The organism is Herbaspirillum sp. SJZ107 (assembly GCF_006715485.1).
Classification (GTDB): Bacteria; Pseudomonadota; Gammaproteobacteria; order Burkholderiales; family Burkholderiaceae_D; genus Telluria.
This window is the reverse complement of record NZ_VFNH01000002.1, coordinates 802,117-857,817: the sequence shown is the minus strand read 5'-3', so window position 1 is coordinate 857,817 and position 55,701 is coordinate 802,117. Positions and strand designations below refer to the sequence as shown.

Below are 55,701 nucleotides of genomic sequence, written 5' to 3'. Positions count from 1 at the left end.
CACGCCGGCAATATTCAGGATCAGTTCACTCATGAAGCCACCGCCTCTTCTTCCTTTTCGTCCTTGTCGGTCGCGGCAACCGGGCGGTCTTCCTTGATCGGCGACGGCCACAGGCCGGCCGGGCGGTTCAGCATGATCAGGACCATGGCCAGGCCGTACAGCAGCTGGCGCAGCACTTCCGCTTCGATGAGGACCTTGCCGAACAGCGCCTGCTGGGCCGGCTCGACCACGTGGCGCAGCACTTCCGGCAGCGCGGCCAGCAAGACGCCGCCCATCACCACGCCCGGGATGTGGCCGATGCCGCCCAGCACCACCATCGCCAGCACCGCGATCGATTCGGTCAGCGAGAACGATTCCGGCGAAACGAAGCCCTGGAAGGCGGCGAACATCGCGCCGGCGACGCCGCCGAAGGACGCGCCCATCGAAAACGCCAGCAGTTTCACGTTACGGGTGTTGATGCCCATCGCCTTGGCCGCGATCTCGTCTTCGCGGATCGCCACCCAGGCCCGGCCCAGGCGCGAATGCTGCAGGCGGCTGGTCATGAAGATGGTCACGATGCACAGCAGCAGGAACAGGAAATAATAGGCGTTCACCGACGGAATGCCGACCCCGCCGATGAAGACGGTGGCCTTCGAGCCGGCCTCGCCCGCCAGCGACACGCCGAAGATGCGGATCGGATCGATCAGGTTGATGCCCTGGGGGCCATTGGTGAAATTGATCGGATCGTTCAGGTTGTTCATGAAGATCCGGATGATCTCGCCGAAGCCGAGGGTCACGATGGCCAGGTAGTCGCCGCGCAGCTTCAGCGTCGGCGCCCCCAGCAGCGCGCCGAACAGCGCCGCCACCAGCGCCGCCAGCGGCACGATCGCCCACACCGACAGGTGGATGCCCTCGGTGCGGATCGATTCGCCGAACAGGGCCACCAGGGCGTCGCCCATGGCCGGCGAGTAATTCACGACCGATTCCAGCAGCGCCGCGAATTGCGGCGAGGCCAATAAGCCGGTGAGGTAGGCCCCGACCGCGAAGAAGGCGATGTAGCCGAGATCCAGCAGGCCGGCAAAGCCGACCACGATGTTCAGGCCGAGCGCCAGCATGATGTACAGCAGCGCCATGTCGATGATGCGCACCCACGAGTTGCCGAACTGCGAGGCGACGAAAGGAAAGACCAGCATCACCGCCAGCAGCACCGCCATGCTGGCGTAGGACTGGCGCGGTTTGTGGGCGGTGTCGAAAGTGAGGAGAGCCATGTTTTTAATCTCCCGGGCTCAGGCGCGGTCGGCCACGCGTTCGCCCATGATGCCGGACGGGCGCACGGTCAGCACCAGGATCAGCACCACGAAGGCGAAGATGTCCTGGTACTGGCTGCCGAGGAAGCCGCCGGTGATTTCGCCGATATAGCCGGCACCCAGGCTTTCGATGATGCCAAGCACGATACCGCCGATCATGGCGCCATAAATATTGCCGATACCGCCGAGCACCGCGGCGCAGAAGGCTTTCATGCCCGGCAGGGTGCCGGTCTCGAACTGGATCGAGGCGTAATTGGCGCCCCACATCACGCCGGCCACCGCCGCCAGCGCGGCACCGAGGGCGAAGGTGGTCACGATCACGCGGTTCGAATCGACGCCCATCAGGCCGGCCACGCGCGGGTTTTCCGCCACCGCGCGCATGGCACGGCCGATGCGGGTCTTTTCGACCAGCATCGCCAGCGCGAACATGCACACCACCGCCAGCACGATCAGCAGCACCTGGGTCTGGGAAATGACGGCGCCGCCGATCATGATCGGGTCGGACGACAGCAATTGCGGGAACGGCAGGGGGCTGCGGCCCCAGATCATCATCGCAAAGGTCTTGAGCAGGATCGACACGCCGATCGCCGTGATCAGCGGCGCCAGGCGCGGCGCATTGCGCAGGCGGCGGTAGGCGACGCGCTCGATCAGGATGTTGACCAGCATGGTGACGGGGATCGCGCCGACGATGGCAACCGCTAGCTGCACGCCACCGGGCAGACCGGGAAACGCGCTTTCCAGCATGTGCAGGATCGACAGGCCGACCATGGCGCCGATCATCAGCACGTCGCCGTGGGCGAAGTTGATCAGGTTGAGGACCCCGTACACCATCGTATAGCCGAGTGCGATCAGCGCATACATGCTGCCCATCACCAGTCCATTCAGGACCTGTTGGATGAAAGTTTCCATTCTGTTGTCTCTATCTAGGCAAAACAAAAACGGCACCCGGGTTCTCCGAAGTGCCGCTCTGGTGCAGGTAATTTACTGCAGTGCTGACTGCGCAGGAATTCCGGGCGCCATCATCATAGCGATGTTTTACAAAAACTAATATCGGAAATTCTACGCACAACCAACTATCGCTTTACCAAGGGAACCGCCAGGAACCGGAACGCACCCGCATCATGCAACACAGGGCGGCATGCCTGAAAAGCGTGCCGCCCTGCACTGGAATAACACGAAACTCACACGTCGCGCAGGGTCACGACCGGCATGGTCAAGGCCCGCTTGTCCTTGAAAAAGGCGATATCAAACAGCGCCGCCGCGCCGACCACGTCCTTGCCGATCCGGCGCAGCAGGCTGGCCGCCGCCTCGATCGTGCCGCCGGTGGCCAGCACGTCGTCGACGATCAGCACGCGCCGGCCCTTGATGCGCTCCGGCTGGATCTCGATGGTGGCGCTGCCGTACTCGCGCTGGTAGTCGATGCGGATCGCCTCGCCGGGCAGCTTGCCGGCCTTGCGCGCCATCGCGAAACCGATGCCGCGCCCATATGCCAGCGCGCCGGCCAGCATGAAGCCGCGCGCATCCATGGCGACGATGAAGTCGAAGTCGAGCTGCGCGGTGCGCGCGGCCAGGGTGTCGACGGCGATGCGCCAGTGGACGGGGTTGTCGAAGACGCAGCCGACGTCGATGAAATTGACACCGGGTTCGGGATAGTCCTGGAAAAATTCGAGGGGGATCGAGTCGAAGCCGAGTTCGGCTTCGCTGACATTGACGTCGCGCATGGGAAAAGTACTCAGGAATGAAAAAGACGACCGGCCGAACGGCCGGCCGGTCATACAAGTCAGATCAGGCAGCGGCCTTGTTGCCGTCCAGGCCCTTGGGCAGCGGGAAGGTGACGTTCTCTTCAACGCCCTCGAGCGCACGCACGCTGGCGGCGCCCAGTTCCTTGAGGCGGTCGATGACGGCCTGCACCAGCACTTCCGGGGCCGAAGCACCGGCGGTGACGCCGATGCGCTTCTTACCCTCGATCCAGGCCGGGTCGATGGCGGCGGCATTGTCGACCATGTAGGCCGGCGTGCCCATCTTGTCGGCCACTTCGCGCAGGCGGTTCGAGTTCGAGCTGTTGGGGCTGCCGACCACGATCACGACTTCCACCTGCGGCGCCAGGAACTTGACGGCTTCCTGGCGGTTGGTGGTGGCGTAGCAGATGTCGCCCTTCTTCGGTTCGATGATGTTCGGGAAACGCGCCTTCAGGGCCTCGATGATCTCGGCGGTGTCGTCGACCGACAGCGTGGTCTGCGACACGTAGGCCAGCAGGTCCGGGTTGGCGACTTGCAGCTTTTGCACGTCGTCGACGGTCTCGACCAGGTGCATGCCTTCTTCCGCCTGGCCCATCGTGCCTTCGACTTCCGGGTGGCCGGCGTGGCCGATCATGATGATCTCGGCGCCCTGCTTGCGCATCTTGGCGACTTCGACGTGGACCTTGGTCACCAGCGGGCAGGTCGCATCGAACACCTTCAGGCCGCGCGATTCGGCTTCCTCGCGCACTGCCTTCGACACGCCGTGGGCCGAGAACACCAGCGTGTTGCCGGCCGGGACGTCGTCCAGGTCTTCGATGAAGATCGCGCCCTTGTTGCGCAGGTCGCTGACGACGTAGGCGTTGTGGACGATCTCGTGGCGCACGTAGATCGGCGCGCCGAACTGCTGCAGGGCACGCTCGACGATCTCGATCGCGCGGTCGACGCCGGCGCAGAAACCGCGCGGCTGGGCCAACAGAATCTCGTTATCCATGTGTAGGTAATTAGAGTACGGAAATAAGCTGCACCTCGAAGGTCAGCGGCTGGCCTGCGAGCGGGTGGTTGAAATCGAATACGGCGTCGTTTTCGCGCACTTCGCGCAGCACGCCGGCAAAGCGGCCGCCGCTCGGCGCCGCGAAATCGACCAAGTCGCCGACCTGGTAGTCGGCGTCCGGCACCGAATTCTCTTCCAGGGTCTTCTTCGACACGGCCTGGATCAGTTCCGGGTTACGTTCGCCGAACCCTTCAGCCGGACTCAACTCAAAGGTCTGGTGCGTGCCTTCCGCCAGGCCCAGCAGGCGCTGTTCGAGGAAGGGTGCGAGCTGGCCCTGGCCCAGCAGCAGCGTGGCCGGGGTAGCGCCGAAGGTCGTGACGATATCGGTACCGTCGGCGGTGGCGAGGCGATAGTGCAGCGTCAGGTAAGACGATTCGGTGACAACGGGAGCGGTGGAAGAAGACATTGGGTGTCGAGGTTGCGTGCAAACCGCTATTGTAAGCCAGAGCCGTCCTTTCCGCCCGCCTTCCCCCACTTTGCTCCGCCATTTTTTGCTTATATTTTAGGCAAGGAGAACCATGGGCATCAATGACTGGAGCGAACAGGAACGGCCGCGCGAGCGGCTGGTGCGCGATGGCGCGGCGGCGCTGTCCAATCCCGAACTGCTGGCCCTGCTGCTGCGGGTCGGCGTGCGTGGCAAGAGCGCGGTCGAGCTCGGACGCGACATCTTGCAGCACTTCGGCTCGCTGCACGGCCTGTTCGGCGCCACGCTGAACGATTTTTCCGAGGTGCACGGCCTCGGCATGGCCAAGTATGCGCAGCTGCAGGCAGTGATGGAACTGGCGCGGCGCGCCATCAGTGAACAATTACAAACCGGCACGACCATGGAGTCGCCCGAGCTGGTCAAGCGCTACCTGCGCATCCGGCTCGGCGGCCAGCAGCACGAATCCTTCGTGGTGTTGTTCCTGGACGTCAGAGCGCGCCTGATCGCCGACAAAGAATTGTTTCGCGGCACCCTCACCCAGGCCAGCGTCTACCCGCGCGAAGTGGTGAAGGAGGCGCTGGCCTGCAACGCCGCCAGCGTGATCCTGGCCCACAACCACCCGTCCGGCGTGGCCGAACCCAGCCACGCCGACCTGCACCTGACACGCCTGCTGACCCAGGCGCTGGCGCTGGTCGACATCCGGGTGCTCGATCATTTCGTGGTGGCCGGGCCGCTGGTGCATTCGTTTGCGGAAAACGGCCAGTTATAAAACCGGCACGCTCAGGCCGGCCGTTCGAGCGCCTGTTCGATGCTGGCTTCCAGGTCGGCCAGCTGGAACGGCTTGCGCAGCAGGATGCCGCCGCCGATGCTTGACTCGATCGCGCGCATGTCGGCGTAGCCGGTGGCGATGATCATCGGCAGGTCCGGATGGACCGCGCGTGCCTTGCGCATCAGCTCGGCACCGGTCATGCCCGGCATCAGGTAGTCGGTGATCATCAGGTCGGGGCGCTCGCCCGCCAGCCGGGCCAGCGCCGCCGTGCCGTTGGCGGCCTGGCTCACGACATGGCCCAGCGCCTGCAGCGACTCGGCGATCGAAGTGCGCACCACGTCGTCGTCTTCGACCAGGAGGATGCGGGTACCGGGCCGGCGCGCGCGCGTCACCGCGCCGGCGGCGAACTGGCCGTCGTGGCCGGACGCGGCGTGGCGCAGCCAGATCTCGACGGTGGTGCCGGCGCCTGGTGTGCTGAGGATGCGGGCGCCGCCGCCGGATTGCTGCGCCAGTCCGTACACCTGGCTCAGGCCCAGGCCGGTGCCCTTGCCGACGCCCTTGGTGGTAAAGAAGGGTTCGAACACGCGGGCAGCGACGTCGGCGCTCATGCCCTCCCCGCTGTCGCTGACCGCGATGCACACGTAGTCGCCGGCTGGCAGCAAGGCCGGCGGCGGTTCGGCGCGGCGCGCATGGAAGCGCAGGCTGCCGCCGCCAGGCATGGCGTCGCGCGCATTGATCGCCAGGTTCAGCAGCGCCATCTCGATCTGGTTGGTGTCGGCCAGCACCGCGATGGCGCCGTCGGCATCGTCGTCGACCTCGAACTGGAGGGCAATCCCGGAGCCGACCGAGGTCGCCACCAGGTCGCGGATGCCGCCGAACAGCGTGCCGACCGCGACCGGCCGCAAGTCCAGGCTCTGGTTGCGCGAAAACGCCAGCAGCTGGCTGGTGAGCTTGGCGCCGCGCTGGCAGGCATTGCGCGCGACGACCGCCCGCTTGCGCGCGACCTCGTCCGGGGACATCATCACGATCAGGTCCATGTTGCCCTGCACGACGTTCAAGAGATTGTTGAAGTCGTGGGCGATGCCGCCCGTAAGCTGGCCGATCGCTTCCATCTTCTGCAGCTGGTTGACGGTCTGCAGGGCGCGCTCGCGCTCGATGATTTCGTTGGTCAGGCGGTCATTGGCCTGGGCCAGCGCGCGCGTGCGCTCGTCGATGCGCGCTTCCAGGGTTTCGTTCAGCTGCACCAGCTGTTCCTGGCTGGCGTGCAGCACCTCGGCTGCGCGTTCGCGCTCGACCAGCATGTCGCGCGCGGCATACTGGCGGCCGCGGCCGCGCAAGGCCGCCAAGGCCGCGCTGCGCAGCGTCTGCACGTTCAGCGGCCGCTCCAGCAGGATGATACTGCCCAGCTCGGCCAGCCGGGCGCGCACGCCGGCAGCCGCCATGCCGACGGGACGCGACACGAGCACGACCAGCGGAAAATCAGACCATGGCGCCTGTTGCTGCAGGATAGCGGCCAAGCGGTCGATGCCCTGCGCATCGAGCGCTTCCTCGGCAATGATGGCGGCCGCCGCGCCCTCTTCCATGGCGGTCACCAAAGCTTCCAGCTGCGGCTGGGCCACGCAGGCGATGCCGTCCTGGGCCAGCACTTCGCCGATCACCTCCGCATCGCGCCCGCGCGGCGCCAGGACCAGGACGCGCTGCTCCGGCAGGCTACCGGGCGTCATCGCTGTTCAACATCATCGGCGTGACGCCGCGGTAGGTCGGCAGGCCGCTCATGACTCCTTCGAAGCCTTCCAGCGGAATGCCGATCTGCACGCCCTGGCTGTTCAGCAGCAATTCGTGGATGGTCAGTCCATGGCTCGTGGTGCGGCTCTTGATGACGGTGATCGCACGGCGCAGGCGTCCATTCGACTCGAAGAAGCGCAGCAGCACCGCCGTGTCGCTCAGGTAGCTCAGGTCGATGTCGGTGCGCACTTCGCCCACCAGGCCGTGCTGACCCAGCACCAGCACCGTGGTCACGCCCTGCATGTTGAGGTAGGACAGCAGTTCGTGCATCTGCAAGGTCAGGTATTGCTCGCCCGGCATGGCTTGCTGGTAAGCATTCAGGCTGTCGATGCCGATGAACTTGACCCCGTCGCACTCGACGGCATCGCGCAGCATCTGGGCGAATTCGCCGGGCGACAGCTCGGCCGGATCGATGTGCACGATGTTCAGCTGGCCATTCTCGACGTAGGGCCGCAAGTCCATGCCCAGGCCGACGTTGCGCGCGAAAAAGGTACCCACGCCTTCGTCGAACAGGTAGAAGGCGGCTTTGCCGCCGTTCTGCAGCGCCGTCAGCATGCAGCGCGTCGACAAGGTGGTCTTGCCGATGCCCGAAGGGCCGACGATCAGGGTGTTGGTACCGGCCACCAGGCCGCCGCCCAGCAGCGCGTCCAGGCCGTCCGAACCGGTCGACTGGACCTGCGCCGTGAACTCCGTCGGGTGCTCGGCCGCCACCAGGCGCGGAAACACGCGCAGGCCGCCGGTTTCCAGCGCATAGTCATGGTAGCCGCCACGGAACTTGATACCGCGCATCTTGATGATGTTGACGCGGCGCCGCTCCTTACCGAATTCCTTGGCGATCTGTTCCAGGCTGATGACGCCGTGGGCGATGCTGTGCAGGTGCTGGTCGACCTGGTTGGTTTTGTCGTCCAGAAGCAACACCGTACAAGCGCGCGATGCAAAGAACTGCTTGAGGGCCAGGATCTGGCGCCGGTAGCGCAAGGGATTCTGGGCCAGCAGGCGCATCTCGGACAGGCTGTCGAATACCACGCGCACCGGCTTGACGCGGTCGATCTCTTCCATGACGTCCTGGGTGGTCTCGCCAAGTTCGACCTCCGACGGATGAAACACCGATTGCTGGGCATCCGGATCGAGCGTGTGGTCGCTGGCCAGTTCGTGGATGGCGATGCCATCCATGTGCCAGCCGTGGCTGTCGGCCACGGCCAGCAGTTCGTCCGTGGTTTCCGACAAGGTAATGTAGAGACCGCTTTCGCCCTTGGCGACGCCGTCGAGCAGGAATTGCAGGCCGAGCGTGGTCTTGCCGGTGCCGGGGGAACCCTCGACCAGGTAGACGCGCTGGGCAGTCAGGCCGCCATTCAGGATGTCATCGAGGCCGGCCACGCCGGTGGAGATGCGGGTCGTCGGAAGGCGGGGTCGATGCTGGATAGAGAGGTCGGTCATGTCGCTGCGGGTAATCGTCAAATGGGCGCAAGGCGAGTGCTTGCGGCAGATCCGACGCAGCAAAGCCTGAGTGCTAGGTCGGCGGGACGGGAGATCTTTGCCTGCTGGTCACAGCCTCATATTATATCCGTAGCGTATGACAAGAATCGCGCAATTGCCGAAGATATCGCTGGCAAAACAGGGACTTGGCAGTCTGTATTTGATGAATTTTACGATTGTTAAATCTTCCAAATAATTTAAGACACAATTGTTTTGCGCAAGTTGTTGATTACGCGACGGTTTTCAAGCTATACTCTCGTTTTTCCGATTGTGGAAGTTTACTCAAGGAGTGCGCTATGGCACGTGTTTGCCAAGTTACTGGCAAGGGCCCGATGGTTGGCAACAACGTCTCCCACGCCAACAACAAAACCAAGCGTCGTTTTCTGCCGAACCTGCAGAACCGCCGCATCTTCGTAGAATCCGAAAACCGCTGGGTCTCCCTGCGTATTTCGAACGCTGGCCTGCGCGTCATCGACAAGCTCGGCATCGACGCTGTCCTGACCGACATGCGCGCCCGCGGCGAAAAAATCTAATTAGGGAGCTATCATGGCAAAAACTGGCCGCGACAAGATCAAACTGGAATCGACCGCAGGTACTGGTCACTTCTACACCACGACCAAGAACAAGCGCACCATGCCGGCGAAGATGGAAATCACCAAATTCGACCCGAAGGCTCGCAAGCACGTGATCTACAAAGAAACCAAGATCAAGTAATCTGGTGCTTTCGTAGTGAAAGAAAGCCGTCCGTCCGGGCGGCTTTTTTTATTTCTGGAATTTGTTTCCAAGTTCCATCCGATGCGTTGACACGGATCAGCCTGCCTCCACATCCCGCTCTTTGCCGCCCGGCCGCACGCCTATAGTCGTAGGTCCGCCGACCTGGAGATGAGCGATGACGATCCCGCACCTGCTTCGACTGCTGGCAACACTTTTGCTGTTGGCCGGCTGCTCCACCCCCTACCGCCCGCCCGTCGTCGTGCGCGACAGCACGCCCTTCCCCGGCGTCGCCGGCATCGCCGCCGCGAATGGCACGCGCCCGGTCGACCTGATCCTGGTGCATGGCATGTGTACCCAGAATGCCGGCTGGGCCGAGCGCAGTATCGACCGCATCGCCGGCGCGGTCGGCGCGCATGCGCCGGCCGCCACACGCTCGCCGGGCGCGGACAGCGGCGGCATCCAGCTGGTCGAGCGCACGCAACAGCTCGCCGGCGGCACGGTGCGTTTCCATGCGCTGCTGTGGTCGCCGCTGACGGTGCCGCTGAAGCGCCAGCTCGACTACGACCACACGGCCGAACCGACCGACTGCGCCACCGGCCAGGTGTGCAAGCCGGTGCGCGCCGTGCTCAACGGCATGGTGAAGGACAGGCTGCTCGACGATTGCCTGGCCGACGCCGTGATCTACCAGGGCGCCAGCCATGCGGCGATCCGCAATGCGATGGTCGAGACTGTTTCACGGATCGTCGCCGCCAATCCGGACCCGGACGGCACCTTGGTCGTGGTGGCGGAAAGCCTGGGCAGCAAGATGCTGTTCGACGCCCTGTCCAGCATGCTCGAATCGAACCTGCCGCGCACCCAGGCGCTGGGCCAGCTGGCCGCACGCCGCCTCGGCCTGATCTATATGGCGGGCAACCAGCTGCCCATCCTCGGCCTGGCCGAACAGGCGCTGGTGGCGAACGCCATGCCGGCCCAGGACGCCCTGCAGCGCTTCCTGGAACTGCGCCGCCGCCAGCCCAGCCAGCGTGCCGGCCGCCTGCAGCGCCTGGCCGTGGTGGCCTTTACGGATCCGAACGACCTGCTGTCCTACCGCCTGCTGCCGGCGCGTTACGCGGCGCCCGACGTGGCAGTGGCCGACGTGCTGGTGTCGAATGCACGCACCTGGCTGGGCCTGATTGAAAATCCGGTGGCGGCGCACATGGGGTATCTCGACAATCCGGACGTCGGCGCCCTGATCGCTTGCGGCTGGCCACGCCCTGCAGCTTGCCGCTGAGTCCTGCCGCCGGCGCTACCCTTGCGGCGGCGACGGCGTGATGGCTTCGGAAATGGCTTGTTCGCTGCTTGGCGGGCGGCGCAGGGCGGGTTCGGCCAGGACACGCGCGATCACCGCCTCGGACACGCCTTTGGAACGCATGTAGTGGTGCGCCAGCTGGGTGCCGCGTACGGCCTGGATGTTCACCCCGCGCGCGACCGCATTCGCGGTCACGGCATCGGAACGTCGTTGACGCTCGTTCATGTCGACTTGTGAGGGAGTGGGCTTCGTGAGCGGTCCAATATACGCGCGCGCTTGGTGTTCCACTAGTGCTTTTGCCCACGTTCCAAAACTTATCCTGGCAAGCGTTCCGCAAAAAAAAACGCTCCCGGGCGGGAGCGTTGTTTCAGCATGCCAAAAGGCTCATGCGTAGCTGCGCAGGCGCATCGAAAACTCTTGCAGTGCCTTGATGCCCGACGCTTCGGCGCGCGTGCACCAGTCCTGCAGCTGTTGCAGCAGCTGGTCGCGGGTCGAATGCGAACGCTCCCAGATCGCGCCCAGTTCCACGCGCATCTGGTGCATGGTTTCCAGCGCCTTGCTGTGCTGGAACAGCTCGACCAGCTGTGCCTGCTGCGGCGAATCGAGCTTGGTCGGCTCGCGCTGCAGCAGCTTGCGGCTGCTCTTCAGGAAGCGCGCCTCCAGTTCGGCCTTGTGCTTCAGGTGCTCGACTTCTTCGCTGAACGCGGCCTTGACCGACTTGGCATACTTGGCCATCACGTCGTAGCGGTTGGCGATCACGGCTTGCAGGGTGTCGAAGTCGGCAACGGTCTTGTCCTTGGCCATGCGCGGCTTCGGGATGGTTTTCTTGACCTTGGCCAGGCCCATGATTTCCATGGTGCGGATGTACATCCAGCCGATGTCGAATTCGTACCACTTGCTCGACAGCTTGGCCGAGGTCGCAAAGGTGTGGTGGTTGTTGTGCAGCTCTTCGCCACCGATGAGGATGCCCCATGGCATCAGGTTGCAGGCGGCGTCGTTGCAATCGTAGTTGCGGTAGCCGGTGTAGTGGCCCAGGCCGTTGATGATGCCGGCCGCGGTGATCGGGATCCACAGCATCTGCACGGCCCAGATCGACATGCCGGCCACGCCGAACAGCATGATGTTAATCGGCAGCAGCGCCGACACACCGAGCCAGCTGTACTTGGTGTACAGATTGTTCTCGATCCAGTCGTTCGGGCAGCCATGGCCGTACTTGTCCAGGGTTTCCTGGTTCTTGGTTTCGGCGCGGTAGAGTTCAGCACCTTCCAGCAGCACCTTCTTGATGCCGCGCGTCTGCGGGCTGTGCGGATCGTCGACGGTTTCGCACTTGGCGTGGTGCTTGCGGTGCACCGCAGCCCATTCCTTGGTGACCTGGCCCGTGGTCAGCCACAGCCAGAAGCGGAAGAAATGGCTGATGATCGGATGCAGTTCGAGCGCCCGGTGCGCCTGGTGGCGGTGCAGGTAAATGGTGACGCCGGCGATCGTGATATGGGTCACGACCAGGGTGTATCCAACCATCTGCCACGCCGAGAGGTCAACGAGACCGCCGTCCAGGAAGGACAGGACAGCGTGGAAGATGTTACTCAGAAAATTCATTAATGCTCCAAAATGGATGGCTTAGACAGATGCCGTTCTTTCTATGGAACGATCGATGGGATAGAGGTCACGGGATGGGTGTGTTGACGCACCCCGCATTTTACGCGCATCTAATGACGCACGGAACGGCACTGCGCAATCAATTCGATACAGGCCCTGAATCGGCGCCAGGTTGCGTGATCCGCGCCACAATCGATGCTATATGGGAGTCGAGCAGGCGAGTATCAACCGATGGATAAGCAAGTTTGATGTCGCCGGATTGCACCAGCGCATAGATTTTCTTGTTAATTTCGGACACTACGCCGCCCTGCCCGTTTTCCGGATCGGCGATCCAGAAGCCGAGGTCGAGTTCGTAGCCCTCCGGACCGAAGCGCGACAGCGAACAGCCCGGCGCCGGCTCTTCCAGCACGCGCGGCGTGCCCACCGCCTGCGCGATCAGCAAGGGCATGACGACGTCGAGGTCGGAACCGTAGGCCACCGTGATCTTGGTCGAGGCACGCACGCGGCGGTTGCTGAGCGACTGGTTCTGCACCGTGCCGGAGATCAACATTTCGTTCGGCACCACGGTTTCGACGCCGTCCAGGCCCTGCAGCACCGTGTAGCGGGTGTTGATCTGCGTAACTTTACCGGTGAAATTGGTCACCGAGATCATGTCGCCGATCGACAGGCTGCGCTCGAGCAGGATGATGAATCCAGACACATAATTGCTGGCAATGCGCTGCATGCCGAGGCCGAGACCGACGCCGAGCGCGCCGCCGAAGACCGACAACACGGTCAGGTCGATACCGACCAGGTTCAGGCTCAGCAGCACGGCGCCGACGATCAGCACCGCGCGGCTGACCCGCGCCAGCGCCGCCCGCAGCGAGCTGTGCAGTGCCGTCATGCCCATCAGCCGCTCTTCCAGCGAGGTGCCCGCCCACAGCGCCAGCATCAGCAGCACCGCCACCGTCACGATGCCCTGCAACAGGTCGGCCAGCGACACCTGGCTCGATTTCTTGGGTCCGTATTTCAGCGTATAGCTGTCGAGGAAATCGAAGATGTCCGGCCACATGCCGGTGATGTACAGCACCACCGCCACCCACACGACCAGGGCGACGATCTTTTCCAGCGTGACGAAGGATTCGTCCAGCGGCCCGCGGCGGGCGAACACGCGCCGCAGCAGGTAGAACACCAGGCGGATCACCCCGAGCGACCAGAAGATCGGGATCGCCACCTTGACGATATTGGTATGGAAGCGGTACTTCGCCAGCAGGAATTGCGCCAGGCTCAGCAGGCCGACCACCAGCAGCGGCGCCATCACGTGGGTAAAACTGGCCACGCCGGTATGCAGGCTGCCTTCGTGGCCGGGCCGCCGGCTCGACCATGCCCGCACCAGGCGCGCCACCAGCCAGCCGACCAGCATGCACGCCGCGATCGACCCGATCTGCCACGGCATGCCGGGGCGGCTCAGGTCATCGAAGAGGTCGTCGATCAGGCTGGACAGTGGCATCGGTTGCAAGGATTACTCCGCTGCCTCGTCCTCGGCCACGTCGGCAGGCTTGGCCGGCTTGGCCCCAGCCTTGCGCTCCAGCACGGCGGCAAAGAAGCCGTCGGTGCCGTGCTTGTGCGGCAGCATTTTCAGATAGTCGCCCATCTCGAGCGCAATGCGCTGTTCCGCCAGCACCTTGTGCATCGGTACCAGCTCGAACTCCGAATGCGCGGCCAGGAAGGCGTCGACGATGGCGTCGTTTTCCTCGTTCAGCAGGCTGCAGGTGGCATACACCAGGCGGCCGCCGAATTTCACCAGGCGCGCCGCACTGTCCAGGATCGCGCTCTGCTTCTCGGTCATCTCGCCGACGCCGTCCGCCTGCTGGCGCCACTTGACGTCAGGATTGCGGCGCAGCGTGCCCATGCCCGAGCATGGCGCGTCGACCAGTACGCGGTCGATCTTGCCGGCCAGACGCTTTACTTTTGCATCGCGCTCATGCGCGATCACCACCGGATGCACGTTCGACAGGCCGCTGCGGGCCACGCGCGGCTTCAGCTTGGCCAGGCGCTTTTCCGACACGTCGAAGGCATACAGGCGGCCGGTGTTGCGCATGATGGCGCCGATGGCCAGGGTCTTGCCGCCGGCGCCGGCGCAGAAGTCGACCACCATCTCGCCACGGCGCGCGCCCAGCAGCTGGGCCAGCACCTGGCTGCCCTCGTCCTGGACTTCGATCGCGCCTTCCTTGAACAGCGGCAGGTTCTGCAGTGCCGGTTTCTTGAAAATGCGCAGGCCGGTCGGCGAATACGGGGTCGGTTCGGCAGCGATCGGCGCCGTCGCCAGTTCGGCGACCACTTTCTCGCGGTCAGCCTTGAGGGTGTTCACACGCAGGTCGAGCGGGGCCGGGGTGTTCAGCACATTCGCCAGTGCCAGGGTTTCTTCCTCGCCGTACTGGGCCACGAACTTGTCGTAGAGCCAATCAGGCAGGTTGGCACGCTGGCGCGCCGGCAACAGCGAACGGTCGATTTCCTTGATGCGTTCCAGCAGCGCGGTCTCGTCGTCCGACAGGCCGCCCAGGGCATCGATGCCGACGGTTTCCGCCATGCCGAGCAGGACCAGGCGGCGCATGGTCGCGCCGCGGCCGCCGCCGGTGAAATCGGTGTAGAAGGTCTTGTTGCGCAGCACGGCGTACACGCACTCGGCGATGGCGCCGCGCTCGCGGCCGCCCAGGCGGGGATGGTCTTTGAAGTAGCGCGACAGGGTGACGTCGGCCGGCGCGGTAAAGCGCAGGATCTCGCGCAATACCTCTTCCGCATTGCCGAGTATCGCGGGGGGCAATCTCATGGTGTTCCTTGAATGATTCTTGAATTAACTGATGGTCTCGGCGATGCGTACTTCGCCGTCTACGATGTTGAGCCTGTCTTCGACAAACAGGCGCACCGCTTGTGGATAGATGAGATGTTCCTGTTCCAGCAGGCGCTCGGCCAGGCTGGTTTCCGTATCGCCCGGCAATACATTGATGCGCGCCTGCAACACGGCCGGACCGTGATCCAGTTCGGCGGTAACGAAGTGCACGGTGGCGCCATGCTCGAGCACGCCCGCCTCGAGTGCCTGGCGGTGCGTATGCAAGCCCGGGAACAGCGGCAGCAGCGACGGGTGGATGTTCAGCATGCGCCCGGCGTAATGCTCGACGAAGGGCGCGGTCAGGATGCGCATGAAGCCGGCCAGCACCACCAGGTCGGCCCCGTAGCCGTCGATGGTTGTTTGCAGGACCGCATCGAAGGCCTCGCGCGACGCGAATTCCTTGCTGGGCACGACTGCCGTCGGAATACCGTGCGCCTGCGCAAACGCAAGCCCCTTGGCGTCAGGCTTATTGCTGATCACGGCAGCGATACGCGCCGGCCAGCGTTCGGCTTCGAGAGCCCGCACGATGGCTTCCATGTTGCTGCCACGACCAGAAATAAGGATCACGATATTTTTCATAAGCGGGCATTGTAACCTGCTGCCCTTCTTACTCAAACGGTCTTGCCCCTACCCAACCTACTGACTGCAGCGACTGCGGCTCCTCGAACGAGTAAAACACCCGGAACGGCACTTTCTTTTCGGCCCAGAATTCGGCGGCGTCGCGGAACACGTCGAGCAGCGACTCGCGCGCCTCCTTGTCGAACTTTTGCGAATTCGGCAATTGATCGAGCACGGCGATAAAACCCGGCTGCGGTCCGGCTTCCGAGATAATTTCGGTCATGCAGTTGCGCAGCGCATCGAAATTCTTGCTGCACGGTTTGGACAGGTAGAATTGCTCGCCGATGCGGGCACAGACTTGCTGCTTGGTCAGGGCATTCGAACACAAGGCGTAGAGGAAGTGATGGCCCAGGCGTAGCGCCTCCTTTTGCAGCTCCGGAATGCGGAAAGCACGGATGGACTGCACAAGATTCGGCGGTACTCTCATCAACAAACTCATTTTTTCCTCAAGTCACCCAGCCCGGCCCTGCTGCTGCAAGCGCGCGTGGTTTCCTGTGGAAGCGTCGGGCTTGTTCGCTTTCTCCTGGTCTCGTTTCCACGCGCCAATAAAACCCTAAGTCACGTAAGGGTAACGTTTTGTATTAACTGAATCAACCCGAATATGGCTGAGCATGCCCCAATTTGTGAAAAAAGGGCGGTTTTTACACCGATTGATGGTGCATTTACACACATTCCTATCAGGCAGCTCTTGCTCGCAAGTGCATACCTGCTGTTACATTTTGTTGCCACGCGGATCAACTAGAGGGCCCCAGTGGCGCTACCATTCAGTTGTGGGCAGTCCCCTTTTACAGACAATCGAACTCCAAGCGCAGTACCCAAGCGTCATTAGACGAGGTAAATAATGAACTTCAAAGCCAAACTGATTCTCTCTGCCGTGGGCGTGTGCGCCCTGCCGCTGGCCCAGGCCCAGTCCGGCGATTTCGAAGATTTCGGCCGCGTCACGCGCGTGCAGCCGCGTGTCGAGCAAGTCCGTACCCCGCGCCAGGAATGCCGCACCGACTACGTGCAGAGCCAGGTGCAGCCGCAGCGCAGCCAGGGCGGCTCGGTGGTCGGCGGTATCGCCGGCGCCCTGCTGGGTAGCCAGGTCGGCAGCGGCAACGGTAAAGTCGCCGCGGCAGCCGCCGGTGCGATCGCCGGCGCCATGGTCGGCGACCGCGTCGACAACGACGGCCGCAACTACGCGCCGCAAACCCAGGAACAGGCCGTGCGCCAGTGCCGTACCGTCGACGCCATCGAGCAGCGCACCAACGGCTACGAGGTGACCTACGACTACCGCGGCCACAGCTACACCACCGTGATGCCGCGCGATCCGGGCAACCGCATCCGCCTGCGCGTCTCGGTCGAGCCGGACCGCTACCAGAACTAATCATGAAAGCATGGTCTTCCTGCCTGCCCTTGCAATCGGGAAGGCCGTGACTTGATAATAGGATGTTCCCTTCAGGTCATCCTATGCTCATCAAACGCAAATCCATCGAACAGGCCGAATCCTCGCGCCGTCCTTCGCGCAAGCCCAAGTTCGCTCCCGTCACCCTGTCCGAACAGGACGGTGTGCGCTATCTCCATTTCGGTACCGAATGGGTGCAAGGCGCCATGCGCATCCGCAAGCCCGACTGGCCGGAACTCGAATACGCGCAGCAGATGATGGCCTGGATGCTGTTCATCGAGCAGCCGCTGGCGATTGCCCAGCTCGGCCTCGGCGCCGCCACCCTCACCAAGGCCTGCTACCGCCAGTTTCCCGAAGCGACCGTCACCGCGGTCGAACTGAATCCGGCCGTGATTGCCATCTGCAACACGATGTTCAAGCTGCCGCCCGAAGACGAGCGCCTGCAGGTGCTGGAAATGGACGCCATGGATTTTGTGCTCGATGAAGCCAATCACGGTGCATTTGACGTGCTCCAATGCGACCTGTATGACGCCACCGCGCGCGGCCCGGTGCTCGACACCCCCGAGTTCTATCAAGCCTGCAATGCCTGCCTGAGCGAGCACGGCATCATGACCGTCAACCTGTTCGGCGACCATCCGAGCTTCAACAAGAACATCAAGGCCATGCGCTTCGCCTTCGATCACGTGATCTGCCTGCCGGAAGTCCACGAGGGCAATGTGGTCGCGCTGTGCTTCCGTACCAAGCCGGACCTCGATCCGGCCCGCCTGGCGACGCGCGCGGCGCAGATCGTGGCCGCCACCAAGCTGCCGGCCAAATCTTGGGTCAAGGGCATCCTGGCCGCCTGACCTTCATCCAACCGCGAGCGTCCATGAGCACTGCCGCACCAGCCCGAACCAAACCGATGCCGAAGGCACTCGACCTGCAAACCCTGTTTTCGTGGCTGCTGGCCGACGGCATCGTCGAGAAATCGACGGTCAAGCCGCATTACGCGCAGGCCCAAGGCATCTTGAAGAGTGCGGCGGACTCGATGCATCCGCTCACCGCCATCGCGCAGTGCAAGATCATCTCGGCAAAGGCGCCGCATAAACTCCTGACCCTGGACCTGCTCAGCGAATGGTGCGCCGCCAAGGTCGGCCTGCCCTTCCTGCGCATCGACCCCCTGAAAATCGATTTCACCAAGGTGGCCGACGTGATGTCGGCCAGCTATGCGGCGCGCTTCAACATCCTGCCGGTGGAACTCAAGGGCGACACGCTGGTCGTGGCCACCGCCGATCCCTTCCATACCGAGTGGCAGGACGAGATCGCGCGCATCTCGCGGCGCCGTATCGAGCTGGTGATCGCGAATCCGCTCGACATCGCGCAATACATCTCGCAATTCTTCAGCCTGGCGAAGTCGATCCGCGACGCCAACAAATCGAGCGGCCAGGACCTGGCCCTGCGCAACAACTTCGAGCAACTGGTCGAGCTGGGCAAGCTGAACAAGCAGGTCGACGCCAACGACCAGCACATCGTCAACATCGTCGACTGGCTGTGGGGCTACGCCTTCGAGCAGCGCGCCTCGGATATCCACCTGGAACCGAAGCGTGAATCCGGCGTCATCCGCTTCCGCATCGATGGCGTGCTGCACCAGGTCTACCAGGTGCCGGCCGTGGTGATGATCGCGATGACGGCGCGCATCAAGCTGCTCGGGCGCATGGACGTGATCGAAAAGCGCCGGCCGCAGGATGGCCGCATCAAGACCCGCACCCATACCGGCCAGGAAGTCGAACTGCGCCTGTCGACGCTGCCGACCGCCTTCGGCGAAAAGCTGGTGATGCGTATTTTCGATCCGGAAGTGGTCGTGAAAACCTTGCCGGAACTCGGCTTCCCGCCCGACGACGCCGCGCGCTGGGATGCCCTAACTAAACGTCCGCACGGCATCATCCTGGTGACGGGACCGACCGGCTCGGGCAAGACCACGACCCTCTACACTACCCTGAAGGCGCTCGCCACCAGCGAAGTCAACGTCTGCACCGTGGAAGACCCGATCGAGATGGTGGAAGCGGCATTCAACCAGATGCAGGTGCAGCCGGGCATCGATTTGTCGTTTGCCGATGGCGTGCGCGCGCTGATGCGCCAGGACCCGGACATCATCATGGTAGGCGAGATCCGCGATTTGGAAACGGCCGAGATGGCAATCCAGGCCGCACTGACCGGCCACCTTGTGCTGTCGACCCTGCACACCAATGACGCGCCATCGGCTGTGATGCGCCTGCTCGAACTGGGCGTACCCTATTACCTGCTGGAAGCGACCCTGATCGGCATCATGGCGCAGCGTTTGGTGCGCACCCTGTGCACGCATTGCAAGTCGCCGGACGGCGAGCTCAACGACGACGTCTGGCACAGCATCGGCGGCGCCTGGAACATCCCGAAACCGGCGACGGTGTACCGCCCGATCGGTTGCCCGGAATGCCGCCAGACCGGCTACCGCGGTCGCACCGGCCTGTACGAACTGCTGAATGTGACCGAAGCGTTTGCCCGGCGCATCCAGGAAGAAACGGATTTGGCCGCGCTGCGCCAGCAGAGCGTGGCGGACGGCATGAAGCCGCTGCGCATTGCTGGGGCCTTCAAGGTGGCCGAAGGTGTGACGACGGCCGAGGAAGTGTTGAAGGCTACGGTAGCGCACTAGGCGCTGCCGTAGAGTCGCGCACTAGGGACTGCACACCTCTAGCGTAAATCAAAACGAGCCGCTATAATGCGTGCCTTCTTCGGGTCGTTAGCTCAGCTGGTAGAGCAGCGGACTTTTAATCCGTTGGTCGCAGGTTCGAATCCCGCACGGCCTACCAAAGAATTCTAGTAGTGGTTAGAAACAAAAACGCCAAGCATCTGCTTGGCGTTTTTGTTTTCAGCGCAAGCAAGCCCACGCATTCCGGTGCGTGGGCTTTTTGTTTTCTTCGAGGATTAACTTTCCTGTCGGATTTTTTTACACTTAGGAAATAAAGTTCAACTTGCGTAAATACAAATCCTTGATTTGACTAAGAATTACAAAACTGGCCTGTTTTTTGCTAAATATCAAGCAAGCGCTGGCCGCAGAGCTGCGTGAGTCAACATAAACTCAAAACTAGGGAAAGCCATGAAATTCTCCAAGATTGCGCGCAGCCTCCTTGCCGGTACCACTGCCCTGCTGTTTCTTGCCCCGGCAGCCCAGGCCGCCGTCGTTTCCGTCAGCTTTGCCAACTCGCCAGTCGTCGTCCCGAACAACATCGACGGCGTCTACTTCAATTTCGTCACCGGCCAGCGCAGCACGACCGAATTCGTCGGCTTCGACTTCAACCCTTACAACAACGGTTCCGGGATCACCTTCTACGGTAATGCCTCGCCCTCGGGCATCCTCGCGACCGGGACGCCTGGCACGCTGGCGGAAGCCCGCGTACTGCAGTTCGGCGACCTGATCTCCGCAGCCGGCCAGTACAACCAGTACCAGACCCGGGGCGACAACTTCGACGTCACCGGCCAGGAATACGTCGGCCTGCGCTTCCTGAACGAATCAACCGGCATCCTGAACTACGGCTGGGCACTGATGAGCACGACCGCCGGCAACGGCTTCCCGGCGTCCGTGCTCGCCTACGGCTATGAAAACAACGGCCTGTCGATCACCGCCGGCCAAACTGCCGCGGTCGTGCCGCCGCCGGCAGCCGTACCGGAACCGGCCTCGATCGCCCTCGTGGGCCTCGCGCTGGGCGCGATGGGCCTCCTGCGCCGTCGTCAGTCTTAATCCTTGCGCCGCCCGGGGCCGGCAGCTATAATGCCGGCCTCTTCGGGTCGTTAGCTCAGCTGGTAGAGCAGCGGACTTTTAATCCGTTGGTCGCAGGTTCGAATCCCGCACGGCCTACCAAAGAATTCGGCAGTACAGTAAGTGCACAAGCAAAAACGCCAACCTTCGGGTTGGCGTTTTTGTTTTAGCTTGTGTCTTTCCATTCAATACTGGATCCGCCCACTCCGCGTGATGATGCTGAGATCGACATAATTCGACCCATTGTGATTCCCGGGCGCAAATTTCACGGTATAGCCGCCCAGGTTATACGCCCCCATCGTCTCCAGCGCATGGATAAGATTCTTGCGCGTCGGCTCGCCTTTCACGTGGCGCAATCCCTCGACGAAGACCTTGGCCGCGATGAAGCCTTCCAGGCTGGCATAGTCGGCTTCGCGGCCGGGCTTGTTCAGGTACAGCTTGCGGTATTCCTTCACGATGCTCAGCGTCTCGTCCAGGGGCGACGGCATGACTTGCGAGATCATCACGCCGCTCGCCTCCGGACCCAGCTCATCGGCCAGCGCACGGCTGCCGACGAAGGACACGTTCCAGAAAAACGGTACGTGGTCATTGTTCTTCCGCATCGCGCGGATGAAGGCGGCGCTCGATTTGTAAGCCGAGATCATGACGACGGCGCGCGGCTGTGCAGCCTTCAGCTTTGCCACGGCCGCGGCAACGTCGACGCTGTTGCGCTCGACGGCTGCCGTGGCCATCACGTCGAGATTGCGCTTCTTCAGCGCCTGCGTCACGCCGTCCAGCCCGGACTTGCCGTAGGCATCGTTCTGGTACAGCACGGCGACTTTCTTGACGCCCATCGCTTCGAGGTGCTCGACGATCTTTTCCGTCTCTTCCAGGTAGCCGTTGCGGATATTGAAGACGTTTTTGTTGAACGGTGTGCGGAAGGATTCGGCGCCGGTCATCGGCGCGAAAAACGGCACGCCGCCCTTCTCCACCCAGGCCTGGGCGGCGTTCGAGGTCGGCGTGCCGACGTAGCCGAACAGTGCGAATACGCGTTCCTTGTCCACCAGGGTCGCCGTATTCGGGCCGGCGCGTGCCGGGTCGTAGCCGTCGTCCAGCGTCGTCAGGACGATTTGCCGGCCGCCCACGCCACCCGCCGCATTGACCGCATCGAAATACGCGAGCGCGCCGTCGCGCATGGCGGTGCCGAGTGCCGATGCCGGGCCGGACAAGGCCGCGGACTGGCCCAGCAGGATGCGGTTCTCGGTGACGCCGTTATCGGCGAGGACGCTGCCAGTCCCGAGCAAAAGAGCGAGACCAGCACACATCTTGGTGAAATGTTTTGAAAGCACTGTCGAAACCTCTTGGGTAAGGCTTTCTATATTACCCAAGTCTTATTTACCAAAAGCAATATTTTGTATCACAGGGCGGATTTGTGCGTTTTCACCACAATCACAAAAAGCAAACGCCAGGCATGGCCCGGCGTTTTGTTAGAGGACTGCTTCCCTGCCGTTCAGCGCTGCGCCAGCCTCGCCGTCGCCGTCACTACGACCGTTTGTGCGATCCGCGTATCCGGCACATAACTCATCAGCATGTCTTCACCGCCGGGACCACGGTTGAATTCCATCCACACATTGCCGTCACGCGTGGCATACCGGTTCTGCGACACGGCAACCAGGCGCATCGGATGCTGCTTGTCGATCTGTGCGACGATGCCGTCCCTGGCCGGGTCGACTTTCATGTGCCAGCCGTTCGACATCGCATAGGCACCGCTGATGTACTCGGCTTCATAGTCCCAGAACTGGAAGGGCTGGGGCGGCGCCGTCACCTGCACCCGGGACGTCTGCCCGGGGTCGGTCATGGGATACGCCTGGGTTTGCGCGCCGGCATGCGAGGCCAGCAGCAACAGCGAGGCGGGAAGCATCAGGAACGTTGAACGCATGATCACTCCTTCGCGAAACAAGATGGGATGCCGCAATCCTGGCCGATGCCAGGAGCGGTGAACCCATTCTAGGGCGGCCTACCCGCGTCGCAAGGCATTCGATCCGGGTATCACGAAACGGTCTGAGTGCGCGGGAATCCAGATCGATGCGAAATGTTACTCAACGGGCGATACATACGCGGATTTGCGTATCGCGATGGTGGCCGGTTCAGGGCGCCAGTTCAATCACCTCGTCGCCCGCCATCGGCGTGCAATCGGCACCCAGCTGTTCCCAGCCGCGGTGCACGACGATGCGCGACCGGTCGTGGCACAGTTCGACCCGTTGCGTGCGCGGTGCGCGGCTGTGCACGAAATCCTCGATCGAGGCCGGCACGCTTACCTGCAGCGACAGCGCATGGAGGTCGTCGAGCGGATGGTCGCCCACGTGCACCAGCGGCACGAACTGGCCGGCAAACATCATCCAGTGCGACGGCACCTTGATCGGACCGGCACGATAGCCCTGGTCGCGCAGCCAGGCCTGGGCATGCGCGCGCGTGCCATCCTCGCCCTGGAGGCCGCCCCAGGCGCTGGCGAGCAGTTCCGCCACCCACTGGTTGCAGTTCTGGTAGCGGGTGCTGAAGGCATAGGCATTGGCGCTGTACTGGCCGGCCAGCAGCGCCAGTGCCAGCCGCTTGTCGCGGGCGGCCTGTTCCAGCAGGGTGCTATCTTCGTCAGGCAGGAACAGCAGCGAGATATGGCCGCGCTGGGGAGCATCGGCGCCGAGCGCGAAGCCGGCCATGCCCTGGTCGAACAGGCGCGGACGCGATTCGTCGCAGGCGTAGTAGAGCTGGCGCACCGCCCACGGGCCGGTGCTTTCCTTGAGGGCGATGCCGGCGTGGGAATACAGCAGGTTGAAGCGGCTGAGGTCGAGGCCGGCGCGCGAGATCAGGGCGACGCGGGCGCCGGAGCGTTCCAGCTCCTGCTTGGCCACCGCCGCGAACTGCAGGACGCGGTCCTGGTCCTCGGCGTTGATGTTGTTCGAGCGATCACAGAAGGTCGGGATGCCGGCCCAGGCACCGGCGCTCGCACACAGAGCCAGCGCGGCCAGTAGCAGCCGCGCGAACATCAGATCGTCACTTGGCGCGAACCGAGTTCCTGGTACCAGTCGTCCTGCAGGGCCAGGAAGAACGGGCGCTGGGTGTCGGCGTGGGCGAATTCGTAGCCGTAGGTGCGCACGTTGACCTGCACCAGTTCGCCGTTGACGACGCGGCGCTCGGCCAGGGCACGGTCGGGCACGTCCAGCTGGAACGCCTGGGCGCCGGTCAGCGCCTGCAGGGTCATGCGGGTGCTGCCGTCCTTGCCCGGCGTCTGGGCGACGTCGATGACCCGGTACTGGCCGGCAGCCACGCGCTTGTCGTTGTTCGAGCTGTTGCTCGAGCCGCCGATCGAATCGGACACGCTGCCCGACGATGCCGAGCCGGCGCTGGAGGCCGACGAGGCGACGCTGTCGGCGCGGGCAGGCACGGCGCAGGCGGCGACGAGGGTGGCGGCGCACATCGTGCGTGAGATGAGCGAGATGGTCATGCTGGTCTTTCGTTGTCGTGCAGAATGACTCTTATAGTACAAGCGGCGGCGGCGACTGAAAAGGCGACCGTCTTAAGCCAAGCTTATATCGGCCCATATGCGTTGTGGATTGGGTCCAAGTGTTGTTTATGCGTCATGTTCAATAAGCCGGCGCATGCGCCAGGCAGGAACTCAACCGCGCGATACGACAAACACTTGCTCATTAATCCAAACATTTGTTGATTGCCTACACGAAAGTACTTGGCCGGACAGGAGGCAACCGCTATAATGCCGCCTGTCGGGTCGTTAGCTCAGCTGGTAGAGCAGCGGACTTTTAATCCGTTGGTCGCAGGTTCGAATCCCGCACGGCCTACCACGAACAAGCAGTAAAAAGTATTGAACGAGAACGCCAACCTTCGGGTTGGCGTTCTCGTTTCTGCTTTCCAGAATCCTGATCGCAGCGCCATGCCGCAAACCATCCTCGCCCCTGTCCACCACGAACTGATCATCAAGAAAAGCCGCTTCCTCGCCTGCGTGCAGCCGATGCCGGACCGGGCCGGTGCGCAAAAGATCGTGGCCAGCCTGCGTGCCGCCCATCCGGGCGCTGCCCACGTGTGCTGGGCGCTGCTGGCCGGCGGGCAGTCGGCGGCGGTCGACGATGGCGAACCGAGCGGCACCGCGGGCCGGCCGATGCTGGACGTGCTGCGCCACCAGGACCTGGAAGGCGTGCTGGCGACGGTGGTGCGCTACTTCGGCGGCGTCAAGCTCGGTGCGGGCGGACTGGTGCGGGCATATACCGACAGCGTCGCCCAGGCGCTGCTGGGTGCGCAAAAGGTCGCCATCGTCCGTCTGCGCCAGCTGCGCTGCCAGGTGCCCTACCCGCTCGAGGGCCTGCTCAGGCGCGAACTGGAGCTGGCCGGCGCCACGCTCGACGAGGTCAGCCACCTCGATGCGGTCGGCTTTACCTTTTCGCTGCCGCAGGACAAGGCCGATGCGCTGGTCGCCCGCCTGAACGAAGCCGGCAATGGCCGCGTCGCCTGGCTTGGCGAACCCGATCTTCCTGCGCAGAATTGAGCCGCCGCCAGCAGACTCAGCCTGTTATCGCTATCATTCACGCACATACCGGACATCACGACTCAAAAGCGGACTGACCGCGCACGAGCCGCTATAGTGACCGGTCTCATGCTCGCGCACGCGTCTCTCATCAGTACGCGAGCTCATCCTTACATCGCAAAGAACAATACATGATCAAGAAGAGCCTGGCCCCCCTGGCCCTCGGCGGTTTCGGCATTGGCCTGACGGAATTCGTCATGATGGGCATCCTGCCCGATATCGCCACCGGCCTCCAGATTTCGATCCCGCAGGCGGGTTACCTGATTTCGGCGTATGCGGTCGGCGTCGTGGTCGGCGCGCCGACGCTGGTGACGATGCTGGGCCACCGTCCGCCGCGCAGCGTGCTGATCTGGTTCATGCTGATGTTCATGGTGTTCAACGCCCTGTCCGCGTGCGCCCCGAACTTCCACACCATGCTGCTGTTCCGCTTCCTGGCCGGCCTGCCGCACGGCGCCTTCTTCGGGGTCGGAGCCGTGGTGGCGACGCGCCTGGCCGACAAGGGCAAGGAAGCGGCGGCGCTGGCCAGCATGTTCTCCGGCCTGACGCTGGCCAACGTGTTCGGCGTGCCGGTCGGCACCTGGCTCGGCCACAACATGAGCTGGCGCATCGTGTTCCTGATCGTGGCTGCGATCGGCCTGGCGACCATGGTCATGCTGCACAAGCTGGTGCCCTATTTCGAAGGCAAGAAAGGCGCCGGCCTGGTGCAGGACCTCAAGATCTTCCGTAATCCCAAGCTGTGGCTGGCCCTGGGCATCACCTCGATCGGTACCGGCGGCCTGTTCGCCTGGCTCAGCTATATCGCGCCGCTGCTGACCGAGGTCACCCACTTCCACGCCGACGCGATCCCGCTGGTCATGACCGTGGTCGGCGTCGGCATGACGGTCGGCGTGCACATCGGCGGCCGGCTGGCCGACCGCGTGGCGCCGCTGCGCGCGATCCTGCTGCTGCTGGTCTCGATGGCGGTACTGCTGGGCCTGAACGCGGTGCTGGCCTGGTCGCAGCCGGCGATGGTGGTGCTGGCCTTCCTGGTCGGCGCCAACGCGCTGGCGCTGGGGCCGCCGATCCAGATGCTCCTGATCGAGCATTCGCGCGAAGCCGAGATGCTCGGCTCCTCGCTCGGCCAGTCGGGCTTCAATATCGGCAACGCGACCGGCGCCTTCCTGGGCGGTATTCCGCTGACGCTGGGCTACTCGTTCACCTCGCCGCAGTGGGTGGCGGCCAGCCTGGCGCTGTGCGGCGTGGCGCTGGCGGCCTGGATGCTGATGCACGGCCGCCAGGGCACCGCGCTGGTGCCCTCGGCCCAGAACCGCTGACGCTTACGGCAGGTAACCCTGGCCGCGCAGGCTATCCAGCGCAGCCAGGATGACGGCCTCGTTCTCCACCGCTTCCGTAAAGCCGGCGCGGCGGATCTTGCCCATGTCCGAGATCATGTCGAACTCGGTATTGAAGATGAAGTCGCCGAAGGGCCAGGCGACCAGCTTCTCGTAGGGCACCGTCTTCAGGCCGCGCTTGTCGGCCAGGCGCTGCCAGGCGGCAGCCTGGGACGGCATCTGGCGCGCCAGCGAGAACGGCTGCGGCGCGGCGACGTCGATGCCGAAGTCCTGCGCCACCGCTTTCCAGATGCGCTCCCAGCGGAACGGTTCCCCGACCAGGTTGAAGGCTTCGTTCTTCGCCTTCGGATCGAGCGCGGCCCAGACGCTGGCGCGTGCCATCCAGCCGGCGTCGGTGATCTGCGCCAGTGCCCCGTTATAGGTCTTGTGCGAGCCCGGGAAGCGCAGCGGCACGCCGGCTTCGCGGCTCAGCGCCGCAAACACACCCATCACCATCACGATGTTCATCGGGTTGCCGACGATGTCGCCGACCACCACGTCCGGACGCAGGATGCTCCATTCGAATTCGCCGGCGGCGGCGCGCTCGCGCAGCAGGTCTTCCTGGGCGTAGTAGAAATTCGGACCGAGGTGGCGCGGGTCGTCCTCGTAGAACGGCGCCAGCGACGGACCCAGGTGCACGCCGTACACCTTGGCGCCCTGGTAGTGCACCACGCGCTGCAGCGGCGCGCCGACCGCCTTCAGGCCGTCCAGCAGGTTGCGCAGCATGCCGCCGTTGATCGCTTCCTCGTCGGCCAGGTCCTTGCCGCCCTTCAGGGCCGCGTAGAACACGTGGGTGGTGTCGCGCGCGGCTTCGAGGGCCCTGGCGGTGGCGGCGGCATCGGTGAGGTCGGCCTGGATGGCCTCGACGCCGTCGATGAAGGTGCGCGGGAGGGCGCGCACCTGCCAGTCGGGATTGTTCTTGAGTTCGCGGACCACGGCGTTGCCGATGATGCCGCTGGCGCCCACGACCAGGGCGCTGTACTTCGTTGTCATTTCGATTCCTTGCGAAGGATGGAAAGCCGCAAGGATACCGCCTGTTCGCAAACTGCGTCGGCCAGGCCCTGGAATCAGGCCAGCAGCGCCTGCCCCATCGCCCGGCTGATCTCGGCCGCTTCCTCGATGATGGCGTGCAGCGTGGCCTCGTCCATCAGGTAATCGAGCGCGCTGTCGCCGTGCTCCGGCAGCGGCGCCGGCGGGCGGCCGAGCGGCGATGGGACCGTGGCGTACAGGTTGGCCAGCAGCAGGGTGTCGAGCAGCGAGGCGGGCGGCATGTGCAGCCAGGCGTCGCGCAGCTGGAACATGACCTCGGCCACCGGTTCCGGCAGCGCCAGGCGGCGCGCCACTTCGCGCGTCAGCACGTCTTCGCACAGCTCGGCCCAGCGTTCCGGGTCCTGCTCGAGCAGGCCGGGAAACTCGTCGGCGCGCGACAGCAGGTAGAAGCCGCCGACTTCGTGCACGATGCCGGCGAACATGGCGGTATCCGGGTTGACGAAGGTGACGCGGCGCGCGAACACCTGCGCCAGCGCCGCCACCTGCGCCGTGTGCTCCCACAGCTGCGTGCATTTGGCGCGCAGGCCGGGATCCTTGATGCGGCTGCCGAACTGGCGCACCACCAGGCTGGCCACCAGCATCTGCAGGTTGCGGTAGCCGACGCGCGTGAGGGCCGCGCGGACGTTGGTGATGGGGGCGCCGCCGGCATTGAAAGCGGAGGTATTGGCCAGCGCCACGGTGCGGGCGGCCAGCTGCGGTTCGGCCAGCACCAGGCGGATCGCCTCCTCGAGGTGGCAATCCGGGTCGTTCAGGGCCTGCTGCAGGCGCAGCACGGCATTCACGCTGGTGGGAAAGGACAGCTCGCCGCGCGCAGCCTGGGCGGCGATGATTCCGAAGGTTTCGATCTTGTTCACGGCGGCGATTATAAATTAGACGGAGGTACGCCCGTCTAATTTATCCTCACGGCAATTTCCGGAGCAAAAAAAGCGGCCGGTGGCAACCGGCCGCAGTGGGCAATCGAACCCGATCCGTTCCGAGGCTTATTTGACCTGGATCGCGCTCTTCACGTTGGTGACGCCATCGATACCCTTGGCCACCTTGACCGCCTTGTCGGCTTCGGACTTCGAGTTGACGAAACCGCTCAGCATGACCACGCCCTTCTCGGTCTCGACGTGGATGCCCAGCGATTCCAGGTCCGGCTCCTTGACCAGACCGGCCTTGACCTTGGTGGTGATGGCGGTGTCGGCCAGCGCGACGCGGGTCTTCGCGGTCGCATCCTTGGTCTTGTCGGCTGCCTCGGCGCTGGCGTCCTTGGTCTTGTCCGCGGCGACGGCGGTCGCGCCTTCGGTCTTCTGGGCCACGCTCGATGCCACGGCCTTGGTCTTGTCGACGGCGGCCTGGGCCACTTCCTTGGTCTTGTCAGCAGCTGTCGCGGCCACGGCCTTCGTTTTCTCGGCCGCGGTGGCGGCAGCCTCGCGCGTCTTTGCAGCGGCGTCCGCGGTGGCATCGCGCGCCTTGTCGCCGGCGTTGTCGGCGGCATTCGCGGTGCGGTTGGCGGCGGCGGCAGCGTCTTCGCGCACGGCCGACGGCTTGGTCTCGATCACGCAGGCGGTTTTGGTATCGCCGGCGGCCTGCGCGCACTTGTCGATGGCGGCAGCGGTGGCGACAGGGGCGACGGTGCCGGCCGGGCTGCTGCTGCGGCCGGCCTTGGCGTCGGCCAGGGCGGCGGTGTGCACCGACTTGGCGTTGTTCATGCAGTCGTCTTTTTCGGCGCCGCTCTTGCCGTCGCAGCGCGCCTTGGCCAGCGTGAACTCGGCCTCGGCCAGGTTGGTACGCGCCTTTTCGCGGCTGGCCGGGGAGTTGCTGTATTTGGACAGGGCCTTGGCTTCGGTCTGGGTGCGCGCCAGCTTGGCTTCGGCGACGCAGACGTCCTTGCCGTTGCCGCTCATGGTGTCGCATTTGGCGATTGCGTCCCGGTAGTCGGCAGCAGCCTTCTGGGTGGCGTTGCGGTAGGTGGCCGGGTCGTGGTTCAGGGCGAAAGTCGGCGCGGCGAAGCTGGCGCCTGCGGCCGTCGCAAGAAGAGTCGCAATCAGGAGTTTCATGGTCGATATCCCTTGGATCGGTTATTGTGATACAGGGATTAGACGCCCAACCGGCCACGGCTTCTGTGCGGCACCGTACGGTTGTCTAAAAAACCACTTTTCTTGCAATCATCATTCGTCCTTGACCAGGCCTTCGCGCCAGAGCGGCAGGGCATCGTCGAAGGGCCGGGCGGCGTCGCCGAAGCGGCTGCCGTCCTGCGCCAGCGCCACCCAGGTGCGGGTATCGTGGCCATTGCGCGCCACCGGCTGGTCGTCGCGCAGGCGGGCCAGCCAGGCATGCACGCGCGCATACTCGCGCGGGTGGCTGTGGCGGGTCCAGGCCAGCGCCACCAGGTCGGCATAGGCTTCCTCGCGGCGGGTCTCGCGCATCGCCTTCGAGGCCGCCAGCATGGCCGGGTCGAGCGCCATTTCTTCGCCGACTTCGACGAAGCCGGCCGGCAGCGCATGCCAGGCGCCCCGCGCGTAGCGCCAGCAATGGCCGAGCTCGTGCGCCGCCATCGCCTCGATCAGTTCGCCCTGGGCCGCCTGCGGCACGCCAGCCAGCTGGGCTTCGGCGCTGGCATTCCCGCGCAGCGACAGCACCAGCTTGCAGCGGCCGCCGGCGAAGCCCATCGCCATCGGCACGTCGTTCGGCCGTGCCTGCGGCTGGACGATGATGTCGATCGGCAGCGCCAGGCTGCGGGCGTAGTGAAGGACGGGAAAGGCGGCACCCAGCCAGCGCGTTTCCAGCGCGGTGAGGTCGGCGGCAGCGGCCGCCTGGGATACCGCGCACAGGACCGTGGCGGCAAGAAAGGCTTTGGACATGGAGGCTTATCCAGGGATAGATGAAAATGCCTATCGGCAATTCTAGCCCCAGGAAAAGCCCCCTGTGCAGGAATAATTTGCTGCCTGTTTAAAACAGCAAAGATAACAATTGCGCTATTTAAGCGGCGTCAAACGCGGTGTTGGCGTACGACGACGGTGCGCCGATGGCCAGGCGCCGTGCCTGCGCGCCCGCCGCTGCCGGGCGTGCAGCGTTTTCCAGCCTGAACACGCTGACCAGGTCGGCCAGGTGCGCGGCCTGCTCGTGCAGGCTCACGGCAGCCGCGCCGGCCTGCTCGACCAGCGATGCGTTCTGCTGGGTGGCATCGTCCATCTGCGCGATGGCGACATGGACCTGCTCGATGCCGGCGCTCTGCTCGCGGCTGGCGCGGCTGATGTCGGCCATGATGTCGGTCACCTGCTGCACGCTGGACAGGATCTCCTGCATCGTGTCGCCGGCCTGGTCGACCAGCTTGGTGCCGGCATCGACCTTGGTCACCGAATCGCCGATCAGTTGCTTGATCTCGCGGGCAGCCGCGGCCGAGCGCTGGGCCAGGTTCCTGACCTCGCCCGCCACCACCGCGAATCCCCTGCCCTGCTCGCCGGCACGTGCCGCCTCGACCGAGGCATTCAGCGCCAGGATATTGGTCTGGAACGCGATACCGTCGATGACGCCGATGATCTCGGCGATCTGGCGCGACGAGGTATTGATCGACGACATCGTCTGCACCACCTGCGCCACCACCGCGCCGCCGCGCTGGGCCACGCTGGAGGCCGATTCGGCCAGTTCGTTGGCCTGGCGCGCATTCTCGGCATTCTGGCGCACGGTGCCGGTCAGCTCTTCCATCGAAGAAGTGGTTTCTTCCAGCGTGCCGGCCTGGCGCTCGCTGCGCTCGGCCAGGTCCTGGTTGCCGGCCGTGATCTCGGCCGAGGCATTGGCGATGGTCAGGGTGCCGGCGCGTACCTGGCTGACGATGTCCACCAGGCTGTCGCGCATGTTGGCCATCGCGAACAGCAGGCTGGTGCGGTCGCCGGGGCGGGTGTCGATCGCGACCGACAGGTCGCCGGCCGCGATGGCGCCGGCGATCCGCACCGCATCGTCGGGCTGGCCGCCGAGCTGGCCCAGCAGCTTGCGGCTGATCATCCAGGCAGCGGCGGCGCCGGCGGCGGCAGCCACCGCCAGCAGGGCCAGCATCCAGGCAAAGAAAGTACCGGACAATTGACGCGCATTGGTGGCGGCTTCGTTGTTCAGTTTTTCCTCGAGGTCGATCAGCGCGTTCACGCTGGCCAGCCATTCGACGAACACGGGCGCGGCCTGCTTTTCCAGCAGGACGGTGGCCTCGGCAACCTGCCCGGCCTGGCGCAGCGCGATCAGTTGCGCGATCAGCGGCTGGGCGCGCTGTTCGACGCTCTTGATCCGGACCAGGTTTTCCTTTTCTTCCGCCAGGATGCCCTGGTCGGCGCCGAACAAGGCATCCAGCGGACCGGCCGATTTCTGGTAGTTGGCATCGAGTTGCTTGATGGAGGCAATGATGGCGTCGGCCGCGGCCGGGGTGGGCGCCAGCACGAGGTCGCGTACCGCGATCGAGCGGTCATGCACGCTGCCGCGGAAATTGATCGCATGCCGCTGCTTGACGCCGTTGACGTCATTGATGTGGGTAAGAATATCGTCGATCTGGCCGACCCGGTGGATGGCCAGACCGGCGAGCACGGCCATCAAGGCCAGGATGCCGCCGAAACCGAACGCCAGGCGCTTGCCGATGGTAAAGCCAGAGGTTGTCATGATGTGTTGACCGAAAAGTCGCAAGAGTTTTAGAAATTTCCAATTGGAATTTTAAAAACTGTAGCACACATCAATAAAAAAGTTCCGTGTGGAAATTAACTTAGGGTAAGCAACATTTTCACTTGGATAATTTCCCGTCTGATATTTACAACATTAGCGCACGATCCATTTGAGCGGCGGCTTGGCCGGCGCCAGCTTGGCGGCGGTGACGAAGGCCGGACGGATGTCGTTCGGCACCGCCTTCATCTTGTCCAGCGCCTTCTGCACGTCCGGACGGATGACGACGTAGCGCTTCATCAGCGCCTGCGCGCGCGGATAATCGCCGGTGGCTTCGATGGTCAGGAATTCGCGGTCGAGGTCGGCCACGGCGCTTTTGATCCTGGCCAGGTCGACCGAGAAGGTGCCGTCGCCGTGCGAAACGAAGCCGCCCTTGTCGAGCAGGTAGTTGACCTGGATCGCCATGCCGCGCGCATGCGAATCGGTCAGGCCGAAGTGCAGGGTGCGGAAGGCGGATGCCAGGAAGGTGTTGTACAGCTTGCGCTCCGCAGCCGCGCCCTGCCCCAGCGAATTCTTCAGCTGCCCCTTCTCCATCATGTACGCGAGTGCCCACAGTCCGGTGACGTCGGCCTTGGCTTCCTCGATGGTCGAATAGGCGTCCTTCAGGTCCTGTCGCGGCGTCGAGGGCTTGCCGTCCCTGGTGGTGGCGTGCGGGCCGAGGCCGTGCATGATCTCGTGCGCCAGGATGTGGGTGAAGAAGGAATCGAAATCGAGATCCTTCTGGTCGGCCGGGCGCAGCACCAGCTTCGAGATGGGCAGCAGCGTGGCGTCGAACTTGGCTTCCTGCACGTTCTTCAGCATCACGCGCTTGGAGCCGCGCTGGCGGATGATGCGCTCGTCGTTGGGCAGGTTGTAGGCGGCCGTCTGCACGCCCATGTTGCCGTCGCCGGCGCCGTAGACCTGGTTCACCACCACCATCGGCGCGATCGCCCCGACCTTCGGGTTGCGGTACCTGGCGTCCAGCGGCAGGTTGTTTTCCAGTTCCTGCATGTGCTGGCCGAAGAAATTCAGCTTGGCGGTTTCCTTGGCATCGCGCACGTTGACGTAGGCTTCGAAGGCGGCCTTGTAGCCGAACAGTTCGTCGTTATAGGTTTCGTAGGGGCCGATGGTGACGTCGACCGGGGAGTCGAGGTCCATCCAGGCGAAGTCGGAGGCCAGGTAATCGTTGGACAGGAAGGCGTCCGCGCGCAGGTTCAGGAATTTCTTGAGCGAGGCGTTGTCGGTGGCCTTGGCCGCTTCCTTCAGCAGCTTCGACAGCCGTTCGAGTTCGGGACGGTATTCGTCCGCATACTTCACGATCTTGAACTTCCCGTCCTTCCCGCCGCGGATCGTGGTGAAGAACCACTGCGCCTGCTCCCTGTCGGCGGCGGGCAGGCCGTTCATCCAGCTTTCCAGCGCGGCCTTGCTGGCGCCTTCGGGATAGAAATTGGCGCCCGCCGGCTTTTCGAGCGGGATCTTGATGCCTTCGTACTCGGCCGGCATGAAGGAACGGTTGCCGTCGATGATCGACCACGGACCCTTGTTCAGCCAGAAGTAATCGCGGCGCGCCTTGCCCAGCGGCGTCGTATCTCTCTGCAACGCGGCTGCCAGGGCTTCGTTGCCTGACCAGCGCTGGCGCAGCTGCAGCGTGTCGACGATTTTCGCTGCGTCGATCAGCTTGCCGATGGCGACGCGGTCGCCGGCGCTGAGCTTGCTCGTGTCGGCGCTGAGGTCGACCGGGGCGAAGCGCTTGGCCATCGCGTTGAGGTCGGCGGCCGTTGCGGGTGCAGCGGGGGTTGCCGTGTCGGCGGCATGGGCCAGGCAGGCAGCGGCCAGCAGGACCACCGGGGCGATGATGTTCTTCATGGAATCCCTGGAACAGGTTGCAATCCGGCGATTGTAATCCTGTTCAGGGAAAGTCAGTCACGGGACCACGCGACTGCGGGCGCCATCACTGCTGGCGCTTTTTCTCTTCCTTTTTCACCTTCTTGTCCGCCTTCTTTTCTTTCATGGTCTTGGCAGGCTCCTTTTTGGTGGCTTTCTTGGCATCCTGGCTTTTACTCATGGCTTTCTCCGGTTGACATCAGTGAATAGAAAATACCGGCACGGTGGGCAGCATTTTTACTGCCTCGGGCACATTTCCCTGCGAGTCTTTTTCGGTCATTAAATGTACCCATCCCAGTATCTCATTAATACTTGCTAAACCGCTATATAAAGCGGCCCGCGTGACACTATAAACCGACATGTCTTCCATACCGGATGCCGACCGGGCTGCCGGCGACTCGGCAAGCGACGCGATGCGCTGCTCGATATTGCCCAGTTCCAGGGCCATTGCCGAATGCAATGCCTGCATGCCCGCCATGGCGGCGTCGGCGTCGTCAATGTTTATCTTTTCCATTACCACTCCATTTAACCGGCACAAAAGAAAAAAGCTCGCCAAGCGAGCTTTCCTTCATCACTCCGTCTTCCCGGCGCTTCGTCGATACCCATGCTATCTGCGTGGTGTCCGTCCGGCCTGACGACCGCCCGTGCTATCTGCACGGTGCCGTCGCCCGGGGTGCGTTGCTGTTCTGGAGATCAGGTTTGCGGGTCGTTATGCGCCGCGGATATTGCTGGCTTTTTCGCCCTTCGGGCCCGTGCCGCGCTCGAACGAGACGCGCTGGTTTTCGGCCAGGCTCTTGAAGCCTTGCGACTGGATGTCCTGGAAGTGCGCGAACAAATCGGCGCCGCCATTATCCGGGGCAATGAAGCCAAATCCTTTTGCGTCGTTGAACCACTTTACCGTGCCGGTTTCGATACTCATGTCATTTCCTTTTTTAAATCGTAATGGGCCATGCCCGAGATACACTCGTAACCAAGGAAAATCTAACAGAGGGATCCGAACAGGAAGGGTTCTGGCAAGAACCGGACAGGAAAGAGACCAACAATGACGACAACTTGATGCAAGTGCAGAATTTCAATATACAGGAATCCGGTAACAAGGACCAGCTTTATATTTTAAATAAAGCGTGGCCCTTTTGATAGCGCCGGATCGATTACCGAATTCGCTTAATTAATTGCCTTACCAATATATTTCATAAGCAATCCTTTGGGACCCACGGCCCAGCCGGCCGAAGGCGTCGCAAAGCCGACCGTGTTGACCGGCGTGGTATCGAGCGCGGTCCAGCTCTTGCCGCTGTCGCGCGTGATGCCGGACCCGGCCAGGCCCGCCGCGACATAGGTGCGCGCCGCGCCCGGCACCGGCACCACCACCGACATGTAGCCGGCCGGCTGCACCGGCGCCGCCGTCCAGGTCGCGCCGCCATCCCGGGTCACGGCGCCGTTGACGCCTTCCAGCAGTTTTTCCTTGTAGTCGCCGCCGACCGCGATGCCTTCCTTCGGATGCGCGAAGGCAACCGAGAACACGCCCTTGGCCGCCGCGCCGGCCGGGATCGGGGTCGCCTGCGCGCGCCAGGTGCGTCCGCGGTCGCCCGAGTGGAACACGCGCGCGCTGCTTGCGCCGCCGGTGCCGATCCAGGCGTCGCCGGTGCCGGCCACGGCGATGCTGGTGCCGCTGGCGGCGAATGCGCCTTCCGACGGCAGCGCATCCAGTCCGGTGGCGTCCACTTCGCGCCAGCTTGCGCCGCCGTCGCCCGTGGCGTAGATCTGGAAGCGGCCCTTGACCGGGTCGCCGAACAGGATGCCGTTGTCCTTGTCCCAGAAGGCCATGCCGTCCCAGAAGCCGTCGGCGTAGCCGTTGGTGGCGACCGGCGTCCAGTGGGCGCCGCCGTCGACGGTGCGGAACAGGCGCGACGCGGCGCCCGGCCCGGCGCCCATGGCGATGGCGGTGTCGGCGTCGAAGGCCTGGATGTCACGGAAATCGATCTTGTCGGCGTCCGGCACCTGCATGGCTTGCCAGTGGCTGCCGTCGACCGTGCGCAGGACGGTGCCCTTGGTGCCGCTGGCCCAGGCGACCGTGCTGCTCACGACCGAGAGGCCGCGCAGTTCGGCGCTGGTGTTGCTGGCTTGCGGCTGCCAGGACTGGGCGAAGGCAGGGCTGGCGGCGAGGAGTGCCGCGATGAACAGGGCGTGGGGGCGCAGGGACATGGACGGTATTGGCGGAGTTATGATGATTGCCGATATTACACCGTCTTGTTTTGCTCAACGAACTTGGGCCCCTGCCTGCGCAGGGGCGACGGATTCACTGTTAGTGGTGAAGATAACCGTTAGCAGTAAAACGTCGCCCCTGCGAAGGCGCAATAGTGCCCCCGGCACTATTGCTCCAAGTTAATGCAATTAATTGCCGGCCTTGGCAATGGTCGCCTCCGGCGCCCCCTGCGTCCAGCCGCCGCCCAGCGCGCGCGCCACCGACACCGCCGCCACCAGGCGCTGGGTGCGGATCTGCGCCGCGGCGCGGTCGGCCGCCAGCGCGCTGCGCTGGGCGTCGGTGACGTCGAGGTAGGTCGAGACGCCGCGATCGTAGCGCGCCTGGGCCACCAGCAGCGCACGCGCGGCGGCTTCCTGGGCCTGCAGCTGGACGTCGCCCTGCTGCTGGCGCTGGGCCACGTCCGACAGCGCATCTTCCACTTCGCGCAGGGCGGTCAGCAGGCGTGCTTCGTGGTTGGCCACCGCTTCGTCGTAGCGGGCCTTGGCCAGGTTCAGGTTGGCGCGGTTGCGGCCGGCGTCGAACACCGGCAGCGACAGTGCCAGCGGACCGAACGAGAACTGGCGCGCGCTGCCCTGGGCCAGGTCGCTCAGGCTTTTCGAGGCGTAGCCAAAGTTGCCGGTCAGGCTCACCGCCGGGTAGAACGCGCCTTCGGCCACGCCGATCTGGGCGTTGAACGAACGCAGGGTCTCGACGCTCGAGGCCAGGTCGGGACGCTGGCCCAGCAGGCTGGCCGGCAGGCCGACCGGGATGCTCGGGGGCAGTGGCAAGGCGCCGTCCTGGACGGCCGTCAGGATCGGCTGGCTCGGCGACACGCCGACCAGCACGGCGAGGGCGTGTTCCAGCGTGTTGCGCTGGCGCTGGACTTCGTGCAGGTCGGCTTCGGCGTTGGCGCGCTCGATGCGGGCGCGCGAGACGTCCAGTTCATTCGACAGGCCGGCGTTGAAGCGCGCCTCGATCAGTTCCTGCGATTCGCGGCGGGTGGCCAGCGCGGTGCGCAGGATCGCCATCTCGGTGTCCAGGCCGCGCAGCTGCCAGTAGGTTGTCGCTACCTGGCCGGACAGCATCAGCAGCACGCCGTCGCGGTCGTCCTGGGCCGCCAGCGCCTGGGCATCGGAGGCTTCGACCACGCGGCGCACGCGGCCCCACAGGTCCAGCTCGTACGAAAAGTCGGCGCCGACCGAGTAGTTATTACCCTCGATCGAACGGTGGCCGAGCGCCAGGCCCTGCGCGCTCTCGGCCGAGGTGCGCTGGTTGGCGATACCGGCCGAGACGTTCACGCGCGGCAGCTGGCCGGCGCGCGTCACGCCCAGCTGGGCCTGCGCCTGCACCAGGCGCTGCGCAGCGGCGCGCACGTTCGGGTTGTCGTGCAGGGCGCGCGTCTCCAGCTGGCTGAGGGTGGCGTCGTTGAAGACGGTCCACCATTCGGCCGGCAGGCGCGCAGTATCGTTCAACTGAGCGCTCGGCTGGGCGGCCGCCTGCGCACCCGTCTGGGCTGCATTCGACGCAGCGGCGCCCGCCTCCGCGGCGTGGCGGTAGGCCGGGGCATCGACGCTCTTGGGCGCGACGAAGTTGGGGCCGACGGTGCCGCAGGCGCTCAGCAGCGTGGCGATGGCGGCGGCCAGCGCGGTGTGGATGACAGGCTTGAACATAGTATTTTTCATCTCAAATATTTATCAGTGACCACCACCAGCGCTCGGCCCACCCGGCGACTTGACCTTGTCCGCGAACCACAGCGGAATGCAGGCCGCCAGCAGGATCACGCCGACGATCCAGAAGCCGTCGTTGTAGGCCATCACGAAGGACTCGCGCCGCACGATGCGGTCGATCGCGGCGAGGGCCTGGTTGGCCGCGGTGGCCGGGTCGATGCCGTTGGCGATGAAGCCCTGGGTCAGCGCATCCAGCCTGGCCTGGGTCGCGCTCGAGGCCAGCGACACCGCTTCGCCCAGGCGCGCCGAGTGGAAGTGCTCGCGGTTGGTCAGCGAGGTCGCCAGCAGCGCGATGCCGATCGAGCCGCCCAGGTTACGCGTCATGTTGAACAGGCTCGAGGCCGACGGCATGTCCTTCGGCGCCACGCCGTTCATGGCGAAGTTCGACAGCGTCAGCATCACGAAGGGCTGGCCGATGGCGCGGATGATCTGCGACAGCATCAGCTGGTCGTAGCCGGTCGAGGCGTCCATGTAGGCGTTCATCAGGCAGGAAATGCCGAACATCGACAGGCCGAACATGCACATCAGGCGGTTGTCGATCTTCTGCGACAGGCGCGCCACGAAGGGCATCACGAACAGCTGCGGCAAGCCCATCCAGGCAATGACTTCGCCGATCTGCATCGGCGAATAGCCGGCGATCTGGCCCAGGAACAGCGGCAGCAGGTACGAGGAACCGTACAGGCCCATGCCGATCACGGCCGACAGGATGGTCGCGACCATGAAGTTGCGGGTGCCGTACAGGCGCAGGTTCACGAACGGATCCGGCCGCGTAAAACCGATCACGACCCAGCCCAGGATGCCGAACAGCGCCAGCGCGGCGAAGGTGATGATGAAACCGGAGTCGAACCAGTCCTTGGTGTTGCCCTCTTCCAGGAAGATGGTGAGGCTGGCCAGGCCGGTGGCCATGAAGGCGATGCCCAGCCAGTCGGCTTTCAGCAGCATCTGCAGGTTCTTCGGTTCCTTGTCGATGCCCCAGTACATGCCGGCGATGAGGAGCACGCCCGGCACCCAGTTGATGTAGAAGATCCAGGGCCAGCCATACAGCTCGGTGAGGTAGCCGCCCAGGGTCGGGCCCATGGCCGGCGCCAGCGTCGCGGTCAGGCCGAACATCGCCATGCCGACCGCGCGCTTGGAGGCGGGCAGGCGCGTCATGACCAGGGTCATCGCCATCGGGATCAGGGCGCCGCCGCTGAAGCCCTGCAGCATGCGGAACACGATCATGCTTTCCAGGCTCCAGGCCGAACCGCACAGGGTCGAGAACAGCAGGAACAGGGCCGTCGTGCCCATCAGGTAGCGCCGCTGGCCGAGGGCGCGCGTAAACAGCGCGGTCATCGGGATCACCACGATCTCGGCGCACAGGTAGGCGGTCGAGATCCACGAGCCCTCTTCCTGCGTGGCCGACAGCGTACCGAGGATGTCGCGCAGCGAGGAGTTGGTGATCTGGATGTCGAGCACCGCCATGAAGGCGCCGAGCAGGCCGGCGGCCACCGCGATCCAGGTGCGCGCGTCGACGTGCGCATTGGGCGCGGGCATTGCCGGCATGCCTGCCGGCGGCCCTGACATCGGCTTGGTGGAACTCGTCATGGCTTACCCTGTTATTGAGCGGTAGCGGTTTGCGTTTGCGCCGGCTTCTGGCGCAGGTCGATCTCGACCACCGTCGACATGCCCGGCGCCAGGCGGCCCGCGTACTTCTTGAGGTCTTCCGGCTTGAAGGTGATTTTCACCGGCACGCGCTGGACGATCTTGGTGAAGTTGCCGGTCGCGTTATCGGCCGGCAGCAGCGCGAACTGGTTGCCCGAGGCCGGCGAGAAGCTGTCCACGCGGCCGATCAGCTCGTGGTCCGGCAGCGCGTCGACTTCGACCTTGACGGCCTGGCCGACCTGCAGGCCCGGCAGCTGGGTCTCCTTGAAGTTTGCGGTGACCCAGACGTCGTCCTGCACGATGGCGGCCAGCTGCTGGCCCGGCTGGATGCGGGCGCCGACTTCGACGTTCTTCTTGCCGATGCGGCCGCTGACCGGGGCCAGGATCTGGTTGTAGCCGAGCTGCTGCTGGGCGTCCTTCAGCTGCGCCTGCAGCACTTTCACCTGGGCCTTGAGGACGTCGCGCGCGGAAGCCGCGGCGGCGATCTGGGCCTTGGCGGCAGTGGCGTTGTCGCGGCGCGCGGTGACGTCGGCATTGGCGCCGGCACGCGCGGCGGTGGCGGCGTCCAGCTCGGCCTTCGACACGGCTTTCATCTGGGTGTTGTACAGCTGGCGGAAACGGGTCGCATCCTGGTTGGCGCGCACCAGGTTGGCCTGGGCCTGCGCGACCTGGGCGCCGGCGGCCGAAGCCTGGGCCTTGGCCTGCTCGACCGAGGCGTCGGCCTGGATGATCTGCTGCTTCACGCTGGCGATCTGGGCCTGGATCTGGTCGACCTTCACGCGCTGGTCGGCCGGGTCGAGCTCGGCCAGCACGTCGCCGGCCTTGACCACCTGGTTGTCGTCGAACATGACCTTGGTGACGACGCCCGGGATGCGCGAGGACATCGGGTGCACGTGGCCGGTGACGTAGGCATTTTCGGTGTCGACGAAATTGGCGCTGCGGTACCACATGCGGCCGCCCACGCCCAGGGCGGCGATGGCGATCACGCCGACCACGAGCAGCACGCGCTTCGGCGGGCCCTTGCCCGCATTGGCGGGGGCGCCTGCGGGTGCTGCGCCTGGGGCGGCTGTCGGTTTCTGCTGAACCGTGGTTTGCTGCTCTGACATGGATGTGACTCCGAAGGAAAAAATGAAATGGGTTGATCGCATTATTCGACAAAGCTCCGGCGAAGTCAAGAAATGAAACGGTTGCATTTCATTTGATCTTGACCTACAGTGTGAACCATGGACAAACTCAAGCAAGACACCGACGGTTGCCCGGGAAAGGCTGCCGGCCGGCCCAAGGCGGCCGACGTCGAGGCGCGCATGCAGGAGCTGCTGCAGATCGCCGGCAGCCTGTTCCTGAAGAACGGCTATACCAAGACCAGCCTGGAATCGATCGCCCGCGCCGCCCACGTTGCGGTGCGCACCATCTACGTCAAATTCGGCGGCAAGGAAGGCTTGCTGCGCGCCGTGCTGGCCGCCAAGCGCGACCGTTTCTTCCACAGCCAGCCGATGGACACCGATCCGCGTCCCTTGCGCGACATCGTCGGCGACTTCGCCCACCAGATGCACGAGCTGCTGGTGTCGGACGAAGCCGTCGAGATGCAGCGCGTGGTGCTGGCCGAGGCCCCGACCAACCCCGAGCTGGCGGATGCCTTCTGGAACGGCGGTCCGCGCCAGACCCGCGAGATGCTGGCACGCTTCTTCGCCCGCCCCGAGATCCGCGCCCAGATGCGTCCCGACGTGCCGCTCGATTTGCTGCCCGGCTTCCTGATGGCCTGTATCTGCGGCGAACAGCTGCGCACGCTGATCTGCCAGCGTCCCAGGACGCCCGACGATGCCCTGCACGAACTGGAAGGCCGCTTGGAACTCTTCTACCACAGCGTGTTAAAATAATGCTAATCCGCTATCCAAAAGGTGCGGAAAAGAATGTGTGTCAACGCACGGACTCGTCGCTACCCGTTTGGCATGCTATCGATCTCAGAAGGAGGATGTCCATGGAAAACAAAACTACAAGCACGGCTGTTCGCCGCAAGGAGGGTGTATGAGCAAGTCGTCCCGTTATGAGTGGCGCGACCAGCAAGCTGCGCTCCAGGAACGCATGAAGGGTTTCCTGGCCAATCCCGGCAACGAGCAACTGGAAGCCATGGTCGCCGAAATGCGCGCCTATGCCCAGGCTGCCCAGTCCGGCCAGATCGAAATTCCGCAAAGCTGGACCAGTTACAGTTAAGCCAAACCACCTGACAACCATGCCGTTCAGTTCGCTGAGCGGCATTTTTTTTGCCTGGCGCCCGCCAGATGCCTTTCGCGCCGCCGGGCCTGCGTTTCATCGCATGCTGTCCTGCGTCCCGATGCGCTGCGACATAATGCCCAGCTCATGAATCCGATGGAGGACAGCATGCCGACGAGCCCAGGCAGCCGCAGCGCTCACCCACTGGAAGTCATCGCCCTGTTCCGGCGCTGGCCGCGTTCGACCGCGCGCGACCTGGTCTACACGCTGCTCTGGAGCAGCCTGCTCGGCCTGGCGGTGACGTTCGCCGTCGGGGCCCTGACGGGCAGCACGGTGCCGCTCCTGCCCCGGCTCGGCATGACGCTGCTGGCCTCGAACGCGATCGGCTTCCTGATCCACGGCACGCTGGCCGCGCTGCGCCTGGCGGCACCGGAAGCCTATGGTCGCCGCAGCCGGCCGATGCTGCTGGGCCAGGGCGTACTGATCGCCGGCTGCGTCGTGCTCGGCATTACGCTGACCGAGCTGGTGCTGCGCGGTCCCGATGCCTTGCTGCGGCACCCCGGCAAGCTGGGGCTGCTGCTGCCCGTCGGCGCACTGATCGCGGTGCTGATGATCACCGTGCTGGGCATCATCGCGCGGCGCCAGGCACGCGAGGCAGAGGCGGCGCGCCAGCAGGAAAAGATCGCCGAAGCCGGGCGCCTGGTCGCCGAAGCCCGCCTGCGCGCACTGCAGGCCCAGATCGAACCGCACTTCCTGTACAACACGCTGGCCAACGTGGTGAGCCTGATCGGCCCGGCCCCTGGCCAGGCGCGCCACATGCTGGAACGCCTGATCGACTTCCTGCGCGCCAGCCTGGCGGCCAGCCGCGCCGAGCACGCCAGCGTCGGCGCCGAGCTCGACCTGGCCGGCGCCTACCTCGACGTGCTGGCGGTGCGCCTGGGCCGGCGCCTGCGCTACCGCATCGAGGCAGATCCGGCCTGCCGCGACTACCCGATCGCGCCGATGCTGGTCCAGCCGCTGGTCGAGAACGCGGTGATGCACGGCATCGAACCCAAGGTCGAGGGCGGCGAGATCGTGCTGCACGCGCACTGCGACGGCAAGGTCCTGTGCATCAAGGTCGGCGACGACGGCGCCGGGCTCGGCCATGCGCCGCCGCGCCCCGGCGGTGGCGTCGGCCTGGCCAACCTGCGCGAGCGGCTGCGCAGCCTGTATGGCAAAAATGCTCAGGTACAATTAATAGAGAACAAAAACGGCGGCGTGACCTCGCGCTTGCTGCTGCCCATCGATCCCGACCCCACGGTGCCGCCATCGAACCCATCCGCGCCCTGATCGCCGACGACGAACCGCACCTGCTCGACTACCTGGCCGGCGAACTGGCTGTCGTCTGGCCCGAACTGCGCATTGCCGGGCGCGCCGCCAATGGCCTCGATGCGCTGCGCCTGATCGACGAACTGGCGCCCGACGTCGCCTTCCTCGACATCCAGATGCCGGGCCTGAACGGCCTGCAGCTGGCCGAGCGCCTCGCCAACGACGCGGCAGGTGCAACCCGGGCGCCGCGCGTGGTCTTCACCACCGCGCACGAGCATTACGCGCTGCAAGCCTTCGAGCACGCCGCCTTCGACTACCTGCTGAAACCGATCCGGCGCGAACGGCTGGAACGCACCGTGGCGCGCCTGAAGGAAGCGCTGGCCGCACCGGCGCCGGCGCCTGCATCGGCTACCGAGGCGCTGGCCGGCCTGCTGCGCCAGCTGGGGGTGCAGGCGCCCGCCGCTCCGGCGCCGGCGCCGCTGCAGTGGATCCGCGCCGCCCAGGGCCAGGAAACGCGCCTGATCGCAGTGGATGAAGTCATCTATTTCCAGAGCAACGACAAGTACACCAGCGTGTTCATCGGGGACGGCGAACACCTGATCCGCACCCCGCTGCGCCAGCTGCGCGAACAGCTCGACCCGCAGCAGTTCTGGCAGATCCACCGCGGCGTGATCGTGGCCGCGCGCCACGTGGCCGGGACGCGCACCGATTTCCGCGGGCGCATGCTGGTCAAGCTGAAGGGCCGGCCGGAAGAGCTGGTGGTGAGCCGGAATTTTGCGGACGTGTTCAGGCAAATGTAACGCTGAAGCAATAGCTATAGAAACACGGAAACTGGTCTGACCAGTTAACGCCAATTACGCCACAAATTGCTGCAGTGACTTAAATTGGCCAGACCAATTTAATGGCTCCGTGCTAAGATTCAAGAACCTGCCGAGCGCGGCCACAAGCCGCTCCCGGCAGGCAGTACGCACCTTCGCTTTACAGCTGTCCATCCGGCTGCCATCCCTACCGCCCGCACGCAGACGCCTGTTCCGCGCAGCCTTCCCATGGCTGGCGCCAGGGCCGCCGCATGCGCGCGGGAGGCCGGCGCCGCATCCGATCCGCAGCAACCACAACTGGAACAATAATGAAAAAAATCATCATGGAGACCCTGGTACTGGCAGCCCTCGCCGCCGGCCAGGCACACGCGGCACCGCTTTCCCTCGAGCATGCCAGCATCACGGCCACCTACAACGGCAGCGCCGACCTGCTCGGCAACGACAGCGGCTACCTGCCCGGCCCCGGCAGCAATGTCAGCGGCCTCGATCCGAACGACAGCTACGTCGAATTCCTGACCGGCGACGCCCTGTTCGGCGTCGATTTCACCCGCAGCGGCCTGCTGTCGATCTACGCCAACATGGTGCCGCCGCCCGCCGGCAGCTATATCCTCACCTTCGATTTCGGCACTTCCCTGGCGGCGCCGATCACCAGCTTCACCCTGGTCGACGCCAGCGCCGTCGGCGGCCTGCCCCGCCTGTCGGTCTTGAGCAGCCACAGCATCGGGCTCGACCTGAGCGGACTGGAATGGAACGCGGACTTCATCCCGGTCAGCGCGCAGATCGGCACCGCGGACGCAGCGGCCGAGGTACCGGAGCCGGCCAGTGCCGCCGTTCTGCTGGCCGGCGTTGCCGGGCTGGCGCTGAGCCGCCGCCGCAAGCGCGCCGCGCAAGCCTGAACGCCCACCAGTTCCGTATCGGGAGAATCCACATGACATATCGGAATGCCAGGGCCGCGCTGCGCGCGTCGGCCCTGCTCGCGGCCGCCCTTTGTGCCGGCACCTTCGGCCCCACCGTCCATGGCGCGGCCGTGGACGCGGCACGCGCCACCGCGCCGCTCGACGGCTGGGCCAGCCAGGCTGGCGGCACGGGCGGCGGCGCCAATGCCGCGACGAACCAGATCTATACCGTCAACAACCGCGCCCAGCTGCTGGCCGCGATCGTCAACGGCGGCGTGGCGCCCAAGATCATCAAGCTGGTCGGTACCATCGACATGACCGAGGGCAAGCCCTACACCGGCACCGCCGACCAGTCGGCCCGCGGCGCCATCCGCCTCAAGAGCAACACCACGCTGATCGGCGACGGCGCCAACGCCGGCATCGTGAACGGCCACATCATCGTCTCCAACGTCTCGCAGATCATCGTCCGCAACCTGAAGATCGTGAACCCGTGCGACGTCGAGCCGGTCTTCGATCCGAACGACGGCACCACCGGCAACTGGAATGCCGCCTACGATGCGATCGGCATCAGCGGGTCGGACCACATCTGGATCGACCACAATGCCTTTACCGATGCGCCGGTGACCGACAACTACCTCCCTGTCGAGAACGGTCACGTGAAGCAGTGCCACGACGGCGCGGTCGACATCACCAACGCTTCGGATTACGTGACCGTGTCGTACAACGTGTTCGGCGAACACGACAAGAACAACCTGGTCGGCTCCAGCAGCTCGGCCACCGCCGACGAAGGCAAGCTGCGCGTCACCTTCAGCAACAACGTGTTCCGCGACGTGCAGTCGCGCGCGCCGCGCGTGCGCTTCGGCCAGGTCCACCTGTTCAATAATTACTATGTCGGCAGCAAGACGGCGGCGGTGTACCGCAACAGCTACAGCATCGGCCCCGGCACCAATGCCAAGGTGCTGTCGAACGCCAACGTGTTCGAGATCCTGGGTGCCGCCAACTGCGACGCCATCATCAGGAACCCGGGCGACCCCAGCGCCGGCGCCTTCAAGGACAGCGGCTCGCTGCTGAACGGCGCGACGCTCGGCAGCTGCGCGCTGCCGGCCACGCCGGGCTGGACACCGCCGTACGCCTTTACGCCGCGTCCGGCGGCGCTGGTGAAGGCCAATGCGCTGGCCCAGGCCGGCAGCGGCAAGCTGACCACCGCCGTCACCGGCACCGGCCCGGTGGTCGTGGAGACCGGCCCGGCCCTCAATTGCCCAGCCAGCGGCCTGTACTTCTGCGACGACTTCCAGGATGGCGGCACCGCCAAGTGGAACCTGTTGCCGGTGCCGGGTCCGAACGGATCCTTCCGGGTGGTCGACGAAGCGGCCGGCAGCGCCAGCAAGGTGCTGCAGTACACGGCGGCCACCACCGGCGGCGTGCTGGCGCTGGTCAAGCCGGAAGCATTCGGCGGCGTGCCGTCGGGCGACTATTACGTCGAGGCGCGCATCAAGCCGATGGCCAACAGCACCACCGGCAACAAGCAGCTGTACCTGGTCACGCGCTACGTCGACGCCAACAACTGGTACGGCGGCGGCCTGAACGTCCAGAGCAGCACCACCAGCACGCAAGTCGAAATCGCGAAAATGCTGGCCGGTTCGCTCAGCCGTCCGTTCCAGTCGCGCCAGCCGATCGCGATGGATACCCAGTTCTATACCGTGCGTTTCGAACTGATCGGCAGCACCCTCACCGTCTACCTGGACGGCAGGAAGCTGGGGTCGATCGCCGATACCGCCTTCACCCAGCGCGGCCTGATCGGCCTGTACACGGCCAACAAATCGTTCCAGATCGACGACGTGCGCGTGGGCGACCCGCGCCAGAAGCCGGTGCAGCTGACCCTCGACCCATCCGCCCTCACCTACAGCGCCGAAGCGGGCGATGCGCCCTTGAACGTCGCGGTCACGGCCGTCACCGCGGACAACATGCCGGATACCTTCACGGTCGCCTCGAGCAACCCGAACGTGGTCAGCGCGGTCGCCAGCGGCAATACCGTGACCCTGACGCCGCTGTCGGCCGGCAGCGCGAGCATCGTGTTCACCAGCGGCTCCGAGCCGTCGCTGATGCGCACCATCGCCGCCACGGTCGGCGCGCAATTCGTGCAGCCGGTCCAGACCTATCCGCTGCAGGGCGCCAGCCAGCCGGCCGCGCAAGCCGGCGCGATCAACGTCGACGGTGCCTTGAAACTGACCTTCGACCGTCCGCCGGCCCTGGGCACGATCGGCAGCATCCGCATCTTCCGCAAGAGCGACGATGCGCTGGTCGACGTGATCCGCCCGAGCGGCGAGTCCGATGCCCTCGGCTATCCGGGCCAGGCGCTGGTGCGGCGCGTGAACACGGCGCCGATCCGTATCGACGGCAACACGGCGATTATCGTCCCGCACGCGAACAAGCTGGCCTACGGCACCGCGTACTACGTCGCCATCGCGGACGGCGTGTTCACCGGCACCACGCTCGGTGGCCTGCCCTTCGTGGGCATCGGCAAGCTGGGTGGCTGGTCGTTCACGACGAAAGCGGCGCCGCCGACCGCCACCACGCTCACGGTCGACGACGACGGCGCTGCCGATTTCCGCACCGTGCAGGGCGCGCTGAACCATGCGATGCAGGCGGTACCGAAGGCGACGCCGGTCACCATCAACGTCAGGAACGGCACCTATGACGAGCTGCTGTACCTGAACGGCAAGGACAACGTCACGATCCGGGGCGAAAGCCGCGACGGCGTGACGATCCGCTACACCAACAACGAGACGCTGAACCCGGGCACCGGATCGAGCCAGTCGCCCACCATCGCCGGCTCGCCGGCCGGCGGGCGCGCGGTGATGCTGGTCGAAGCGGCGGACATGCTGGTGCTCGACAACCTGAGCATGACGAACACGACCATCCGTTCGGCATCGATCTCGGGCCAGGCGGAAACCGTGTACTTCAACAGCGATACGCGCCTGGTGGCCAAAAACGCCAGCTTCTACAGCGAGCAGGACACGCTCAACCTGAAGGGCTGGGCATGGTTCTACAACACGCTGGTGGCGGGCAACGTCGACTTCATCTGGGGCAGCAGCCACGCGGCGCTGTTCGAGAACAGCGAGATCCGCAGCGTCGGCGACAGCGCCAGCGCGACCTCGGGCGGCTACGTGCTGCAGGCACGGGTGCCGGCCGCCGCCGACATCGGCTACGTGTTCCTCAACAGTGCGTTGACCCACGGTCCCGGCCCCGGTCCCAACCACGGCGACGTGCCGGCCGGTACGACCTACCTGGCGCGCAGCCCGGGCGGGACCGCGAGCTGGGACAACATCGCCTTCGTCAACTGCAAGATGGACAGCCATGTGGCCACCGCGGGCTGGGCCGGCCTGGGCGTGAACGGCCAGCCGGCGCCGAATCCGGCCGTGCCGAGCGCGGACGCCGGCTGGCGCGAGTACGGCAGCACCACGCTGGCCGGGGTGCCGATCGACTTGCGCTTGCGGGTGGGTGGGTATGCCTTGACCGATGCCGAGGTGGCGGCGCGCTTTGCGACGCGGGCCAAGGTGTTTGCGGGTTACGGTGGTGGGGCGGGGTGGAATCCGCAGCCTTGAACGTCGGCCCGGTAATATGAACCGTCGTCCCTGCGCAGGCAGGGGCCCAAGTTGCACGCGTTACGTTTGCGCGCAGCACTTGGACCCCTGCCGCCGCAGGGGCGACGTGCATTGGCTAACGCAAAAAGCCGCCGCCAACGCTGCTCCGCAGCCTTTACTTCGGCATCAAATGCCGAAACGTCGGCTCGATATTCTTCGAGTGCAGAAACCTGACGATATCCTCCAGCGTCGCATCCTTCAACAGCAATCCCTCCGGCGCCGCCACCGGCTGCGCTGCCGCCACGCTATCCACCGCTGGCGCGGCAACCGGCGCCACCGCAGGCACCAGCGCTGCGGCAGGCGCCGCTCCCCTTCCCTGCTGCAGCTTGCCCAGCGCCGCCTCGAACTGCACCGCCCCGATGCTGTCCAGCCCTTCCAGGAAGGCCACCTGCCCTGCCGCCGGCGGCGCCATCTCCAGCCCGGATTCGTCGGCGAACGAGGCCCCCATGCCGGGGTGGATGAAGGCCGCCCACTTGCCGCTGCGCGGGTTCAGGCAGGGCGGCAGGTAGACCGGCGCGGTGGCGGCATCCGGCGCCAGGTCGGTCTCGGGAAAGTAGGCTTGCTTGAGCGCGGCCAGGAAGTCCTGGGCGCGCGTGGTCGGCACCGGCGTTTCCAGCGACAGCCACAAATAATAGGCGCTGGCACCGTCGATGCTGACTGCCGGCGCCGGCAGGCCGAGTTCGCCCTGCAGCGCATTCGCGACTTCGCACAGCCGGGTCCAGTGCTGGCCTTCGGTGGCGAAGGCCAGCTTGCGGAACGGGATCGCCAGCGCGCGCGTCAGGTTGTCGGCCGTGGTCAGCTTGATGGCCAGCGTGGTCTTGCCCTGCAGGTGCTGGGCCAGCGCCTCGCGCGTCAGCGCTTCGGGCGCCAGGTACAGCCGCGTCAGTTCCGCAGCCAGCTTGTCGGTGAGCTTGTCCACGAGGTCCCCGTCAAGCCAGGCCGCCGCGGCGCGCGGCGTTCTTGCCCAGCGCCGCCAGGTCGAGGTCGGCGTCGCCGGCGTCCACGGCTTCCTTCAGCACACCCTGCAGGGCATCGCCGAAGGCCAGCGGCAAGCCCTGTGCCCGGCCGGCTTCCACCGCCAGGCGCACGTCCTTCTGGCCGAGCGACAGCTTGAAGCCCGCCGGGCTGTAGCGCGCTTCGGCGATCATGCCGCCATAGCCCTTGTAGACCGGCGAGCCGGCGAACAGGGTGCTGGTGACCAGGTCGACGAAGTTCGCCGCCGGCACGCCGTGCGCACGCGCCAGCGCGGCGCCCTCTCCCGTGGCTTCGATGGCGCAGGCCAGGGTCAGGTTGCAGGCCAGCTTGATGGCGTTGGCCTGTTCCGGCGCGTCGCCGAAGCGCCAGGTCTTCTGGCCCAGCAGGTCGAGCAGCGGCTGCACGCGGGCGATCAGCTCGTCGCTGCCGCCGGCCAGGATGTTCAGCTTGCCGGCCGCGGCGACGTCGACCCGGCCCAGCACCGGCGCCGCCACGTAGCCGACGCCGCGCGCCAGGTGCAGTTCGGCCATCTCGCGCGCAAAGGCGACCGAGACGGTGGCCATGTTGACGTGGATGCTGCCGGGCGCCATCGCGTCCAGCACGCCGCCGTCGATCATCACGGCGCGGGTGGCGGCGTCGTCAGCCAGCATGGTGAACACGACGTCGGCGATGCCGCACTCGGCGGGCGTGGCGGCGGCCTTGGCGCCCTGTTGCGCCAGGGCTTGCACCGGCGCGGGGCTGCGGTTCCAGACGTGGACGATCTGGCCCGCACGCAGCAGGTTGGCAGCCATGTGCTGGCCCATGGCGCCGAGGCCGAGGAAGGCGATGGTCATTGTTGTTGCTCCTTTTATCCGACAGCGAACGATAGAAAGCGCTATTAGAGCAGCAATCCCGCCGGCCCGCAGAGGACGGCGCCAATCGGACCGTCAGCCGTCACGGTCCGGCGGCCCGGTCCAGCGGCAGGCACTGCCAGGGCTCGACCATGTCGTAGAAGCGGTTGCGCACGCCCAGCTGGTAGCACACCTGGTTGCCGGCCACCTGCGACAGCGGCAGCCAGGCCACCGGGCGGCCGCCGAAACGGGTGTCGCGCGCCAGGTGGTCCACCGCCGTCACGTCGTCGAGCCGGCTGTCGGGGCGCGGCCGGAACTGCACCACCAGCTGCTCGCCGGCGGCCAGCGGCCGGTCCAGCTGCACCGCGATGCCGGCCTGGCCGGGCGCGCGCACCAGCAGCCCGCGCGGACGCGCCATGGCGTCGATCGCCGCGCCGGCGCCATCGCTCCAGCGCCGCAGCTGCAGCGCGTAGTCGTTCAGGACCAGGTTGAGGTCGAAGCCGGCCTGCTGGAAGGCGCTGCGGTACAGCTCATGGCCCTGGAGCCCGGGCGGGAAGGCGGGCTTGCCGAGCGCCTCCAGTATGCGCCGCGGGGCCTGGTCGCCGTAGCGCCTGACGACAAGCTCGATCAGCGCGGCGCCGAGCGGATACTGCAGCCGCCAGTCGAGCTGGCGTTCCAGCGTGCGGTTGTCGAGCAGCGACTCCTGGTTCAGCAGCTTGCGCCGGAACAGGGTCGCCAGCGCCAGCTGTTCGCGTGCGCGCAGCGCCTTGTCGCGTAAATAGGAGGGCTCGGCCCAGTGCGCCAGGCCCTCGTTGAACAGCGACATCCGGTCGAGGTCGCGCGCATGCTCGCCGCCGGCGATCCAGCCGGCCATCACGTGCACCGTCTCGTGCACCAGCGTCTCGTGCCAGTCGGGCTCCAGGGTGATGCGGATGCGGTTGTGCGCGGCCAGGCCGGCGGTGTGGCGGATGCTGCCGGACAGGTCGACGTCGATGCGGGGCGGATCCCTGACCTCGATCGACAGCGCCTCGGCCGCGGTGGCGAAGGCGGCGTCGGCCGCCTTCAGGTCGGCCTCGTCGACGCGGCGGCCGGCGGGAATGTTGAAGCTGTAGTGGGCCGTCACCAACTTGCGGGCAGCCGGCGCGGCCGCGCGCCCGGCGGTGCGGCCCGCTTTCGTCGCGGGCTGGACGCTAGTGGCCACGGCCACGTCGTCGTCGTCCGTCCCCGAGCCATCGCCTTCCGTGTTCTGCGCCTGGAAGATCGCGACCGCGCCGGCCACCAGGGTAGTAGCGCACAGTACGAACACGACCCCGCGGTGCTGCGCCAGCCGCGCCAGGCGCTGCATGCCGGCCCCGCCGGCGCCGGCAAACACCCGGTAGGCGAGCGCCAGGCAAACCAGGATCAGCGCGCCGATGGCCCAGACGGTGTCGCCGCCCAGGCCCTGGGTCGACCAGCCGGCGGCGACCAGCTGGGTCGGATCGAGGGCGTCGGCGATGCGCGGCTGGGTGGTGCGCAGCAGGGTGACGGCGGCGGCGGCCAGCGCCAGCAGCGCCCACGCCAGGTAGCGCACGAAGCCGAACAGCACGCCCAGCGCCAGCCCGGCCGCCACCAGCAGCGCATAGCGTGGCGCCAGCCAGACCAGCGCCGCCGCCGCGATCGGTTCGTCGACCGAATGGCGCAGCAGCAGGTGCAACAGTCCGCCCAGCAGCGGCGTCGCGAAGGCGTACGCGAACAGGCAGCTCCAGGCGACGGCCAGCTTGGCCAGGAACACGTCGGCGCGGCGCAGCGGCAGGCCGTCGAGGAAGGCCAGCGTGCCGTCCTCGACCTCGCGCGCCAGCAGGCCGCTGCCCATGGCAAAGGCCAGCAGCAGCGACAGCGCCGCATCCTCGATCCAGGGCGAGGTGCCGAGCAGCACATGGGTACGGTGCAGGCCCTGCAGGTCGCTCACGGCCAGCTCGAGCAGGTCGAGCAGCAGCATGACCACCAGCAGCCAGATGAAAGGCCGCATGCCGGTCCATTCCTTGGCGAGCAGGACGCGCTTCATGGCAGGGCCTCGCGCACGGCGCCGATGCGATAGCGGCAGGCCAGGCCGGCGTCGTAGGCCTCCGCCATGACCAGCACGCGGCTGCCGCCGGTAAACGTGGCCGGGAGCACGCCGCTGGCGGCGCCGGCCCGGTAAGTTGCATCCGGACGGGCGCTCGATTCCCCGGGATGCAGCGTCTTGTAGCCCAGCACCAGGCCGGCGGGCGGCGCGCCCAGGATGCGGTAGCGCAGCTCGAACATGGCGCCGGCCAGCCTGGCCGGCTGCACCTGCAGCGTGGTGGGCGGCGCCGGCAGCGGCGCCAGCTGCATGGCCTGCGCAAGCTGCGCCAAGGGCATGCCGGCCTGCGCCAGCAGGTCCGCCGTGGCGGCTACCCGCAGCAGGCTGCGCGCATCGTCGCTGGTGTGCTGGGCCAGGGCGGCGCGCATCAGCGCCTGGAAGCCCTGGGCGCCGAGGCGCGCATGCAAAACCTGCATGGCGCGCCAGGCGTAGGCGGCGCCCAGGCAGTCGCCGAGCAGCTGGTCGGTGGTCTCGGACCGGCGCAGCGCGGTCTCGGGGTCGAGGCCATGCGCATGCAGCAGGCGCGCGGCGAAGGCGGCGCGCCGCTGCAGCAGCGCGGCATAGCCCTCGGTACGTTCGGCCTGCCACCAGGCACTGAAGCCGCGCAGCAGCCAGGTGCGGTCTTCGCGCCAGTCGTAGGCGGGCGACTGGTCGAGGATCTGGGCGATCCTCACCATCTCCTGCAACTGCGGCAGCGCCAGGTCGGGCGCGCCGAGTGCGGCGCGCACCACCAGTTGCCCGCGGCCGGCCCTGCCGAAGCCGATGTCGTCCGCTTCGCGCCAGGCATCGGGCACCAGCGACACCGGCGCCAGCCGCCCCAGGCCGAGCCAGGCCTGCAGCGCCGCCAGGTCGGACGACATGCTCTCGGCCAGCCGGCCCGGGGCCACGCCGCCGACCTTGTCCGTCCAGCCGACCTGCACAACGGGTTCGGCCTGGCTGGACACGGCTTGCTCGAGCCGGAACGGCTGCGGCGGTACGCGCTTCTCGAGCAGCGTCGACAGCGCGAACACGGCGCCGAAGGCGAACGCCAGCAGCGTGCGCGCGCCGGCCGACAGGCGCCGCGCCAGCACCACCACCAGCGCCCCGCGCGCCGACAGCGCCAGCAGCAGCGCCGCCGCCAGCAGGCCGCCGGCCATGGCCGCGGTGATCGCGATCTCGCGCCAGGGCGGCTGCAAGCCTTCCAGCGCCATCGCCTCGCCGGCCACCAGGAACGGCGGCCATTGCGTCATCGGCTGCTGCAGGTGGACGCTCAGCAGGACCACGCCCAGGAACAGCAGGCCCCACAGCGCGAAGCGGAAGCGCAGGGTCAGCGCGATGGCGAAGGCGCCGGCATACACGAAGGCCAGGAACACCAGACTGCGCAGCGCCATCAGGCCTACCAGGCCGCCACTCAGGTAGACCTGGTGGCGCGCAGCGTACAGCATCAGGCCGAACGCCGGCACCAGGAACAGCATCAGCCCGATCCAGCCGGCCAGCCACTTGGTCAGCAGGACCGTGCCGCGCCCGATCGGCAGCGATTCCAGGAACAGCTGGGTACCGAGGCCGTATTCGCGCATCACCAGGCGGTTGGGCAGCAGGATGGCGGCCGGCACGCCGAACCCCAGCAGCAGGCTGCGCCAGGCCGCCAGCGGCGAGATTGCGCTCCTCGCCTGGAGCCACATCAGCAGGAACATCAGGCCGCCGATCAGATACAGCAGCAGCATGAAACGCCAGTGTTCGCGCGCCTCCTTGCGCAGCAGCGCGATCATGCGTTCTGGACTTCGTCGGTGCGGGCGAAGGCCAGGAAGATGTCTTCCAGGCCCAGCGCCTCGACCCGTGCGCCCGCCGGCAGGCCGGCCGCGTCCCAGGCGCCGGCGTCGGCACGGTACACGTCGCCGCGCACCTGCTCGAAGCGGGGATCCACGAAAGGCTGGTCCAGGCCGGCGAAGCGCCGCACCTGTGCGCGCAGGCTGGCGATCGTGCCTTCGAAGCGCGTCGCGCCGGCCTGGATGATGCCGACCCGCTGCGCCACCTGTTCCACTTCACCGACCAGGTGCGAGGAAAACATCACGGTCGTGCCCTGCTCGCGCTGCAGTTCGATCAACTGGTCGTTGAATTCGCGGCGCGCCACCGGGTCCAGCCCGGTGGTCGGCTCGTCCAGCAGCAGCAGTTCCGGACGCGGGGCAAAAGCCAGTGCCAGCGCCAGCTTGGTGCGGGTGCCGCCCGACATGGCGGATGCCTTGCGGTCGGTCGGGATATCGAGGCGGCGCAGCAAGCGTTCGAAGCCGGCGGCGTCCCAGTGCGGATAGAAGCCGCCGACGAAACGGCCGAGCTGGCGCGCCGTCATCCATGGATAGAAATGCGGCTCCTGGGGCACGAAGCCGATGCGCCGCTTGAGCCGCACCGGCACCGAGCGCACGGCCTCGCCGAACAGTTCGATGCGGCCGGCATCCGGCGCGATCAACCCCATCAGCAGGCGCAGCGTGGTGGTCTTGCCGGCGCCGTTACGGCCGAGGAAGCCGTAGATCTCGCCTTCCGGCACGGCCAGGTCCAGGCCATCCAGGGCCAGCACCTTGCCGAAGCGGTGCGTGATTCGTTCGAGGCGCAGCGAGCAAGTCATCGGAATGCGAGTCTATGAAATGTGTTGATAGTAATGCAAATTTCAGGTGATCAATTTTCTATACGCGGATAGTTGCAAAAAACATACGCCGATCCCGAACGGGCATCAAACGGCGCCCGTCAATACAGGCGAAACGCCGCGCCGCCCGTTTTCCCTTCGGGGTAAGCTGACTGTTCAACTGAACATCCAGACGCGCAAAAAGGACAGCATGCCGCAGTTTTTCATCAGGCGCCCGATCTTCGCCATTGTCCTCTCCCTCTTGATCATGCTGGGGGGCGGGCTTTCCATCTTCTCGCTGCCGGTCGAGCAGTTCCCGCCGATCGCGCCGCCCTCGGTGCAGATCAACGTCAACTATGCGGGCGCCTCGGCGTCGACCATGCAGAACACCGTGGTCCAGGT

The 55,701-nt window shown here is 65.5% G+C and carries 52 protein-coding genes and 3 tRNA genes (2 of these 55 cut by a window edge); 20 read left to right on the top strand and 35 right to left on the bottom strand.

Annotated features, from left to right (window positions below):
- The 6 genes from FBX97_RS13455 to FBX97_RS13430 form a co-directional block, all read right to left on the bottom strand.
- Positions 1-33: the beginning of an ABC transporter ATP-binding protein gene (locus FBX97_RS13455; protein WP_141832376.1), read on the bottom strand. Its footprint begins 735 nt before the window's first position; the window shows 33 of its 768 coding nt (coding positions 1-33); it begins with the start codon at positions 31-33; its stop codon lies off the left edge, out of view.
- A complete protein-coding gene (locus FBX97_RS13450; RefSeq protein ID WP_141832374.1) occupies positions 30-1,247 on the bottom strand; it encodes an ABC transporter ATP-binding protein in 1,218 nt (405 codons plus the stop codon). Before FBX97_RS13450 ends, FBX97_RS13455 begins: the two co-directional genes overlap by 4 nt.
- 18 nt (positions 1,248-1,265) lie before the next feature.
- Entirely contained in the window at positions 1,266-2,195 is a 930-nt protein-coding gene (locus tag FBX97_RS13445) for a branched-chain amino acid ABC transporter permease (protein WP_141832372.1), read from the bottom strand.
- 272 nt (positions 2,196-2,467) lie between these two features.
- Positions 2,468-3,007 (bottom strand): adenine phosphoribosyltransferase, encoded by a 540-nt coding sequence (locus FBX97_RS13440; protein WP_185748584.1) that lies wholly within the window; start codon positions 3,005-3,007, stop codon positions 2,468-2,470.
- A gap of 64 nt (positions 3,008-3,071) precedes the next feature.
- Entirely contained in the window at positions 3,072-4,016 is a 945-nt protein-coding gene (gene ispH, locus FBX97_RS13435; RefSeq protein ID WP_141832368.1) for a 4-hydroxy-3-methylbut-2-enyl diphosphate reductase, read from the bottom strand.
- Between the two features lie 10 nt (positions 4,017-4,026).
- The gene (locus FBX97_RS13430) at positions 4,027-4,482 is read right to left on the bottom strand and encodes a peptidylprolyl isomerase (protein WP_141832366.1); all 456 of its coding nucleotides are present in this window, start codon (positions 4,480-4,482) and stop codon (positions 4,027-4,029) included.
- Between the two features lie 112 nt (positions 4,483-4,594).
- On the opposite strand from FBX97_RS13430, the gene radC reads away from it, so the two are divergent.
- Complete coding sequence (radC, locus tag FBX97_RS13425; protein WP_141832364.1) at positions 4,595-5,269, top strand: DNA repair protein RadC; 675 nt, start codon at positions 4,595-4,597, stop codon at positions 5,267-5,269.
- A gap of 11 nt (positions 5,270-5,280) precedes the next feature.
- Here radC and FBX97_RS13420 read toward each other — a convergent pair whose 3' ends face one another.
- Both FBX97_RS13420 and FBX97_RS13415 read right to left on the bottom strand, forming a co-directional pair.
- The gene (locus FBX97_RS13420) at positions 5,281-6,993 is read right to left on the bottom strand and encodes a response regulator (RefSeq protein ID WP_141832362.1); all 1,713 of its coding nucleotides are present in this window, start codon (positions 6,991-6,993) and stop codon (positions 5,281-5,283) included.
- Positions 6,980-8,491 carry an ATPase domain-containing protein gene (locus tag FBX97_RS13415; protein WP_141832360.1) on the bottom strand — a complete coding sequence of 504 codons (1,512 nt, stop codon included), beginning with the start codon at positions 8,489-8,491 and terminating at the stop codon, positions 6,980-6,982. Before FBX97_RS13415 ends, FBX97_RS13420 begins: the two co-directional genes overlap by 14 nt.
- Before the next feature lie 335 nt (positions 8,492-8,826).
- Between FBX97_RS13415 and rpmB the strand changes: the two genes are divergently transcribed.
- From rpmB to FBX97_RS13400, 3 genes are all read left to right on the top strand, one after another.
- Positions 8,827-9,063, top strand: coding sequence for a 50S ribosomal protein L28 (gene rpmB, locus FBX97_RS13410; protein WP_141832358.1), 237 nt, complete (start codon positions 8,827-8,829; stop codon positions 9,061-9,063).
- A gap of 13 nt (positions 9,064-9,076) precedes the next feature.
- The gene (gene rpmG / locus FBX97_RS13405) at positions 9,077-9,244 is read left to right on the top strand and encodes a 50S ribosomal protein L33 (RefSeq protein WP_005665735.1); all 168 of its coding nucleotides are present in this window, start codon (positions 9,077-9,079) and stop codon (positions 9,242-9,244) included.
- A 175-nt stretch (positions 9,245-9,419) separates the two neighbouring features.
- The gene (locus tag FBX97_RS13400) at positions 9,420-10,514 is read left to right on the top strand and encodes a hypothetical protein (protein ID WP_141832356.1); all 1,095 of its coding nucleotides are present in this window, start codon (positions 9,420-9,422) and stop codon (positions 10,512-10,514) included.
- Between the two features lie 15 nt (positions 10,515-10,529).
- Here the strand turns inward: FBX97_RS13400 and FBX97_RS13395 are convergent, their stop codons facing one another.
- From FBX97_RS13395 to FBX97_RS13370, 6 genes are all read right to left on the bottom strand, one after another.
- Positions 10,530-10,757 carry a hypothetical protein gene (locus FBX97_RS13395; RefSeq protein WP_141832354.1) on the bottom strand — a complete coding sequence of 76 codons (228 nt, stop codon included), beginning with the start codon at positions 10,755-10,757 and terminating at the stop codon, positions 10,530-10,532.
- Between the two features lie 159 nt (positions 10,758-10,916).
- Positions 10,917-12,128, bottom strand: a complete 1,212-nt coding sequence (locus tag FBX97_RS13390) for a fatty acid desaturase (RefSeq protein ID WP_141832352.1) — start codon at positions 12,126-12,128, stop codon at positions 10,917-10,919.
- Between the two features lie 139 nt (positions 12,129-12,267).
- Entirely contained in the window at positions 12,268-13,617 is a 1,350-nt protein-coding gene (locus FBX97_RS13385) for a mechanosensitive ion channel family protein (protein ID WP_141834440.1), read from the bottom strand.
- 12 nt (positions 13,618-13,629) lie between these two features.
- On the bottom strand, positions 13,630-14,937 hold the full coding sequence (locus FBX97_RS13380; RefSeq protein ID WP_141832350.1) for an RsmB/NOP family class I SAM-dependent RNA methyltransferase: 1,308 nt from the start codon (positions 14,935-14,937) through the stop codon (positions 13,630-13,632).
- A 24-nt stretch (positions 14,938-14,961) separates the two neighbouring features.
- Complete coding sequence (gene purN / locus FBX97_RS13375; RefSeq protein ID WP_141832348.1) at positions 14,962-15,576, bottom strand: phosphoribosylglycinamide formyltransferase; 615 nt, start codon at positions 15,574-15,576, stop codon at positions 14,962-14,964.
- A 28-nt stretch (positions 15,577-15,604) separates the two neighbouring features.
- Positions 15,605-16,054 (bottom strand): barstar family protein, encoded by a 450-nt coding sequence (locus tag FBX97_RS13370; RefSeq protein WP_141832346.1) that lies wholly within the window; start codon positions 16,052-16,054, stop codon positions 15,605-15,607.
- A 402-nt stretch (positions 16,055-16,456) separates the two neighbouring features.
- Between FBX97_RS13370 and FBX97_RS13365 the strand changes: the two genes are divergently transcribed.
- The 6 genes from FBX97_RS13365 (at position 16,457) to FBX97_RS13340 (ending at position 20,873) form a co-directional block, all read left to right on the top strand.
- Positions 16,457-16,981 carry a glycine zipper 2TM domain-containing protein gene (locus FBX97_RS13365; RefSeq protein WP_141832343.1) on the top strand — a complete coding sequence of 175 codons (525 nt, stop codon included), beginning with the start codon at positions 16,457-16,459 and terminating at the stop codon, positions 16,979-16,981.
- Positions 16,982-17,064: 83 nt separating this feature from the next.
- Positions 17,065-17,844 (top strand): fused MFS/spermidine synthase, encoded by a 780-nt coding sequence (locus FBX97_RS13360; RefSeq protein WP_141832341.1) that lies wholly within the window; start codon positions 17,065-17,067, stop codon positions 17,842-17,844.
- 23 nt (positions 17,845-17,867) lie between these two features.
- Positions 17,868-19,667, top strand: a complete 1,800-nt coding sequence (locus tag FBX97_RS13355) for a GspE/PulE family protein (protein WP_185748583.1) — start codon at positions 17,868-17,870, stop codon at positions 19,665-19,667.
- 81 nt (positions 19,668-19,748) lie between these two features.
- Positions 19,749-19,824 (top strand) — tRNA-Lys (locus FBX97_RS13350).
- Between the two features lie 287 nt (positions 19,825-20,111).
- Positions 20,112-20,753 (top strand): PEP-CTERM sorting domain-containing protein, encoded by a 642-nt coding sequence (locus tag FBX97_RS13345; protein ID WP_141832337.1) that lies wholly within the window; start codon positions 20,112-20,114, stop codon positions 20,751-20,753.
- Positions 20,754-20,797: 44 nt separating this feature from the next.
- A tRNA-Lys gene (locus FBX97_RS13340) sits at positions 20,798-20,873 on the top strand.
- A gap of 83 nt (positions 20,874-20,956) precedes the next feature.
- Here the strand turns inward: FBX97_RS13340 and FBX97_RS13335 are convergent.
- The 4 genes from FBX97_RS13335 to FBX97_RS13320 all read right to left on the bottom strand — a co-directional run bounded on the left by FBX97_RS13335 (position 20,957) and on the right by FBX97_RS13320 (position 24,252).
- The gene (locus tag FBX97_RS13335; protein WP_255517455.1) at positions 20,957-22,054 is read right to left on the bottom strand and encodes an ABC transporter substrate-binding protein; all 1,098 of its coding nucleotides are present in this window, start codon (positions 22,052-22,054) and stop codon (positions 20,957-20,959) included.
- Between the two features lie 206 nt (positions 22,055-22,260).
- Positions 22,261-22,689: a hypothetical protein gene (locus tag FBX97_RS13330; protein WP_141832333.1), complete on the bottom strand. Its 429-nt coding sequence runs from the start codon at positions 22,687-22,689 to the stop codon at positions 22,261-22,263.
- Between the two features lie 208 nt (positions 22,690-22,897).
- Positions 22,898-23,794, bottom strand: a complete 897-nt coding sequence (locus FBX97_RS13325) for a DUF2145 domain-containing protein (RefSeq protein ID WP_141832332.1) — start codon at positions 23,792-23,794, stop codon at positions 22,898-22,900.
- Complete coding sequence (locus FBX97_RS13320; RefSeq protein ID WP_141832330.1) at positions 23,794-24,252, bottom strand: hypothetical protein; 459 nt, start codon at positions 24,250-24,252, stop codon at positions 23,794-23,796. Before FBX97_RS13320 ends, FBX97_RS13325 begins: the two co-directional genes overlap by 1 nt.
- 279 nt (positions 24,253-24,531) lie before the next feature.
- On the opposite strand from FBX97_RS13320, the gene FBX97_RS13315 reads away from it, so the two are divergent.
- The 3 genes from FBX97_RS13315 (at position 24,532) to FBX97_RS13305 (ending at position 26,657) form a co-directional block, all read left to right on the top strand.
- Positions 24,532-24,607, top strand: a tRNA-Lys gene (locus tag FBX97_RS13315).
- Between the two features lie 89 nt (positions 24,608-24,696).
- Positions 24,697-25,305 (top strand): YigZ family protein, encoded by a 609-nt coding sequence (locus FBX97_RS13310; RefSeq protein WP_141832328.1) that lies wholly within the window; start codon positions 24,697-24,699, stop codon positions 25,303-25,305.
- A gap of 170 nt (positions 25,306-25,475) precedes the next feature.
- Positions 25,476-26,657 carry an MFS transporter gene (locus tag FBX97_RS13305; RefSeq protein WP_141832326.1) on the top strand — a complete coding sequence of 394 codons (1,182 nt, stop codon included), beginning with the start codon at positions 25,476-25,478 and terminating at the stop codon, positions 26,655-26,657.
- 3 nt (positions 26,658-26,660) lie between these two features.
- Here FBX97_RS13305 and FBX97_RS13300 read toward each other — a convergent pair whose 3' ends face one another.
- The 12 genes from FBX97_RS13300 to FBX97_RS13245 all read right to left on the bottom strand — a co-directional run bounded on the left by FBX97_RS13300 (position 26,661) and on the right by FBX97_RS13245 (position 41,026).
- Entirely contained in the window at positions 26,661-27,707 is a 1,047-nt protein-coding gene (locus tag FBX97_RS13300; RefSeq protein ID WP_141832324.1) for an SDR family oxidoreductase, read from the bottom strand.
- Positions 27,708-27,781: 74 nt separating this feature from the next.
- Positions 27,782-28,618, bottom strand: a complete 837-nt coding sequence (locus FBX97_RS13295; protein WP_141832322.1) for an HDOD domain-containing protein — start codon at positions 28,616-28,618, stop codon at positions 27,782-27,784.
- A gap of 126 nt (positions 28,619-28,744) precedes the next feature.
- A complete protein-coding gene (locus FBX97_RS13290) occupies positions 28,745-29,806 on the bottom strand; it encodes a BON domain-containing protein (RefSeq protein ID WP_141832320.1) in 1,062 nt (353 codons plus the stop codon).
- 111 nt (positions 29,807-29,917) lie between these two features.
- Positions 29,918-30,610 carry an NUDIX hydrolase gene (locus FBX97_RS13285; RefSeq protein ID WP_141832318.1) on the bottom strand — a complete coding sequence of 231 codons (693 nt, stop codon included), beginning with the start codon at positions 30,608-30,610 and terminating at the stop codon, positions 29,918-29,920.
- 118 nt (positions 30,611-30,728) lie between these two features.
- A complete protein-coding gene (locus tag FBX97_RS30400) occupies positions 30,729-32,390 on the bottom strand; it encodes a methyl-accepting chemotaxis protein (RefSeq protein ID WP_141832316.1) in 1,662 nt (553 codons plus the stop codon).
- A 153-nt stretch (positions 32,391-32,543) separates the two neighbouring features.
- On the bottom strand, positions 32,544-34,292 hold the full coding sequence (locus FBX97_RS13275) for a hypothetical protein (RefSeq protein ID WP_141832314.1): 1,749 nt from the start codon (positions 34,290-34,292) through the stop codon (positions 32,544-32,546).
- Between the two features lie 217 nt (positions 34,293-34,509).
- Positions 34,510-34,824 (bottom strand): hypothetical protein, encoded by a 315-nt coding sequence (locus FBX97_RS13270; protein WP_141832312.1) that lies wholly within the window; start codon positions 34,822-34,824, stop codon positions 34,510-34,512.
- Between the two features lie 195 nt (positions 34,825-35,019).
- A complete protein-coding gene (locus FBX97_RS13265) occupies positions 35,020-35,229 on the bottom strand; it encodes a cold-shock protein (protein WP_185748582.1) in 210 nt (69 codons plus the stop codon).
- Positions 35,230-35,474: 245 nt separating this feature from the next.
- Positions 35,475-36,512, bottom strand: coding sequence for a hypothetical protein (locus tag FBX97_RS13260; RefSeq protein ID WP_141832310.1), 1,038 nt, complete (start codon positions 36,510-36,512; stop codon positions 35,475-35,477).
- Positions 36,513-36,701: 189 nt separating this feature from the next.
- The gene (locus tag FBX97_RS13255) at positions 36,702-38,222 is read right to left on the bottom strand and encodes an efflux transporter outer membrane subunit (protein ID WP_141832308.1); all 1,521 of its coding nucleotides are present in this window, start codon (positions 38,220-38,222) and stop codon (positions 36,702-36,704) included.
- A 24-nt stretch (positions 38,223-38,246) separates the two neighbouring features.
- On the bottom strand, positions 38,247-39,863 hold the full coding sequence (locus FBX97_RS13250) for a DHA2 family efflux MFS transporter permease subunit (RefSeq protein WP_141832306.1): 1,617 nt from the start codon (positions 39,861-39,863) through the stop codon (positions 38,247-38,249).
- 11 nt (positions 39,864-39,874) lie between these two features.
- Positions 39,875-41,026, bottom strand: coding sequence for an HlyD family secretion protein (locus tag FBX97_RS13245; RefSeq protein WP_141832304.1), 1,152 nt, complete (start codon positions 41,024-41,026; stop codon positions 39,875-39,877).
- A gap of 117 nt (positions 41,027-41,143) precedes the next feature.
- On the opposite strand from FBX97_RS13245, the gene FBX97_RS13240 reads away from it, so the two are divergent.
- From FBX97_RS13240 to FBX97_RS13215, 6 genes are all read left to right on the top strand, one after another.
- Positions 41,144-41,797, top strand: coding sequence for a TetR/AcrR family transcriptional regulator (locus tag FBX97_RS13240; protein ID WP_255517454.1), 654 nt, complete (start codon positions 41,144-41,146; stop codon positions 41,795-41,797).
- 148 nt (positions 41,798-41,945) lie between these two features.
- Positions 41,946-42,131, top strand: a complete 186-nt coding sequence (locus FBX97_RS13235; protein WP_141832302.1) for a hypothetical protein — start codon at positions 41,946-41,948, stop codon at positions 42,129-42,131.
- A gap of 168 nt (positions 42,132-42,299) precedes the next feature.
- A complete protein-coding gene (locus tag FBX97_RS13230) occupies positions 42,300-43,460 on the top strand; it encodes a sensor histidine kinase (RefSeq protein ID WP_255517453.1) in 1,161 nt (386 codons plus the stop codon).
- 20 nt (positions 43,461-43,480) lie between these two features.
- On the top strand, positions 43,481-44,239 hold the full coding sequence (locus FBX97_RS13225) for a LytTR family DNA-binding domain-containing protein (protein ID WP_255517526.1): 759 nt from the start codon (positions 43,481-43,483) through the stop codon (positions 44,237-44,239).
- A gap of 326 nt (positions 44,240-44,565) precedes the next feature.
- A complete protein-coding gene (locus tag FBX97_RS13220) occupies positions 44,566-45,153 on the top strand; it encodes a PEP-CTERM sorting domain-containing protein (RefSeq protein ID WP_185748581.1) in 588 nt (195 codons plus the stop codon).
- Between the two features lie 32 nt (positions 45,154-45,185).
- Positions 45,186-48,758, top strand: coding sequence for a pectinesterase family protein (locus FBX97_RS13215; RefSeq protein ID WP_141832296.1), 3,573 nt, complete (start codon positions 45,186-45,188; stop codon positions 48,756-48,758).
- Positions 48,759-48,912: 154 nt separating this feature from the next.
- On the opposite strand, the gene FBX97_RS13210 is transcribed toward FBX97_RS13215, so the two are convergent.
- From FBX97_RS13210 to FBX97_RS13190, 5 genes are all read right to left on the bottom strand, one after another.
- Entirely contained in the window at positions 48,913-49,716 is an 804-nt protein-coding gene (locus tag FBX97_RS13210; protein WP_255517452.1) for a hypothetical protein, read from the bottom strand.
- A gap of 10 nt (positions 49,717-49,726) precedes the next feature.
- On the bottom strand, positions 49,727-50,623 hold the full coding sequence (locus FBX97_RS13205) for an NAD(P)-dependent oxidoreductase (protein ID WP_255517525.1): 897 nt from the start codon (positions 50,621-50,623) through the stop codon (positions 49,727-49,729).
- An 82-nt stretch (positions 50,624-50,705) separates the two neighbouring features.
- Positions 50,706-52,646, bottom strand: a complete 1,941-nt coding sequence (locus FBX97_RS13200) for a hypothetical protein (protein WP_141832292.1) — start codon at positions 52,644-52,646, stop codon at positions 50,706-50,708.
- The gene (locus FBX97_RS13195; protein ID WP_141832290.1) at positions 52,643-54,451 is read right to left on the bottom strand and encodes an ABC transporter permease; all 1,809 of its coding nucleotides are present in this window, start codon (positions 54,449-54,451) and stop codon (positions 52,643-52,645) included. The genes FBX97_RS13200 and FBX97_RS13195 overlap by 4 nt, the downstream gene beginning before the upstream one ends.
- The gene (locus FBX97_RS13190) at positions 54,448-55,302 is read right to left on the bottom strand and encodes an ABC transporter ATP-binding protein (protein WP_141832288.1); all 855 of its coding nucleotides are present in this window, start codon (positions 55,300-55,302) and stop codon (positions 54,448-54,450) included. The genes FBX97_RS13195 and FBX97_RS13190 overlap by 4 nt, the downstream gene beginning before the upstream one ends.
- 208 nt (positions 55,303-55,510) lie before the next feature.
- Here FBX97_RS13190 and FBX97_RS13185 point away from each other — a divergent pair, with 208 nt between their 5' ends.
- Positions 55,511-55,701, top strand: partial view of an efflux RND transporter permease subunit gene (locus FBX97_RS13185; protein WP_141832286.1) — the beginning only. 2,971 nt of this gene lie beyond the right edge of the window; 191 of the gene's 3,162 nt are visible here — the first part of the coding sequence; its start codon is at positions 55,511-55,513; its stop codon lies beyond the right edge, outside the window.

What these genes read in the sequence shown, in the direction of transcription:
- FBX97_RS13450 (WP_141832374.1), bottom strand. Translation starts at nt 1,247, where the DNA reads ATGGCTCTCCTCACTTTCGACACCGCCCACAAACCGCGCCAGTCCTAC.
- FBX97_RS13445 (WP_141832372.1), bottom strand. Translation starts at nt 2,195, where the DNA reads ATGGAAACTTTCATCCAACAGGTCCTGAATGGACTGGTGATGGGCAGC.
- FBX97_RS13440 (WP_185748584.1), bottom strand. Translation starts at nt 3,007, where the DNA reads ATGCGCGACGTCAATGTCAGCGAAGCCGAACTCGGCTTCGACTCGATC.
- ispH (WP_141832368.1), bottom strand. Translation starts at nt 4,016, where the DNA reads ATGGATAACGAGATTCTGTTGGCCCAGCCGCGCGGTTTCTGCGCCGGC.
- FBX97_RS13430 (WP_141832366.1), bottom strand. Translation starts at nt 4,482, where the DNA reads ATGTCTTCTTCCACCGCTCCCGTTGTCACCGAATCGTCTTACCTGACG.
- radC (WP_141832364.1), top strand. Translation starts at nt 4,595, where the DNA reads ATGGGCATCAATGACTGGAGCGAACAGGAACGGCCGCGCGAGCGGCTG.
- FBX97_RS13420 (WP_141832362.1), bottom strand. Translation starts at nt 6,993, where the DNA reads ATGACGCCCGGTAGCCTGCCGGAGCAGCGCGTCCTGGTCCTGGCGCCG.
- FBX97_RS13415 (WP_141832360.1), bottom strand. Translation starts at nt 8,491, where the DNA reads ATGACCGACCTCTCTATCCAGCATCGACCCCGCCTTCCGACGACCCGC.
- rpmB (WP_141832358.1), top strand. Translation starts at nt 8,827, where the DNA reads ATGGCACGTGTTTGCCAAGTTACTGGCAAGGGCCCGATGGTTGGCAAC.
- rpmG (WP_005665735.1), top strand. Translation starts at nt 9,077, where the DNA reads ATGGCAAAAACTGGCCGCGACAAGATCAAACTGGAATCGACCGCAGGT.
- FBX97_RS13400 (WP_141832356.1), top strand. Translation starts at nt 9,420, where the DNA reads ATGACGATCCCGCACCTGCTTCGACTGCTGGCAACACTTTTGCTGTTG.
- FBX97_RS13395 (WP_141832354.1), bottom strand. Translation starts at nt 10,757, where the DNA reads ATGAACGAGCGTCAACGACGTTCCGATGCCGTGACCGCGAATGCGGTC.
- FBX97_RS13390 (WP_141832352.1), bottom strand. Translation starts at nt 12,128, where the DNA reads ATGAATTTTCTGAGTAACATCTTCCACGCTGTCCTGTCCTTCCTGGAC.
- FBX97_RS13385 (WP_141834440.1), bottom strand. Translation starts at nt 13,617, where the DNA reads ATGCCACTGTCCAGCCTGATCGACGACCTCTTCGATGACCTGAGCCGC.
- FBX97_RS13380 (WP_141832350.1), bottom strand. Translation starts at nt 14,937, where the DNA reads ATGAGATTGCCCCCCGCGATACTCGGCAATGCGGAAGAGGTATTGCGC.
- purN (WP_141832348.1), bottom strand. Translation starts at nt 15,576, where the DNA reads ATGAAAAATATCGTGATCCTTATTTCTGGTCGTGGCAGCAACATGGAA.
- FBX97_RS13370 (WP_141832346.1), bottom strand. Translation starts at nt 16,054, where the DNA reads ATGAGTTTGTTGATGAGAGTACCGCCGAATCTTGTGCAGTCCATCCGT.
- FBX97_RS13365 (WP_141832343.1), top strand. Translation starts at nt 16,457, where the DNA reads ATGAACTTCAAAGCCAAACTGATTCTCTCTGCCGTGGGCGTGTGCGCC.
- FBX97_RS13360 (WP_141832341.1), top strand. Translation starts at nt 17,065, where the DNA reads ATGCTCATCAAACGCAAATCCATCGAACAGGCCGAATCCTCGCGCCGT.
- FBX97_RS13355 (WP_185748583.1), top strand. Translation starts at nt 17,868, where the DNA reads ATGAGCACTGCCGCACCAGCCCGAACCAAACCGATGCCGAAGGCACTC.
- FBX97_RS13345 (WP_141832337.1), top strand. Translation starts at nt 20,112, where the DNA reads ATGAAATTCTCCAAGATTGCGCGCAGCCTCCTTGCCGGTACCACTGCC.
- FBX97_RS13330 (WP_141832333.1), bottom strand. Translation starts at nt 22,689, where the DNA reads ATGCGTTCAACGTTCCTGATGCTTCCCGCCTCGCTGTTGCTGCTGGCC.
- FBX97_RS13325 (WP_141832332.1), bottom strand. Translation starts at nt 23,794, where the DNA reads ATGTTCGCGCGGCTGCTACTGGCCGCGCTGGCTCTGTGTGCGAGCGCC.
- FBX97_RS13320 (WP_141832330.1), bottom strand. Translation starts at nt 24,252, where the DNA reads ATGACCATCTCGCTCATCTCACGCACGATGTGCGCCGCCACCCTCGTC.
- FBX97_RS13310 (WP_141832328.1), top strand. Translation starts at nt 24,697, where the DNA reads ATGCCGCAAACCATCCTCGCCCCTGTCCACCACGAACTGATCATCAAG.
- FBX97_RS13305 (WP_141832326.1), top strand. Translation starts at nt 25,476, where the DNA reads ATGATCAAGAAGAGCCTGGCCCCCCTGGCCCTCGGCGGTTTCGGCATT.
- FBX97_RS13300 (WP_141832324.1), bottom strand. Translation starts at nt 27,707, where the DNA reads ATGACAACGAAGTACAGCGCCCTGGTCGTGGGCGCCAGCGGCATCATC.
- FBX97_RS13290 (WP_141832320.1), bottom strand. Translation starts at nt 29,806, where the DNA reads ATGAAACTCCTGATTGCGACTCTTCTTGCGACGGCCGCAGGCGCCAGC.
- FBX97_RS13285 (WP_141832318.1), bottom strand. Translation starts at nt 30,610, where the DNA reads ATGTCCAAAGCCTTTCTTGCCGCCACGGTCCTGTGCGCGGTATCCCAG.
- FBX97_RS30400 (WP_141832316.1), bottom strand. Translation starts at nt 32,390, where the DNA reads ATGACAACCTCTGGCTTTACCATCGGCAAGCGCCTGGCGTTCGGTTTC.
- FBX97_RS13275 (WP_141832314.1), bottom strand. Translation starts at nt 34,292, where the DNA reads ATGAAGAACATCATCGCCCCGGTGGTCCTGCTGGCCGCTGCCTGCCTG.
- FBX97_RS13270 (WP_141832312.1), bottom strand. Translation starts at nt 34,824, where the DNA reads ATGGAAAAGATAAACATTGACGACGCCGACGCCGCCATGGCGGGCATG.
- FBX97_RS13265 (WP_185748582.1), bottom strand. Translation starts at nt 35,229, where the DNA reads ATGAGTATCGAAACCGGCACGGTAAAGTGGTTCAACGACGCAAAAGGA.
- FBX97_RS13260 (WP_141832310.1), bottom strand. Translation starts at nt 36,512, where the DNA reads ATGTCCCTGCGCCCCCACGCCCTGTTCATCGCGGCACTCCTCGCCGCC.
- FBX97_RS13255 (WP_141832308.1), bottom strand. Translation starts at nt 38,222, where the DNA reads ATGTTCAAGCCTGTCATCCACACCGCGCTGGCCGCCGCCATCGCCACG.
- FBX97_RS13250 (WP_141832306.1), bottom strand. Translation starts at nt 39,863, where the DNA reads ATGACGAGTTCCACCAAGCCGATGTCAGGGCCGCCGGCAGGCATGCCG.
- FBX97_RS13245 (WP_141832304.1), bottom strand. Translation starts at nt 41,026, where the DNA reads ATGTCAGAGCAGCAAACCACGGTTCAGCAGAAACCGACAGCCGCCCCA.
- FBX97_RS13240 (WP_255517454.1), top strand. Translation starts at nt 41,144, where the DNA reads ATGGACAAACTCAAGCAAGACACCGACGGTTGCCCGGGAAAGGCTGCC.
- FBX97_RS13235 (WP_141832302.1), top strand. Translation starts at nt 41,946, where the DNA reads ATGAGCAAGTCGTCCCGTTATGAGTGGCGCGACCAGCAAGCTGCGCTC.
- FBX97_RS13230 (WP_255517453.1), top strand. Translation starts at nt 42,300, where the DNA reads ATGCCGACGAGCCCAGGCAGCCGCAGCGCTCACCCACTGGAAGTCATC.
- FBX97_RS13220 (WP_185748581.1), top strand. Translation starts at nt 44,566, where the DNA reads ATGAAAAAAATCATCATGGAGACCCTGGTACTGGCAGCCCTCGCCGCC.
- FBX97_RS13215 (WP_141832296.1), top strand. Translation starts at nt 45,186, where the DNA reads ATGACATATCGGAATGCCAGGGCCGCGCTGCGCGCGTCGGCCCTGCTC.
- FBX97_RS13200 (WP_141832292.1), bottom strand. Translation starts at nt 52,646, where the DNA reads ATGAAGCGCGTCCTGCTCGCCAAGGAATGGACCGGCATGCGGCCTTTC.
- FBX97_RS13195 (WP_141832290.1), bottom strand. Translation starts at nt 54,451, where the DNA reads ATGATCGCGCTGCTGCGCAAGGAGGCGCGCGAACACTGGCGTTTCATG.
- FBX97_RS13190 (WP_141832288.1), bottom strand. Translation starts at nt 55,302, where the DNA reads ATGACTTGCTCGCTGCGCCTCGAACGAATCACGCACCGCTTCGGCAAG.